The organism is Caproiciproducens sp., from assembly GCF_053840905.1.
The window spans coordinates 1-42,378 of record NZ_JBNLXQ010000018.1; the positions used below are offsets into that span (position 1 = coordinate 1).

The 42,378-nt window shown below is 51.8% G+C and carries 41 protein-coding genes, 1 tRNA gene, 1 riboswitch and 1 other annotated feature; of the genes, 23 read left to right on the top strand and 19 right to left on the bottom strand.

The annotated features are described in order from the left end of the window. Together uvrB and uvrA are read left to right on the top strand one after the other, a co-directional pair. Positions 1 to 1,727: excinuclease ABC subunit UvrB (gene uvrB, locus ACQGQ5_RS14375; RefSeq protein ID WP_455737182.1), on the top strand; the 1,727-nt coding region annotated here is incomplete at its 5' end. Between the two features lie 32 nt (positions 1,728 to 1,759). Next, positions 1,760 to 4,579: an excinuclease ABC subunit UvrA gene (uvrA, locus tag ACQGQ5_RS14380; protein ID WP_455737183.1), complete on the top strand. Its 2,820-nt coding sequence runs from the start codon at positions 1,760 to 1,762 to the stop codon at positions 4,577 to 4,579. 66 nt (positions 4,580 to 4,645) lie between these two features. On the opposite strand, the gene ACQGQ5_RS14385 is transcribed toward uvrA, so the two are convergent. Continuing rightward, the gene (locus tag ACQGQ5_RS14385; protein ID WP_455737184.1) at positions 4,646 to 5,557 is read right to left on the bottom strand and encodes a DMT family transporter; all 912 of its coding nucleotides are present in this window, start codon (positions 5,555 to 5,557) and stop codon (positions 4,646 to 4,648) included. Positions 5,558 to 5,762: 205 nt separating this feature from the next. On the opposite strand from ACQGQ5_RS14385, the gene yfmF reads away from it, so the two are divergent. The 11 genes from yfmF to ACQGQ5_RS14440 all read left to right on the top strand — a co-directional run bounded on the left by yfmF (position 5,763) and on the right by ACQGQ5_RS14440 (position 20,317). Further along, positions 5,763 to 7,046, top strand: coding sequence for an EF-P 5-aminopentanol modification-associated protein YfmF (yfmF, locus tag ACQGQ5_RS14390; RefSeq protein ID WP_455737185.1), 1,284 nt, complete (start codon positions 5,763 to 5,765; stop codon positions 7,044 to 7,046). Further along, entirely contained in the window at positions 7,043 to 8,329 is a 1,287-nt protein-coding gene (yfmH, locus tag ACQGQ5_RS14395) for an EF-P 5-aminopentanol modification-associated protein YfmH (protein ID WP_455737186.1), read from the top strand. The genes yfmF and yfmH overlap by 4 nt, the downstream gene beginning before the upstream one ends. A gap of 88 nt (positions 8,330 to 8,417) precedes the next feature. Continuing rightward, positions 8,418 to 9,410 (top strand): prolipoprotein diacylglyceryl transferase, encoded by a 993-nt coding sequence (lgt, locus tag ACQGQ5_RS14400; protein WP_455737187.1) that lies wholly within the window; start codon positions 8,418 to 8,420, stop codon positions 9,408 to 9,410. Between the two features lie 15 nt (positions 9,411 to 9,425). Continuing rightward, positions 9,426 to 10,283, top strand: a complete 858-nt coding sequence (gene folD / locus ACQGQ5_RS14405) for a bifunctional methylenetetrahydrofolate dehydrogenase/methenyltetrahydrofolate cyclohydrolase FolD (protein WP_455737188.1) — start codon at positions 9,426 to 9,428, stop codon at positions 10,281 to 10,283. Between the two features lie 51 nt (positions 10,284 to 10,334). Further along, positions 10,335 to 12,191, top strand: a complete 1,857-nt coding sequence (dxs, locus tag ACQGQ5_RS14410) for a 1-deoxy-D-xylulose-5-phosphate synthase (protein ID WP_455737189.1) — start codon at positions 10,335 to 10,337, stop codon at positions 12,189 to 12,191. Continuing rightward, a complete protein-coding gene (locus ACQGQ5_RS14415) occupies positions 12,188 to 13,000 on the top strand; it encodes a TlyA family RNA methyltransferase (protein ID WP_455737190.1) in 813 nt (270 codons plus the stop codon). The genes dxs and ACQGQ5_RS14415 overlap by 4 nt, the downstream gene beginning before the upstream one ends. A 1-nt stretch (position 13,001) precedes the next feature. Continuing rightward, positions 13,002 to 13,859, top strand: coding sequence for an NAD(+)/NADH kinase (locus ACQGQ5_RS14420; RefSeq protein WP_455737191.1), 858 nt, complete (start codon positions 13,002 to 13,004; stop codon positions 13,857 to 13,859). Between the two features lies 1 nt (position 13,860). Beyond that, the gene (locus ACQGQ5_RS14425; protein ID WP_455737192.1) at positions 13,861 to 14,310 is read left to right on the top strand and encodes an arginine repressor; all 450 of its coding nucleotides are present in this window, start codon (positions 13,861 to 13,863) and stop codon (positions 14,308 to 14,310) included. Positions 14,311 to 14,315: 5 nt separating this feature from the next. After that, positions 14,316 to 15,998, top strand: a complete 1,683-nt coding sequence (recN, locus tag ACQGQ5_RS14430) for a DNA repair protein RecN (RefSeq protein ID WP_455737193.1) — start codon at positions 14,316 to 14,318, stop codon at positions 15,996 to 15,998. A 30-nt stretch (positions 15,999 to 16,028) separates the two neighbouring features. Next, positions 16,029 to 16,265, top strand: a binding site (T-box leader). Between the two features lie 46 nt (positions 16,266 to 16,311). Then, a complete protein-coding gene (gene tyrS, locus ACQGQ5_RS14435; protein WP_455737194.1) occupies positions 16,312 to 17,541 on the top strand; it encodes a tyrosine--tRNA ligase in 1,230 nt (409 codons plus the stop codon). A 115-nt stretch (positions 17,542 to 17,656) separates the two neighbouring features. After that, on the top strand, positions 17,657 to 20,317 hold the full coding sequence (locus ACQGQ5_RS14440) for a YfhO family protein (protein WP_455737195.1): 2,661 nt from the start codon (positions 17,657 to 17,659) through the stop codon (positions 20,315 to 20,317). Positions 20,318 to 20,395: 78 nt separating this feature from the next. On the opposite strand, the gene ACQGQ5_RS14445 is transcribed toward ACQGQ5_RS14440, so the two are convergent. Genes ACQGQ5_RS14445 through asd form a run of 4 tightly spaced genes read right to left on the bottom strand, consistent with a single transcriptional unit; the run spans position 20,396 to position 23,647 of the window. Then, the gene (locus tag ACQGQ5_RS14445) at positions 20,396 to 20,857 is read right to left on the bottom strand and encodes an ACT domain-containing protein (RefSeq protein ID WP_455737196.1); all 462 of its coding nucleotides are present in this window, start codon (positions 20,855 to 20,857) and stop codon (positions 20,396 to 20,398) included. Positions 20,858 to 20,868: 11 nt separating this feature from the next. Further along, a complete protein-coding gene (gene dapB, locus ACQGQ5_RS14450; RefSeq protein WP_455737197.1) occupies positions 20,869 to 21,621 on the bottom strand; it encodes a 4-hydroxy-tetrahydrodipicolinate reductase in 753 nt (250 codons plus the stop codon). A 26-nt stretch (positions 21,622 to 21,647) separates the two neighbouring features. Then, positions 21,648 to 22,538, bottom strand: a complete 891-nt coding sequence (gene dapA / locus ACQGQ5_RS14455; RefSeq protein WP_455737198.1) for a 4-hydroxy-tetrahydrodipicolinate synthase — start codon at positions 22,536 to 22,538, stop codon at positions 21,648 to 21,650. A 29-nt stretch (positions 22,539 to 22,567) separates the two neighbouring features. Continuing rightward, positions 22,568 to 23,647, bottom strand: coding sequence for an aspartate-semialdehyde dehydrogenase (asd, locus tag ACQGQ5_RS14460; protein WP_455737199.1), 1,080 nt, complete (start codon positions 23,645 to 23,647; stop codon positions 22,568 to 22,570). Between the two features lie 141 nt (positions 23,648 to 23,788). Next, a riboswitch (Lysine riboswitch) is annotated at positions 23,789 to 23,964 on the bottom strand. An 80-nt stretch (positions 23,965 to 24,044) separates the two neighbouring features. Here asd and queA point away from each other — a divergent pair. The 9 genes from queA (at position 24,045) to ACQGQ5_RS14505 (ending at position 31,541) form a co-directional block, all read left to right on the top strand. Then, the gene (queA, locus tag ACQGQ5_RS14465; protein WP_455737200.1) at positions 24,045 to 25,091 is read left to right on the top strand and encodes a tRNA preQ1(34) S-adenosylmethionine ribosyltransferase-isomerase QueA; all 1,047 of its coding nucleotides are present in this window, start codon (positions 24,045 to 24,047) and stop codon (positions 25,089 to 25,091) included. Between the two features lie 101 nt (positions 25,092 to 25,192). Next, positions 25,193 to 26,323, top strand: coding sequence for a tRNA guanosine(34) transglycosylase Tgt (gene tgt / locus ACQGQ5_RS14470; RefSeq protein ID WP_455737201.1), 1,131 nt, complete (start codon positions 25,193 to 25,195; stop codon positions 26,321 to 26,323). Positions 26,324 to 26,390: 67 nt separating this feature from the next. Further along, complete coding sequence (gene yajC, locus ACQGQ5_RS14475) at positions 26,391 to 26,714, top strand: preprotein translocase subunit YajC (RefSeq protein ID WP_455737202.1); 324 nt, start codon at positions 26,391 to 26,393, stop codon at positions 26,712 to 26,714. An 80-nt stretch (positions 26,715 to 26,794) separates the two neighbouring features. Then, entirely contained in the window at positions 26,795 to 27,214 is a 420-nt protein-coding gene (locus tag ACQGQ5_RS14480; protein WP_455737203.1) for a TIGR04086 family membrane protein, read from the top strand. Positions 27,215 to 27,292: 78 nt separating this feature from the next. Beyond that, positions 27,293 to 27,439, top strand: coding sequence for a six-cysteine ranthipeptide SCIFF (gene scfA / locus ACQGQ5_RS14485; RefSeq protein WP_081928276.1), 147 nt, complete (start codon positions 27,293 to 27,295; stop codon positions 27,437 to 27,439). 76 nt (positions 27,440 to 27,515) lie between these two features. Continuing rightward, positions 27,516 to 28,874, top strand: a complete 1,359-nt coding sequence (gene scfB, locus ACQGQ5_RS14490; RefSeq protein ID WP_455737204.1) for a thioether cross-link-forming SCIFF peptide maturase — start codon at positions 27,516 to 27,518, stop codon at positions 28,872 to 28,874. A 225-nt stretch (positions 28,875 to 29,099) separates the two neighbouring features. After that, positions 29,100 to 29,909 (top strand): pyrroline-5-carboxylate reductase, encoded by an 810-nt coding sequence (gene proC / locus ACQGQ5_RS14495; protein ID WP_455737205.1) that lies wholly within the window; start codon positions 29,100 to 29,102, stop codon positions 29,907 to 29,909. A gap of 69 nt (positions 29,910 to 29,978) precedes the next feature. Beyond that, entirely contained in the window at positions 29,979 to 30,626 is a 648-nt protein-coding gene (locus ACQGQ5_RS14500; RefSeq protein ID WP_455737206.1) for a stage II sporulation protein M, read from the top strand. A 21-nt stretch (positions 30,627 to 30,647) separates the two neighbouring features. Next, positions 30,648 to 31,541 carry a tyrosine recombinase gene (locus ACQGQ5_RS14505; RefSeq protein WP_455737207.1) on the top strand — a complete coding sequence of 298 codons (894 nt, stop codon included), beginning with the start codon at positions 30,648 to 30,650 and terminating at the stop codon, positions 31,539 to 31,541. 17 nt (positions 31,542 to 31,558) lie between these two features. On the opposite strand, the gene ACQGQ5_RS14510 is transcribed toward ACQGQ5_RS14505, so the two are convergent. From ACQGQ5_RS14510 to ACQGQ5_RS14545, 8 genes are all read right to left on the bottom strand, one after another. Next, positions 31,559 to 32,581, bottom strand: a complete 1,023-nt coding sequence (locus ACQGQ5_RS14510; protein ID WP_455737208.1) for a tyrosine recombinase XerC — start codon at positions 32,579 to 32,581, stop codon at positions 31,559 to 31,561. 227 nt (positions 32,582 to 32,808) lie between these two features. Continuing rightward, complete coding sequence (locus ACQGQ5_RS14515; protein WP_455737209.1) at positions 32,809 to 33,306, bottom strand: tyrosine-type recombinase/integrase; 498 nt, start codon at positions 33,304 to 33,306, stop codon at positions 32,809 to 32,811. A gap of 101 nt (positions 33,307 to 33,407) precedes the next feature. After that, positions 33,408 to 33,734, bottom strand: a complete 327-nt coding sequence (locus ACQGQ5_RS14520) for a hypothetical protein (protein ID WP_455737210.1) — start codon at positions 33,732 to 33,734, stop codon at positions 33,408 to 33,410. Between the two features lie 14 nt (positions 33,735 to 33,748). Beyond that, complete coding sequence (locus tag ACQGQ5_RS14525) at positions 33,749 to 33,988, bottom strand: hypothetical protein (RefSeq protein ID WP_455737211.1); 240 nt, start codon at positions 33,986 to 33,988, stop codon at positions 33,749 to 33,751. After that, on the bottom strand, positions 33,978 to 34,337 hold the full coding sequence (locus ACQGQ5_RS14530; RefSeq protein WP_455737212.1) for an RNA polymerase sigma factor: 360 nt from the start codon (positions 34,335 to 34,337) through the stop codon (positions 33,978 to 33,980). The genes ACQGQ5_RS14525 and ACQGQ5_RS14530 overlap by 11 nt, the downstream gene beginning before the upstream one ends. Continuing rightward, positions 34,318 to 34,521, bottom strand: coding sequence for a hypothetical protein (locus tag ACQGQ5_RS14535; protein ID WP_455737213.1), 204 nt, complete (start codon positions 34,519 to 34,521; stop codon positions 34,318 to 34,320). Before ACQGQ5_RS14535 ends, ACQGQ5_RS14530 begins: the two co-directional genes overlap by 20 nt. After that, the gene (locus ACQGQ5_RS14540) at positions 34,511 to 34,762 is read right to left on the bottom strand and encodes a hypothetical protein (RefSeq protein WP_455737214.1); all 252 of its coding nucleotides are present in this window, start codon (positions 34,760 to 34,762) and stop codon (positions 34,511 to 34,513) included. Before ACQGQ5_RS14540 ends, ACQGQ5_RS14535 begins: the two co-directional genes overlap by 11 nt. Further along, a complete protein-coding gene (locus tag ACQGQ5_RS14545; protein WP_455737215.1) occupies positions 34,759 to 35,715 on the bottom strand; it encodes a protein rep in 957 nt (318 codons plus the stop codon). The genes ACQGQ5_RS14540 and ACQGQ5_RS14545 overlap by 4 nt, the downstream gene beginning before the upstream one ends. Before the next feature lie 759 nt (positions 35,716 to 36,474). Between ACQGQ5_RS14545 and ACQGQ5_RS14550 the strand changes: the two genes are divergently transcribed. Continuing rightward, on the top strand, positions 36,475 to 36,732 hold the full coding sequence (locus tag ACQGQ5_RS14550) for a hypothetical protein (protein ID WP_455737216.1): 258 nt from the start codon (positions 36,475 to 36,477) through the stop codon (positions 36,730 to 36,732). Between the two features lie 82 nt (positions 36,733 to 36,814). Here the strand turns inward: ACQGQ5_RS14550 and ACQGQ5_RS14555 are convergent, their stop codons facing one another. The 6 genes from ACQGQ5_RS14555 to ACQGQ5_RS14580 form a co-directional block, all read right to left on the bottom strand. After that, positions 36,815 to 37,603, bottom strand: coding sequence for a DUF6873 family GME fold protein (locus ACQGQ5_RS14555; protein WP_455737217.1), 789 nt, complete (start codon positions 37,601 to 37,603; stop codon positions 36,815 to 36,817). Between the two features lie 4 nt (positions 37,604 to 37,607). Continuing rightward, the gene (locus ACQGQ5_RS14560) at positions 37,608 to 38,798 is read right to left on the bottom strand and encodes an ABC transporter permease (protein ID WP_455737218.1); all 1,191 of its coding nucleotides are present in this window, start codon (positions 38,796 to 38,798) and stop codon (positions 37,608 to 37,610) included. Beyond that, positions 38,791 to 39,771 carry an efflux RND transporter periplasmic adaptor subunit gene (locus tag ACQGQ5_RS14565; protein WP_455737219.1) on the bottom strand — a complete coding sequence of 327 codons (981 nt, stop codon included), beginning with the start codon at positions 39,769 to 39,771 and terminating at the stop codon, positions 38,791 to 38,793. Before ACQGQ5_RS14565 ends, ACQGQ5_RS14560 begins: the two co-directional genes overlap by 8 nt. A 256-nt stretch (positions 39,772 to 40,027) precedes the next feature. Next, a complete protein-coding gene (radA, locus tag ACQGQ5_RS14570; protein WP_455737220.1) occupies positions 40,028 to 41,398 on the bottom strand; it encodes a DNA repair protein RadA in 1,371 nt (456 codons plus the stop codon). A 65-nt stretch (positions 41,399 to 41,463) separates the two neighbouring features. Continuing rightward, a complete protein-coding gene (locus ACQGQ5_RS14575) occupies positions 41,464 to 42,192 on the bottom strand; it encodes an N-acetylmuramoyl-L-alanine amidase (RefSeq protein WP_455737221.1) in 729 nt (242 codons plus the stop codon). A gap of 95 nt (positions 42,193 to 42,287) precedes the next feature. Beyond that, positions 42,288 to 42,362, bottom strand: a tRNA-Cys gene (locus ACQGQ5_RS14580). Positions 42,363 to 42,378 lie beyond the last annotated feature (16 nt).

The window sequence follows — 42,378 nt, forward strand, 5'->3', positions numbered from 1 at the left end:
TTCCGGAAAACGCGGTCGAGTATTTTGTATCCTATTATGATTATTATCAGCCGGAAGCCTATATTGCGACGACGGACACCTATATTGAAAAAGATTCCTCAATCAACGATGAAATAGACAAGCTGCGCCATTCGGCTACCTCGGCCCTTTCGGAGCGCCGGGACGTCATCATCGTTGCCAGCGTGTCCTGCATTTACAGCTTGGGCGACCCGATCGATTACCGCACCATGGTGATTTCCCTGCGCCCGGGCATGAAGAAGAGCCGAGACGACTTACTGCGCAAGCTCGTTGAGCTTCAGTATGAACGGAACGACATCAATTTTATCCGTAATAAATTCCGGGTCCGCGGCGACGTGGTGGAGATTTTTCCCGCTCAGTCGAACGATACGGTGATCCGCGTGGAATTCTTTGGCGACGAAATTGACCGGATCAGTGAAATCAACGCGCTGACGGGGGAACTCAAGGCTGTCTTAAAGCACGTTGCCATTTATCCGGCGTCCCATTATATTGTCCCGCGGGAAAAGATGCAGCGCGCCATCGGCGATCTGGAACGGGAAATGGAAGAACGGGTCGCGTTTTTCAAAGCCAACGGCAAGCTGATTGAGGCGCAGAGAATTCAGGAACGCACCCGGTACGACATGGAAATGCTGGCCGAAATCGGATTCTGCAAAGGCATTGAAAACTATTCGCGCGTTTTATCCGGGCGTGCGCCGGGCAGCTCGCCGTTCACCCTTCTGGATTACTTTCCGAAGGACTTCCTGCTGTTTGTGGACGAGTCCCACGTGACGCTGCCGCAGGTCCGCTCCATGTACGCGGGCGACCGGGCCAGAAAACAGTCGCTGGTCGATTTCGGTTTCCGTCTTCCGTCCGCGTTTGACAACCGTCCGCTGAATTTTGACGAGTTTTACAGCCATGTCAATCAGGCCGTCTTCGTCAGCGCGACGCCGGGCGATCTGGAAAAAGAAAAATCGGCTCAGGTCGTGGAACAGGTGATCCGTCCGACCGGACTGGTCGACCCTGAGATCATCGTCAAACCGACGGATGGGCAGATTGACGATCTAATTTCCGAAATCAACCTGAGAGCCGCCGACGGAGAGCGCGTCCTGATCACCACCCTGACCAAAAAAATGGCGGAAGACCTCACCTCCTATCTGGAGGGAATGGGAATCCGCGTCAGATATATGCATCATGATATCGATACTGTGGAACGGATGGAGATTATCCGGGACCTGCGCCTGGGAGAGTTTGACGTGCTGGTCGGCATCAACCTGCTGCGGGAAGGGCTGGATATTCCGGAGGTTTCGCTGGTAGCCATCCTGGATGCGGACAAAGAGGGCTTCCTGCGTTCCGAGCGTTCGCTGATCCAGACGATCGGCCGCGCCGCGCGCAACGCGAAGGGACAGGTCATCATGTACGCCGATACGGTCACTCCGTCCATGGAGTCCGCTATCCGTGAAACGGAACGCCGCCGGTCCATTCAGACCGCGTATAACCGGGAACACGGGATCATTCCAAAAACCATCAAGAAAAAGGTTTCCGACATTCTGGAAATCTCCACTCATAAAGAGGATGAGAAGGGAAAGAAGCAGAAGCGTCTGAGCCCGATCGAAAGAAAACAGAGGATCGAACAGCTCACAAAGGAAATGAAGGCGGCTGCGAAGCTGCTCGAATTCGAGCACGCCGCTTATCTGCGTGACAAAATCAAACAACTGAACGGTGAGAAATAGCCGGCGAAACGCTACGGAGGAATTTATAATCAATGACAGCAAAGAACATTTTTGTTAAGGGCGCAAGGGAACATAATCTGAAAAATATCGATATCGAGATTCCAAGGGACAAACTGATTGTTTTCACGGGACTTTCCGGCTCCGGAAAGTCCTCTCTCGCTTTCGACACCATCTATGCGGAAGGACAGCGCCGCTATGTGGAATCTCTCTCCTCCTACGCGCGCCAGTTTCTGGGGCAGATGGAAAAGCCGGATGTGGATTACATCGAGGGGCTTTCCCCGGCCATTTCCATCGATCAGAAGACGACTTCCAAAAATCCCCGTTCCACGGTCGGAACGGTAACGGAGATTTACGACTATCTGCGCCTTTTGTACGCGAGAATCGGAATCCCGCACTGCCCGATCTGCGGACGGGAAATCAAACAGCAGACCATTGACCAGATTGTCGACCGTATCCTCAATCTGGAAGAGGGAACGAAGATTCAGGTGCTTGCTCCCGTGGTGCGGGGGCGTAAGGGCGAGCATACCAAAGAGTTTGACGCCGCGCGCAAAAGCGGCTTTGTCCGCGTGCGTGTGGACGGCAGCCTCTATGATCTGTCAGAAACCATTCAGCTTGAAAAAAATAAGAAACATACGATCGAGGTCATCGTCGACAGGCTGGTCATCCACCCCTCGATCCACTCCCGCCTGTCCGATTCCATCGAGACGGCTTCCTCGCTTTCCGGCGGAATTATCGTAATTAACGTCGCCGGGGGGGACGATATCACCTTTTCCCAGAACTACGCCTGCCCGGAGCACGGCATCAGCGTGGAGGAGCTTACTCCGCGCATGTTTTCCTTTAACAATCCGTTCGGCGCGTGCCCAAAATGTACGGGGCTGGGCGTCTTTATGAAAATCGATCCCGGACTGATTATTCCGGACAAGTCCCTTTCCATCAGCAAGGGCGGCCTGAAGGCCAGCGGATGGGCGATGGAGGGCAGCACGATCGCCTCCATGTATATGAAGGCGCTGTCCAAACACTATCATTTCTCCCTGGACACGCCTCTTGGAAAGCTGCCTCCGGAAATCATCGATATCCTCCTTTACGGCACGAAGGGCGAAAAGATACAGATCGAGCGCAGCAACGAATACGGAAGCGGGATCTATAAAACCGAATTTGAGGGAATCATCAATAATCTTGAGCGGCGTTTCCGTGAAACGCAGAGCAACTGGATCAAAGAGGAAATCGAGTCCTATATGAGCGCGATTCCCTGCGACGCCTGCCATGGCAAGCGCCTTTCCCCGATCAGCCTGGCCGTAACCGTGGGCGGCATCAATATCAGCGATTTCTGCGATAAATCGGTTACGCAGGCACTGGATTTTGTCAATCATCTGGAGCTTTCCGAACGGGATACCATGATTGCGAACACGATCCTGAAGGAGATCAGAAGCCGTCTGGGGTTCCTGCAGAGCGTTGGGCTGGAGTACCTTACTCTTTCGCGCTCGTCCGGCACGCTTTCCGGCGGAGAAAGCCAGCGTATCCGTCTGGCCACGCAGATCGGCTCGTCTCTGATGGGAGTCCTTTACATTCTTGACGAACCGAGCATCGGCCTGCACCAGCGCGACAACGACAAGCTCCTTGACACGCTGAAGCGGCTGCGGGACCTGGGAAACACCGTCATTGTCGTAGAGCACGACGAGGACACCATGCGCGCCTCCGACCATATCGTGGATATCGGGCCGGGCGCGGGCATTCACGGCGGCCACGTGGTGTTCAACGGGAGCGTGGACGATATCGTCAACTGCAAGGAATCCATTACCGGGCAGTATCTGAGCGGGGTGAAAAAGGTCGAGGTTCCCGCGGAACGCCGCAAGGGCAACGGAAAAAAGCTGAAAATTATCGGCGCGTCGCAGAACAACCTGAAAAATGTGAACGTGGATATCCCGCTCGGGGAATTTGTCTGTGTCACCGGCGTGTCCGGTTCCGGAAAATCCTCGCTGATCAATGAAATATTATATAAATACCTGGCAGCGGAGCTGAATGGGGCGAAATCCCGTCCCGGCGCTTTTAAAGAAATCAAGGGGATCTCAGAGCTGGACAAGGTGATTGAAATCAACCAGTCGCCCATCGGCAGAACGCCCCGTTCCAACCCGGCAACCTATACCGGCGTCTTTACGGATATCCGCGAGCTGTACGCCTCCACGCAGGACGCCAAGCTGCGCGGGTTCAATTCCGGCCGGTTCTCCTTTAATGTGAAGGGCGGCCGCTGTGAGGCCTGTCAGGGCGACGGCATCATCAAAATCGAGATGCATTTCCTTCCGGATGTCTATGTTCCCTGCGATGTCTGTAAAGGGAAACGCTATAACCGGGAAACGCTGGAGATCAGGTATAAGGGCAAAAGCATCTATGACGTGCTGGAGATGACGGTGGAAGAGGGTCTGGAGTTCTTTTCCAGCATCCCGCGGATTGCCCGCAAGCTGCAGACGCTGCAGGACGTCGGACTCGGCTATGTCAAGATCGGCCAGCCGGCGACGACCCTGTCCGGCGGCGAAGCGCAAAGAGTCAAGCTGGCCACAGAGCTTTCCAAGCGCTCCACGGGCAGAACGATTTATATTCTGGACGAACCCACCACCGGACTTCATATCGCGGACGTCCACAAGCTGATCGAAGTGCTCCAGAAGCTGGTGGACGGCGGAAACACCGTAGTGGTCATCGAGCATAATCTGGACCTGATCAAAACCGCCGATTATATCATTGACCTCGGCCCGGAGGGCGGGGACGGCGGCGGCGAGGTCATCGCGAAGGGGACTCCGGAACAGATCGTGAAAGTAAAGGAATCCTATACCGGAAAATATCTGAAAAAAATGCTGTGAGCATCAAAAAGCCTTCCGCAGAGGATGCAAAATCCCCGTGCGGAAGGTTTTCCGTTTTCTATGGGTTTATTCCGCGCTGTTTTCCTGCAGCTCCGTCCTTTTTTGATTCCATCTGAAGAAAGACGGCTTTGTTTCCGAAATCAGAATAGAAAGTAGAATCAGCAGGGAGCCGGCTAAGATTTTGGGAGTCAGCGCTTCCCGTAAAAAGATAATGCCGCAAACCGAGCCGAACAGAGATTCCAGCGACATAATCAGAGAAGCTCTTGCGGGCGGGGTGTATTTTTGGCAGACGGTCTGTAAAACCAGCGCGATCAACGTGCTGAATACGCCGATGTATAAAAGAGACAGGACGGAGTCGGTTCCCAGATCGGCGGGGAATGTTTCCGTGCACAGGGCCACCGCCAGTCCAATCACTCCGGTAACGGCAAATTGCGTGTAGGAGAGGAGAATAGGATCATTCTTTTCGGTTAAAATACTGGTACCCACGATCTGTGAAGCGAAAGCGATTCCGCACAGCAGGGAGAGAATATCCCCGATGTTCATGGTGAATCCCGCGTGCAGCGACAGAAGCCCGATTCCGGCAATGCATATTAATGCAGCCGCTATATTGTACAGATCCGGCTTTTCATTGCGCAGCAGCCAATAAAGAAACGGCACCACCACGACATAGACGGCCGTTAAAAACGCATTGTTGCCCGCCGTTGTATATTTTATGCCGGTTGTCTGCAAATAATAGGCGATAAAACTCAGGACCCCGAGGATGGCACCCGACTTGATACAGTCGGCGTCTATTTTTTTCAGCCTTTTGAAGAAAAAAACAGTCATGAGCAAAACGGCGATCCCGAAACGGATCGCAATGATGTAGCTTGTCGGAACGGTGCCGGTAGCGTTTTTTACGACGACGAAAGCGCTGCCCCAGATGATTGTGACGAAAACCAGCCCCAAATCCGCGGCCAGTGCCTGATTTTTAATTTTCAATAATGCCACCTCGTTTTTTTGTTCCCGGATATTATAACATTATTCTGTTTTTACCGCAACAGAAAAGCGACTGATTCCGGCAGGACACGTCATGAATTTTGTATGTTCATAAATAATTCAGAATATTATTTCTTTGCTAAAGCAGAGGATTGTGATATAATAAAGCTTGATTTTAACCGAGTTTAATATGGAGATGAATAATCGAATGACAGAGATAGAACAGCGCTCCGTTTGTGACGGCGTCAACTTCAGAAGCGTCCGGGATATGAAATTCAAAACGGTGCGCATGTCCGTTAATTTTTTACTGCCCCTTCAAAAAGAAGCTGCGGCTTCCAATGCCATTCTGCCTTTCCTTCTCAGCCGCGCCAGCAGGGAATACCCCGACTTTACAAAGCTGGGGGAACGTCTGGCCGAGCTTTACGGCGCGGATCTGAGCGCCGACGTCCAGAAAATCGGCGACGTCCAGATGCTGTCGCTCTATGCTTCCGGAATTGCCGACCGGTATGCTTTGCAGGGGGAGAGCACCTCTACGGAGCTCTCGAAGCTGCTGTGCAGCGTTCTGTTTGACCCGCCGTTTGAAGACGGCTTTTTTCCGAAGGACGGATTTGAGCAGGAACAGCGCCAGACGATTGAACTGATCGACTCTGAATTCAATGACAAGCGTACCTACGCCAGACAGCGCTGTGAAGAAATCATGTGTAAGAACGAACCGTACGGCATCAGCCGCTACGGCAGCAAGGAAGATATCAGGAATCTGAAGCGTGAGGAACTGACCGGGGTATGGCGCTATCTGATTCAGAACGCAAGGATCGAAATCATGGTTCTGGGCGACTGTGATCCCAAGCCCGTTTATGAAGGGTTTTATAACGCTTTCCAGAAGCTTGGGAAGAGATCCACGGTGGAGTGTCCGACCGTCAATGTCAAAAAAGCGGATCAGGTCAATGAAGTCACCGAAAAAATGGATATTGCCCAGTCCAAGCTTGTTCTCGGCTTCCGCACCGCGGCCTCCCTTCGGGATGAGCAGGTGGAGGCGGTCAAGCTGATGGTTGCTCTTTTCGGCGGCACCCCGAACTCCAAGCTGTTTCTGAATGTCCGTGAAAAGCTCAGCCTTTGCTACTATTGCAGCGCGCTGTACGTTTCCATGAAAGGAATCATGCTTGTACAGAGCGGCGTTGAGACGAAGAATATTGAAAAGGCCAAAGAGGAAATTTTATTCCAGCTGGAAGAAATAAAAAAGGGCAATTTTGACGATAATGAAGTTAATGCGGCAAAACTCAGCATGTGCAACAGCTACCGCTCTCTTTCCGATTCCCTTGGCGGGCTGGAGGCGTGGTACCTGTCGCAGACGTTTGCCGGTTATGTCAAACGCCCGGAGGAAGCGGCGGCGCTGATCAGCGCCGTGACGCGTCAGCAGATGATCGACGCCGCTAACAATGTCACTCTTGACACAGTGTATCGCTTGGTCGGAAACGGGGTAGAAAAAGAATGAATGTAATGAAGGAAATCAAAAGCTCACGGATCGGCGACCGGTATTTTGAGATCAACCATTCGTCCGGGCTGAAAATCTTTGTATATCCGAAAGAGAATTACAGTTCCACTTATGCCGTATTCGGTACCAAATACGGTTCTGTGGACACCTGCTTTAAAACTTCGGAAGAAACCGAGCTGAATACGGTCCCCAACGGCATCGCGCATTATCTGGAGCACAAGCTTTTTGAAAGCGAGGATGGGGACGCCTTTGCCCGTTACGCAAAAACGGGGGCTTCCGCAAACGCCTATACTTCTTTTGACAAAACCTGTTACCTGTTTTCCTGTTCGGAAAAAGTATACGAGTCGCTGGAAATCCTTCTGGATTTTGTTCAGTCCCCTTATTTTACCGAGCAGACCGTACAGAAGGAGCAGGGCATTATCGGGCAGGAAATCAGGATGTACGACGACGACCCGCAGTGGCGCGTGATGTTCAACCTTCTTCGCGCCCTATACCATAAGCATCCGGTCAGGATCGATATTGCCGGAACGGTCGAAAGCATTGCGGAGATTACGCCGGAATTGCTTTATCAGTGCTATCACACCTTCTATAACCTGAACAATATGGTGCTGTGTGTCGCGGGAAACGTCGATGTTTACAGGGTGCTGGAGCTTTGCGATAAAATGCTGAAGCCCTCTCAGAACGTCACCATCGACCGCTTTTTTGAAGAAGAACCCGAGGGGGTTGTGGAGAGCAGGGTGGAGCAGAAGCTTTCCGTGGCCGCCCCGATCTTTCAGTTGGGCTTTAAGGAAAAGGCGGGCGAAAACCGCCTGTCTGCGCGCGAAATCGCGGACACGGAAATCCTGCTGGAAATTTTGGCCTCCGACTCGTCCCCGCTGTTCCGCAGGCTGCTGGACGCCGGGCTGATCAATCAGTCCTCCTTCTCCTATGAGTATTTTGAGGGACCCGGTTATGCGTCGGTGATCTTTTCCGGGGAATCCAAGGACCCCGATACCGTTGCGCGGGAGATCAAAAAAGAGGTTGCCGGGCTGCGTGAACACGGACTGGACCCCGCGGCTTTTGAGCGCTCCAAAAAAGCGGTTTACGGCCGTATGGTCTCCTCCTTCAACAGTGTGGACAACATCGCCAACACCATGGCCTCCCTGGCGTTTACCGGCCATGAACTTTTTAACTATATCGACACGATTGCTTCGGCGGATATCCAGTCCGTGCAGAACAGGCTCAATGTCCAGCTCAGACCGGAGTATTCCGCACTTTCCATCGTAAGACCGGCTGAAGAATAAGCTTTTATTCTTACCGCCAGAAAAACATCCCACGCGAAGTTTTGGCGGCGTCTAATCTGTTTTTGCGCGTGGAGAAATGGTGGAGTATATGTTAAATGTTCAATTTCCGGGACTGGGCATTCACTTTACAATCAATCCGGTCGCGTTTTCAATCGGTTCGCTTACCGTCAGATGGTACGGAGTGATTATTGCGGTCGGTTTTTTACTGGCTTTCCTCTATGTGATGGCAAGCTGCAAAAAATTCAATATGGATCAAGACAGGCTCATCGACGCCGTGATTGTCGGCATTATCGGCGGCATTATCGGCGCAAGGGCCTACTATGTCATTTTTGACACCAGCGACCAGTATCTGAGAAATCCGATCAGCGCCCTGTACATCTGGGAGGGCGGACTTGGGATTTACGGCGGAATCATCGGCGGCCTGCTCTGCGGCGCGCTGATCGCCAAGCTGCGCAAAATCAGCGTTCCCGCCATGCTGGACCTGGCCTCGCTCGGCTTCCTGATCGGACAGACGATCGGCCGCTGGGGCAACTTTGTCAATCAGGAGGCGTTTGGCCGCGAAACCACTCTGCCGTGGGGCATGGTCAGCGAAAACACTTCCGCCATTGCGAACGGCCCCGTGCATCCCTGCTTCCTTTATGAATCCTTATGGTGCCTTCTGGGCTTCGTCCTGCTACATATTTTCAGCCGCAGGTTCAGAAGATATGACGGACAGGTTTTTCTCTGCTATTTAATCTGGTACGGTGTCGGCCGGTTCTTTATTGAAGGACTGCGCACGGACAGCCTGATTACCCCGGTTCTTCCTCTCAGGGTCTCACAGGTAGTTGCCGTGATAACGGTTTTAACCGGTATCGCATTGTTGATTGTTTTCCGCGGCAGAACCTCTCTTACCGGATGCGGTTCCCCGAAAGTCATGGCTCTGAACGCCGTGGCGGATGAAGTACCGGAAGAATTGATTGACGACGATACAAGCACTATTTTTGACGCAGACGCTTCTGAAGGCGCGCCGGACGGTACGGTACAGGAAGAGCCCGTTTCAGCTTCTTCCGAGGATACGGCGGAAGAAACCGAAAAATCATGATTTTGGAGGCAGGTTATGGCGAAATACATTGACGGGAAAGCGGTTGCGGCCGAAATTCGGGCTCAGCTGGCCCTTGAAGTTGAGAAAACAGCCCGGCTCGGCGTAACGCCGGGCCTTGCCGTAGTGATTGTCGGAGACGACCCCGCGTCAAGAACGTATGTAAACAATAAAAAGAAGGCCTGCGCCCAGGCGGGAATCTATTCCGAAGAATACGCCCTGCCCGCGTCCGCCTCTCAAAAAGAAATCATGGACCTGGTCGCGAAGCTGAACGCTAAAAAAGACATTAACGGTATTTTGGTTCAATCCCCGCTGCCGGACGGATTGGATGAAAAGGCGGTGGTGGAAGCCATTGATCCCGAAAAGGACGTCGACGCTTTCCATCCTTCCAATGTGGGCAGAATCATGATCGGAAACTATCACTTCCTGCCCTGTACTCCCGCGGGGGTCATTGAGCTTCTCCGCCATGAAAAGATCGGGATCGAAGGAAAGAACTGTGTCGTCATCGGCAGGAGCAATATTGTCGGTAAGCCGATGGCCATGCTGCTCCTGCATCATAACGGGACGGTGACCATCTGCCACAGCAGGACAAAAAACCTGAAGGAAGTATGCAGACAGGCCGATATCCTGGTCGCGGCGGTCGGTAAACCGAAATTTGTTACCGCGGATATGGTGAAACCGGGTGCGGTGGTGATCGATGTGGGAATGGACCGTGACGAAAACGGAAAACTGTGCGGAGACGTGGATTTTGCCAACGTGGAGAAAACGGCGTCTTACATAACTCCTGTTCCGGGCGGCGTCGGTCCCATGACGATTGCGATGCTCCTTAAAAATACGGTTGCCGCGGCAAAACGTCAGAACGGGATGACCCTGTAAAATGCGGAATCCCGGTATACTGCGTCCGGCGGCTGCCAGTTGAGGTACGGAATGGACAACCTTTTAAATCAAATCAATTTTCCGGAAGATTTGCAAAACCTTTCTCTGGATGAACTTTATGAATTGTGCGATGAAATTCGCGAAAAAATCATTAAGACCGTTTCCAACAACGGAGGACATCTGGCTTCCAACTTGGGGGTCGTTGAATTAACGGTTGCGCTGCACCGTGTTTTCAGTTCCAAGGACGACAGGATCGTCTGGGACGTCGGGCATCAGGCCTATACCCATAAGATTCTGACCGGCAGGCGCGACACCATTTCCACCATCCGGATGCAGGGCGGCCTTTCCGGCTACCCGAACCGTATGGAAAGCAGCTACGACGCTTTTAACGTGGGGCACAGCAGCACCTCCATCTCCGCGGCGCTGGGAATCGTCAACGCAAAGCTTCTGGCCGGAGAACCCGGCCACGTCATTTCCCTGATCGGCGACGGCGCGCTGACCGGCGGCCTGGCTTATGAAGGGCTGAACAACGCCGGGCGATTCAAGAAGAATTTTATTGTTATTTTAAACGATAATAAAATGTCTATTTCGCGCAACGTCGGCTCTATCGCCCGCTATTTGGCGCACATTCGCACAAAGCCCGGTTATTTCAGGGCAAAGGGCAATATTGAAACCGCGCTGAACCGGCTGCCTCACGTAGGAAAGCCGCTGCATCATTTTCTTTCGAAATCAAAGGCTGCTTTAAAGCAGATATTATATAACAGTACCATTTTTGAAGATATGGGCTTTTATTATTACGGGCCGTTTGACGGTCATGATTTGGGAAAGCTGATTGACGTTCTGGAAAATGCCAAGAATATCAATCATCCGGTTCTGCTCCATGTGATCACCCGCAAAGGAAAGGGGTATCCGTATGCGGAGCAGAATCCCGGAGCTTTTCACGGGATATCCAGCTTCGATATTAAGACGGGAAAATCCGCCCCCGCCGGTGAGAATTTTTCCAGTGTTTTCGGCGGCCATCTTTGCGAGCTGGCGGGTAAGGATGAAAAAATCTGCGCGATTACCGCGGCGATGCAGACGGGGACCGGTCTGACGGGTTTTGCGAAGCAGTTTCCCGGCCGTTTCTTCGATGTGGGGATTGCGGAAGAGCATGCGGTCACCTTTGCCGGCGGTCTTGCCGCGGGCGGCATGCTTCCCGTATGCGCGATTTACTCCACGTTTTTACAGCGCGGCTACGATCAGATCATTCATGACGCGGCCATCCAACGGGTAAAGGTGACGTTTGCCATTGACCGGGCGGGCGTTGTCGGCGACGACGGCGAAACGCATCAGGGTATTTTTGACGCGGCTTTTCTGAGCACCGTTCCGGGGATTACCGTTTATTCCCCGGCTTACTATGACGAGCTTTATTTTTCCTTCCAGCAGGCGCTGTACCAGTGCGAAGGCGTTTCCGCCGTGCGCTATCCGCGCGGAAAGCCGATGTTTAAGCCCTTCGACTTTGAGAGCACCGGGAAAGCTTACGACATTTACGGACAGGATGGGGCGGAGCTGGTGATTGTGACCTACGGCCGTTTGTTTTCCATGGCCTGCAAGGCCGTCACATCGCTGAAAGAGTCGGGGGTCCCCGCGAAAATTATCAAGCTGAACCGGATTACCCCGGTGGACAGGGACGCGGTAGCGGAAGCTGCGGCCGCGAAAAAAGTCTTTTTCTTTGAAGAGGGAATCCAGCAGGGGGGAATCGGGGAGCATTTCAGCTATCTGCTGTCGCAGGGCGGGTACCGCGGCGAGTTCCGCTTACGCGCGATCACCGGCTTTGTCCCCCATGCGACAATGCTGCAGTCGCTCAGCGCCCTTGGCCTCGACGACAAGGGAATGGTAAATATGATATTGACGGAGTACAAAAAGTGATAGAGAAAAAAAGACTGGACTGCCTGCTGTTTGACCAGGGTCTTGCCGAAAGCAGGGAAAAGGCCAAGGCAATGATCATGATGGGCAATGTCTATATCGATCATCAGAAGTCCGACAAGCCCGGGACCATGCTTCCGGTCGGTACGAAAATAGAAATCCGCGGGGAGACCATGCCCTATGTGAGCCGCGGCGGCTGGAAGCTGGAAAAGGCCATGTCTGTTTTCCCGATTGAGCTGAAAGAGAAAATCACGATGGATATCGGCGCTTCTACCGGCGGTTTTACGGACTGCATGCTGCAGAACGGCGCGAAAAGGGTCTATTCCATCGACGTCGGCTACGGGCAGCTCGCGTGGAAGCTGCGCACGGACCCAAGGGTCGTGAATCTGGAGCGCACCAATGTCCGTTACCTTACGCGGGAGCAGGTGCCGGACGATATCGATTTTTTCAGCGTGGACGTCTCTTTTATTTCGCTTTGCCTGGTCCTTCCCGTCGCAAGGGAGTTCATGGCGGAAAACGCGCAGGCCGTCTGTCTGATCAAGCCGCAGTTTGAAGCGGGCCGGGGGAAAGTAGGGAAAAAAGGCGTGGTGCGCGATCGGGCGGTTCACCGGGAAGTGATTGAGAAAATAGCCGGCTTTGTTCTGGAACACGGATTTTCCGTTCTGGGCCTAACCTATTCCCCGGTAAAAGGTCCGGAGGGAAATATCGAGTACCTGATTTACCTTCAAAAATCGGAGAAACCGGAAAGCGTTCCGCTGAATATAGAAGCGTTGGTGGAAGAATCCCATCATACATTAAACGGTGGTGAATAATTTGAAAATAGCGATCATGCCGAACCTAAGCAAGCACAACGCACAGCTTCATACCGCGCGGGTGGCGGAAACGCTGCAAAAATTCGGCGCAGAGGTGTGCATGCGGTTAAACCTGAAGAGCTGTTTTCCAAATTTACACATTCTCTTTTACGATGATTTTGATAAAATGATGTCCGACTGCGACGCGGTGATCGCCGTTGGCGGCGACGGAACCATTATCCACTCTTCCCGGCATGCCGCCGTGGCGGAAAAGCCGATTTTGGGCATTAATGTGGGGCGGCTCGGTTTTGTCGCCGGGCTGGAAACGGACGAGCTCGACAAGCTGAAAAAGCTGATCGACGGGGATTATACCGTCGAAAACCGCATGATGCTGGAAATCCGGCTGGTCAATCAGGGAAAAACGGAAACCCATTTGGCGCTGAACGACGCGGTGATCGCCCGCGGAGCGCTTTCCCGGATCCTGGATATCACCGTTCATTTCAATGACAAGAATGTCTGCGAGTACAGGGCGGACGGCCTGATTATTTCCACTCCCACCGGCTCCACCGCATATTCCCTTTCCGCCGGCGGCCCCGTGATCGACCCGAGCATCAACTGTATTCTTCTTTCGCCGATCTGTCCGCATTCTCTGCTGACAAGGCCGGTTATTTTCGGGCCGGACGCCAAGCTGAGCGTAACGGCGTGTTCCCACTATAAAAGCGAGATTATTTTGTCCGTGGACGGGGACACTTTTATTCAGATTGCCGATAATCAGAAAATCAATTTTTGCCGTTCGGAGCGCATGGTGAGAATTATTAAATTAAAAGACGATAATTTTTATGAGGTAGTGAATGAAAAATTAGCCGAGAGGAGAAATTGAATTGAAAACACGACGACACGCAAAAATCCTTGAATTGATTAACGAATACGCGATTGATACTCAGGAAGAACTTTTGCGCCGCCTGCGTGAAGACGGTTTTGAAGTAACCCAGGCCACCGTTTCCCGCGATATCAAAGAACTCAGGCTGGTCAAGACTCTGTCCCACGACGGAAAATACAGATATTCCACCGGCAGAAGCAACACGGCCGATTACTCCTCTAAATTTTATTCCCTCCTTTCCGATTCTGCGGTGCAGATCGACTACGCGTGCAATCTGGTGGTAATCAAATGCCACGCGGGCATGGCGCAGGCTGTTTGCGCGGCAATGGACACCATGCACTGGCAGGGCGCCGTCGGCACTCTGGCCGGCGACGATACCATTTTTATTGCGATGAGGGACGAAGACCATGCACAGCAGCTGGTTGCTGAACTTAAAAAAATGGTTGGGTGATTACAATGCTTTCTCAGCTTTACATCGAAAATATTGCTGTGATTGAAAAGACCGGGATCGATTTCCATCCCGGCCTGAACGTTCTGACCGGAGAAACCGGAGCCGGAAAATCCATTGTTATTGATTCCATCAACGCGATTTTGGGGGAAAGAACCTCACGCGAGCTTGTGCGGACCGGAGCGCGTTCCGCTTTTGTCACCGCCGTTTTTTCCGACCCGGGGGAACAGGCCGTCCATAAGCTGGCGGATTTCGGCTACGCGCCGGAAGAAGACGGTTCCGTTATGATTCAGCGCGAAATCCATACCGACGGCAAAGCCGTGTGCCGTATCAACGGCCGTCCGGCAACCGTATCCGTTTTGAAAGAGATCGGGACCCTGCTGATCAGCATTCACGGCCAGCACGAAAGCTACGACCTGCTGTCGCCCGATTTACATATCCGGTACATCGACCGCATGGGCTTGCCCGAAGCGCTGCTTTTGGAATATCGCGCCGCTTTCAGCAATATGCAGCATATCAAAAGCGCACTGGACGCTTTTGATATGGACGAGACGCAGAAAGCAAGACAGATTGATCTGCTGACCTATCAGATCAAGGAACTGGAGGCTGCCGGTCTGCGAATCGGCGAGCAGGAAGAGCTGAATAAAACCCGTACCCGCTATTTAAACAGCGAAAAGATTGCCTCGGCGATCCATACGGCGCAATCGGCCCTGAACGGGGAAGAAAGCTTTGACGGAGCTTTGTCCGCCGTCGTTTCCGCTTCGGACGCTCTGTCAGAAACGGAAAAATATCTTCCGGAAATCCACGAGCTTTCCGAAAGAATCAAAAACATCCGCTACGATCTGGAGGACTGCGGAGAAGAGCTCCGCGGTTTTTCCTCGGAGCTGGAATATGATCCCGCGGACCTTGAAAGAATAGAGGACAGGCTGGACGTCCTCTATCGCCTTGGCCTGAAGTACGGCGGATCTGTGGAAAAGATGATCGCTTTTCTTGAAAAATCGAAGTCCCAGCTGGAGGATATCCAGCTTTCGGATGAAAAGATCCTGCAGATGACAGCGGAATATCAGAAGGCAAAGGCGGAAGCGGAAAGGCTTGCCAAAAAAATTTCCTCCTGCCGCAGGGAGGCGGCACGGGCCTTTACGAAAAGGGTAAAGGAAGAGCTCCGTTTTCTGGATATGCCGAACATCGATTTTCAGGTGCAGCAGGAGGAATGCCCGCTGAATTCGCTCGGCTGCGACAAGCTTCAGTTCCTGATTTCGGTGAACGCGGGAGAACCGGCCAAACCGATCGCAAAAATTGCTTCCGGCGGCGAGCTTTCCCGCATCATGCTTTCCATTAAAACGGTGCTTGCCGGAAAAGACGATATTGACACGCTGATTTTCGACGAAGTCGACACCGGCATCAGCGGAAGCGCGGCGCAGAAGGTCGGTTTAAAGCTGCATGAGGTCGCGGGCCACCGTCAGGTGATCTGTGTAACGCATCTGGCGCAGATAGCCGCTTTGGCCGACGCGCAGTTTTTAATCAAAAAGCAGGTCCGGGAGAACAAAACCTTCACCGACGTGGCCGAGCTGGATTACGAGGGAAGAAAGCAGGAACTGGCAAGAATTATGGGCGGGGCTCAGGTCACGCCGCTGCTGCTGGAAAACGCGGCGGAAATGCTCAGGCTTGCCCAAAAGCATGGCTTGTCTTGACAATGCGGAGGGAATTGGGTATAATGCAGTATAATGACATGGATGGGAAGAAGTAAGTCAAAATACCGGCAAAGAGAACCTGCGGCTGGTGTAAGCAGGCGCGTGATTTGGCTGAAATACATCCCGGAGTCGCCGGATTGAACGGTTTCTATTAGATCTGGCCGTGAAAGCGCACGTTACAGCGCGTGGGTATTTTTGTACCCGTAAGGCCGTATCCGTGAGGCTACGGTGAACTGAGGTGGTACCGCGGTTATTTCCGCCCTCTGCAAATAAGCAGGGGGCGTTTTTATCCCCCTGAAATGGAGGATTTTTTATGGGAGTTTTCGAAGAACTCAAAGCAAGGGGCTTGATTGCCCAGATGACGGACGAGGAGAAGATCCAGGATCTTCTCAACAATCACAAAACCACATTCTATATCGGGTTTGATCCGACGGCCGACAGCCTGCACGTAGGCCATTTTGTACAGATCATGGTCATGGCGCACATGCAGAGAGCCGGCCATACGCCAATTGCGCTGTTCGGTGGCGGAACGGGTATGGTCGGCGATCCTTCCGGAAAATCCGATATGCGCAAAATGCTGACCAAAGAGGAAATCGGCCACAATATCGCCTGCTTCCAAAAGCAGATGTCCCGTCTGGTTGATTTTTCGGAAGGCAAAGCGATTATGGCCAACAACGGCGACTGGCTTCTGAATCTGAATTATATTGAGTTTTTGCGTAATGTCGGCGTGCATTTTTCCGTCAACCGCATGCTTGCCGCGGAATGCTATAAGCAGCGTTTGGAAAAGGGACTCTCTTTCTTTGAGCTGAACTATATGATTATGCAGAGCTACGACTTTCTGGAGCTGAACCACCGGTACAACTGCCAGCTGCAGCTTGGTGGGGACGACCAGTGGAGCAATATTATCGGCGGCGTCGAGCTTATTCGCCGCAAAGAGGGCAAGGAAGCCTACGGCATGACGTTTACCCTGCTGACCACCAGCGAAGGAAAAAAGATGGGCAAAACCGAAAAGGGCGCCGTTTGGCTGGACCCCGAAAAGACCACGCCGTTTGAATTCTACCAGTACTGGCGCAATATCGGCGACGCCGACGTGATCAAATGCCTGAAAATCCTTACGTTCCTTCCGCTGTCGGAAATCGACGAGCTCGCGAAGCTGGAGGGCGGGGAGCTCAACAAAGCCAAGGAAATTCTTGCGTTTGAGGTCACTAAGCTGATTCACGGCGAACAGGAAGCGTTAAAGGCGCAGGAAGGGGCGCGCGCTCTGTTCGGCAGCGGCGAGAACACGGACAACATGCCTTCCACGGATATTACCGCGGCCGATTTTTCCGACGGGGAAATCGGCGTGCTTGATCTGCTGGTCCTGACAAAGCTGGCGCCTTCCAAAGGAGAGGGGAGACGTCTGATCGATCAGGGCGGTATTTCAGTCGATAACGAGAAGATCCTTTCCAGCACGGAGAAGCTGTCCCTGAACCGTTTCGGGAAAAAATATGTGGTGATCAAAAAGGGGAAAAAGGTGTTCCATAAAGTCAATCTGGTGGATTAACGCAAAAGTTTGCTTAGCCCGCCGCCGAAATTTCGGCGGCGGGCTGTTTTGATTGATTTTCATCCGGCAATTCCTTATAATAGGTACATTGACAAATGTTGGAGGACTCATCCAGATGAAAAAAAACGGCTCTTTTCTGTTGGCGCCCGCTTCGGTGATGGTGATTATGCTTTCGGTATTTTTTGTAAGCAGGATGTTTCCTTTTGGATACAACACTCTCTCGTGGTGCGACATGAACCAACAGGTCATCCCTTTTCTGATGGACTTTAAAGATATCCTGTCCGGAAAAGCAAACATGTTTCTGAATCTGCAGAACGCCGGAGGCATGAGCTTCTGGGGCGTATTCCTGTTTTTTATCAGCAGCCCGTTCAGCTTTCTGGCTGCCTTTGTCGACAAGGCCGATTTCTATCTTTTCATGAATATTCTGGTCTTACTGAAAATGATGGCGTGCGCGTTTACGGCAAGCGTCTTTTTCCGCTTTCGATTCAAAAAGCTCGATGTTCTGCAAAACATCGCGATCTCCGTGATGTATGCTTTCTGCGGCTACGCCATGTTCTACTACCAGAACCACGTATGGCTGGACGTCATGTACCTTTTCCCGATTCTTCTGATTGGCCTGATCAAGCTGGCCGACGAAGGAAAAATTCTATGGTATGTCCTCTCTTTTTCAGCGATACTGACAGTGAATTTCTATCTAAGCTATATGGTGTCGATTTTTCTGGTGCTGGTGTCCGGGGTTTACGTCTGTTTCTTCGCGAAAAAGGGGACGCGCCGGAAAAATATTGTGCTTCTGGGAGTTTCCACCCTGATTACCGCTTTGATTACCGCCGTGGTCTGGCTCCCCTCCCTGATGCAGTATACGGCCTCCGCCAGAACCGGAGACCTGTTTACCAGTTTAAGAGTGGGCGGGCTGATTTCCAGACTGGACACGACTTTTCCCGTGATTCTGTGCTCGGGCGCGATCTTTGCCGCGCTGATTGTCTATTTATTTTTTGCGAGAAGGCTTCCACCGAATACGAGTTTTGTGTTTATCCTGTTTGTTCTGACCATGATACCGGTTTTCATAGAACCGATCAATAAAATGTGGCAGACCGGAAACTATCAGGCTTTTCCGGTCCGCTACGGATATATCACCATTTTTTTCGGCCTGATTCTGCTCGCCGCCGTGTTGTCGGAAATCAATCGGGAAAATCGCCTTACGTCAAGCAGCCCGCTGGCCGTATTTGGCGGGATGCTGGCGGTCAGCGCCGTATTCCTTGCGGAATGCCTGATTTTTTATAAGGAATATGATGTCGTCCGGATTTACACGGAAACCCTGTGGGGGAACAGCGCAAGCTTCCGGCTTCTGCTCCTGTTTTCTCTGGTCGCGGGACTCGCGTATCTCGTCCTTCTGCTGCTCTACCAGTTCAGGCTGCTGGGTAAAACCGCGTTTTCCGTCCTGCTGTGCGTCATGGTTGTACTGGAATGCGTATTTAATTCCGGCGTTTACGTGGCCTCGGCCGCCAACAACGGAAAAACCGAGGCAGCCGTCATCGATCTGAGCGGCCGGATCGGGGACGACTCCCTTTACCGCGTAAAATCCGAAGAAAAATACTTCGACGTAAACCTGATGGGCGGCCTGGGGTATCATACGCTGAGCCATTATACGTCGCTGACGGGCGAAAGCTTTCTGTACACCATGAAGAAGCTCGGTTATTCGTCCTACTGGATGGAAGTCAACTCAAACGGCGGCACCAAGCTGACCGACGCCGTTATGGGGAACCGTTATACGATTCTCCGCAGGGGAACTTCCTTCAGCAAGGAACAGGAGGTTTATCGGAATGAGAAATATGAGATCCGAAAAAAAGAGGACACTCTTCCCGTCGGGTTTGTTGTTCATTCCGATGCCATTCAGGCGTTCAGCACTCTGCCGGACACGACCCGCCTCAACATGCAGCAGTTTGTCTTTGAATCCCTCTTTCATACACAGGACAAGCTGTTTACCTATTACGAGCCGACTCTTCTGAATAATATCGCCTATACTGCCGGAGAAAGATATTCTCTTACTTTTCCGGACAACAGCGCCGAGGGGTCGGTGGTTTACCGGATTCCGGTTCAGGGAACGGAAACGCTTTATTTCGACTGCTTTGACAGGCTGTCGAACAGCCTGATCGAGCATATCAACTCAAGCTTCAATATTCTGGTAAACGGGATGACCGTACAGGACGATTATCCGAATCAAAGCAGTAACGGACTCCTGAATCTCGGCACCTTCCGCGACCAGACGGTGGAAGTGGAAATCCAGGTTTTAAAAGAAGTCGACGTGAAATCCTTTGGGATCGCCGGACTTAAGGACGATGTTTTAAAGAAAGCGGTCAGCGGTACCGCCGCCGCGCAGCTGAAGCAGTCGGGGAACCGGATTACCGGCACTGCGGACGCGGCCGACGACCAGTCCTATCTTTTCCTTCCGATTACGGACGGCAGGGGATATACCGCGACTGTAAACGGGAAAAAGACCGAGATCAACTGCGTGCTGGATTCCATGATGGCGATCAGGCTGGACAAAGGGAAAAACGAAATCTCCGTTTCTTATATTCCGCCCGGGTTTTCTTTGGGAAGCTGTTTATCCGCCGTGGGGATCGCCGCTCTGATCCTTTTCCTGATCTTTCTGAGAAAAGGGCTCTACCATAAAATCCGGTTCCTGGAACTGCCGGCGATTGTTTTCTTTACGGTTTTGTTCATCGGTGTTTTTACCGCGGTTTATATTTTTCCCGTAGTTATCTATTATTGGAGATAAAAAATCCCTTCCGCGATCAGCAGATCATACTGCCCGACGGAAGGGATTATTATTTTATAGAAAACAGAGAGCAGGCTTTCATTTCTTCAGACACTTTTCGATTTCATTCAGCGTCTGATCGAAATCCGCCCCCGTAACCAGCAGGGAGATGTCTACCTCGGAGGTTGTGATAATCCGTATGTCCGTTTCGCTCTTCGCCGCCGCCGCAAAAACCTTCGCCGCCACGCCGGGGGTGTCCTTCATTCCCTGGTCATAGACGGAAATTTTGCAGTTTCCGCTGCTGACAATGGTCTTGATATTGGAATTGTCGTGAAGATCGGATGTAAAGGTCAGAATTTTATCCAGATCGTTGTCGGAAATCGTAAAGGAAATAGAAGTGAAGGCGCCGCGCGTCGGCGCAAGCGAAATCATATCCACATTGACTCCGGACCCCGAAATCTTCTGAAAAACATCGGCGGTAAAGGTCAGCTCGGAGGGACAGTTCTGCAGCGTGATCAGGGTGATTTCATTTGAAGTGGTGATCATTGGTTCCGTACTCATCGTGCTACCTCCTATTTTAATAAATCAGACATGTTATAAAGCCCTGCGGGCATCTTTGCCAGAAAAACGGCCGCGTTGATCGCCCCGACGGCGAAAACCTCTTTCGACTGCGCGGAATGAGCGAGCGTAATCACTTCATGGTGTCCGGCGAAAATCACTTCATGTTCGCCGACAATGGTTCCCCCGCGAACGGAATGAATCCCTATTTCGTTTGCATCGCGCTTCTTCCTCTGGGAATGCCGGTCGTAAACGTAATGCGCATTTTCGTTCATGACGGATGAAATGCCGTCGGCCAGCATGAGTGCGGTGCCGCTCGGCGCGTCGACCTTCTGATTGTGGTGTTTCTCTATAATCTCTACGTCGAAGCCGCTGCCCAGCACCTTAGCCGCCTTTTTGGACAATTCGATCAGCAGGTTGATCCCCAGCGACATATTGCCCGAATAAAATACGGGGACATCTTCGGAAACACGGGTGAGCGCTTCCACCTGCGCTTTGTTATAACCGGTGGTGCACAGAACAAGCGGCGTTTTATGAACCTGCGCATACTGGAGCAAAGAAGCCAGAAGGGCGGGGTTGGAAAAATCGACGATGACGTCGGCGTCGACATTGATATCCGTCGGTTTCGCAAAAACCGGATAATCCTCCTTCGCCTCCGTATTCATATCGATCCCGCCTACGACCCTGCAGTCGTCCCGCAGCGCCGCACAGGCCGAAACCTCACGGCCCATCTTGCCGTTGCATCCGCAGATAATCATCCTTGTCATTTTACATTCCCTCCGGAAAGGTCAATTTATTTTAACACATTATACTTTTTAAGAATCATCGCGAGTTTTACTTCCGCTTCTTCACCCATCGCCGTTAACGGCAGACGGCAGCCGCCGCTGTTGAATCCGAGCATTTTCATGGCCGCCTTCACCGGGATCGGATTCACATCCATGAACAGTGCGTCCATCAGCTCAAGGTATTTCAAAAATGCCGCGCGGCTGGCAGCAAGGTTGCCGTCAAAGAAATCCGCGCAGATCTGGTGCATTTCTTTCGGCATGATGTTCGCGAATACGGAGATAATGCCCTTACCGCCCAGAGAAAGAATGGGCAGCGTCTGATTGTCTTCTCCGGAGTATATATTCAGCTCGTCGCCGCAAAGGGAAATGGTTCTCGCCAGAGCGGAAATATCCCCGTTCGCCTCTTTTGCGGCATTGATATTCGGGTGTTTGGAAAGCTCCAGATACGTTTCCGGTTTGATATTGCAGCCCGTTCTGGACGGTACGTTGTAAACGATGATCGGAAGCTTCACACGGTCCGCCACATAGTGATAATGCTTTACCAGACCGGCCTGAGAGGTTTTATTGTAATAGGGCGTAACCATCAGAAGGGCGTCCGCGCCAAGCTCCTGGGCGGTCAGGGACAGCTCTGCCGCGTAGCGGGTGTCGTTGCTGCCGGAACCAGCGATGACCGGAATCCGTTTATTTGTCTTTTTAATGATGTATTCGATGACCCTGCAATGCTCTTCGTGGTCCAATGTTGCCGATTCTCCTGTCGTACCGCAGGCGATAATGGAATCCGTTCCGTTTGCGATATGAAATTCGACGAGATCGCCCAAAACGTCATAATTCACGGAACCGTCCTCGTTCATCGGCGTAATGATCGCGACGCCGGAACCGCTGAAAATAAGCTTTTTCATGACACTTTACCTCCAAATTCGCAAATTCTTCAATCGATATAACCTTTTGCGCAAAGAAGCTCCGCCATCAGAACAGCTCCGCCTGCGGCTCCGCGCAGAGTGTTGTGGGACAGACAGACAAATTTTACATCGTACTGCGTATCCGGGCGCAAACGTCCGATGGAAACGGCCATGCCGTTCTCCAAATTACGGTCAAGCCTTGACTGCGGACGGTCGTCCTCGCGGAAATAATGCAAAAATTGCTTTGGGGCGCTGGGAAGCTGAAGCTCCTGAGGGATTCCCTTAAAGTTTTCCCATCTTGCGATAATTTCTTCCATCTCAACTTTTTTTTCATAGGAGAGAAAAACCGCGGCGGTATGCCCGTCGGAAACGGGAACGCGAAGACACTGGGAGGTAATGGATGGGGAAGCGGCGTTGACGATTGCACCGTTTTCGACATGCCCCCAGATTTTCAGCGGTTCATTTTCAGATTTTCCTTCTTCTCCGCCGATAAAGGGAATGACGTTATCAAGGCTTTCCGGCCACGTCTGAAAGGTTTTTCCCGCGCCGGAAATGGCCTGATAGGTGCAGGCGAGCACTTTCGTTACGTTCAGGTCCATCAGAGGGTGGATGGCCGGAACGTAGCTCTGCAGGGAGCAGTTCGATTTCACAGCGATAAATCCGCGTTTTGTGCCGAGACGTTTGCGCTGCGCGTCAATGACTTCGGCATGGTCCGCGTTGATTTCCGGAATGATCATCGGTACGTCGGCCACCGGGCGGTTTGCGCTGTTGTTGGACATCACCGGGCACTCCGCTTTGGCATAGGCTTCTTCCAGCGCTTTGATTTCCTCTTTTTTCATATTGACCGCGCAGAACACGAAGTCAACAACGGAAGTGATCTTTTCAATGTCCTGCTCCGCGTTGAACACGATCATATTTTCCATTGATTTCGGCATCGGCGTTGTCATCAGCCAGTGGTCCCCAACAGCCTCTTTATATGTTTTTCCGGCGGAACGCGCGCTCGCCGCGAGCGCGGTAACCGTAAACCACGGGTGGTTCTCGATCAGCGTAGCAAATCTTTGACCAACCATGCCGGTTGCGCCGATAATCCCTACATGATATTTTTTCATTGGTAGCCCTCCTGTAATATATATGTTTAAAGAATGAGAAAATATATACATAAGAAAAAAACCGGTTGAAAACCGGTCATCAGGCAAATATAATAGATACTGTTCGACATTGATAGGGTCCGGCGTCTGCCAGACCAAATGTTAGCCGATAGCGCTCCATCATATCAACATGATGACAGTTGTTCTGCTGTTCACAAAAACAACCAGGCGGTTTCCTGCCCTGAAACCCCCTTCGGCGAGTTTACCTTTCACGGACGATCAACGGCTTTGGCAGCCTGAGATCCGTTACTTTTTAAAATCGCGCCTCTATCTTTGAATTATAATAACATGGGTTGCTATTACTTGTCAATTTATTTATAATAAAGAATCGGTAGTATATTATGTGGGAGATATGGAAATGACATTGGATTTAAAAAATTTGCAGACAAAAGATTTTTTCTATGATTTACCGAGAGAACTGATTGCGCAGACCCCGCTGGAACCGCGCGATTCCTCCAGACTTTTGACACTGAACAAGGAAACCGGCGAGATTGCCCATAAACACTTTTTCAATATCATTGACTGCTTAAATCCCGGCGACTGTCTTGTCCTGAACGATTCGCGCGTTCTGCCGGCCCGGCTTTACGGGATCAAGGAAGGGACGGGGGCCCGCGTGGAGTTCCTGCTTTTGAACCACCGGGAAGGGGATGTATGGGAAGTTCTCTGCGGCCCCGGCAAGCGGGCGAAGCCCGGTTCCCGTTTCGTTTTCGGCGACGGCCTTCTTAGGGCGGAAGTGCTGGAAATCATCGACGAAGGCAACCGTCTGGCGCGTTTTACCTATGAAGGGAATTTCTATGAAATCCTGGATCAGATCGGAGAAATGCCGCTGCCGCATTACATCACGGAGCATCTGAACGACAATGAGCGCTATCAGACCGTGTATTCCAAGGAAGTCGGTTCCGCGGCCGCGCCGACCGCCGGGCTGCATTTCACGCCGGAGCTTCTGGAAAAGGTAAAGGCCAAGGGCGTAAAAGTGGTGTTTGTCACGCTGCACGTTGGGCTGGGCACGTTCCGCCCGGTCACGGCGGAAAAGGTACTGGACCACAAAATGCATTCGGAACATTACTATCTCCCGAAGGAAACGGCGGATGCCATCAATGAAACAAAACGGAACGGCGGCCGCGTCATTGCGGTGGGAACGACAAGCTGCCGCACGCTGGAGTCCGTCGGGACCGCGGAGGGCTGTATCAGGGAAAGCGCCGGATGGACGGATATTTTTATTTATCCCGGCTACCGGTTCAAAGTGCTGGACGGCCTGATCACCAATTTCCACCTGCCGGAGAGCACGCTCATCATGCTGGTTTCCGCCCTTGCGGGTTACGAGCATATTATGAACGCGTACCGGATCGCCGTTCAGGAAAAATACCGTTTTTTCAGCTTCGGCGACGCGATGCTGATCATTTAACAGGCTTGAAACAAGGCATCGCGACGCCGGTCTTGCCTGCCATGCATATGGCCGGCGCGATGTTCATTTACTGATACGAAAGGATAAATAAGGATTAAAACATGTATAAGCTAATCAGCAATACGGGAGCGGCAAGGCGCGGCGAATTCACTACGCCGCACGGGACGGTTCAGACTCCGGCTTTTATGAACGTGGCTACCTGCGGCGCGATTAAAGGCGGTGTGTCCGCGCTGGATCTGAAAGAACTGAAATGCCAGGTGCAGCTTTGCAATACCTATCATCTTCATCTGAGACCGGGCGACGAAAACGTGAAAAAGCTGGGTGGCCTGCACCGGTTTACCCGGTGGGACGGGCCGATCCTGACCGACAGCGGCGGATTTCAAGTGTTTTCGCTGGCAAAGCTCAGGAATATTACCGAGGAAGGCGTGACCTTCGCTTCCCATATCGACGGCCATAAAATCTTTATGGGACCGGAAGAAAGCATGAGAATTCAGTCCAATCTGGCCTCTACCATTGCAATGGCCTTTGACGAATGCGTGGAGAATCCTTCGGAATACGATTACGCGCGCGGCTCCTGTCAGCGCACGGTTCGCTGGCTGTATCGGTGCAAGGCGGAAATGGACAGGCTGAACACGCTGCCTGACACGATCAATCCCCGCCAGATGCTGTGGGGAATCAATCAGGGCAGCACCTACGAGGACCTGCGTATCGAGAATATGAAACAGATCCGGGAACTCGACCTCGACGGGTACGCCATCGGCGGGCTGGCGGTGGGGGAGACCGCGGAAGAGATGTACCGCATCATCGAGGCGGTGGAACCCGAAATGCCGAAGGACAAGCCCCGTTATCTGATGGGGGTGGGCACCCCGGCCAATATTCTGGAATCGGTCAGGCGCGGCGTGGATATTTTCGACTGCGTTATGCCGTCCAGAAACGCCCGTCACGGGCACACCTTTACCTGGGACGGCTGCCGGAATATGATGAACGCGAAATACACGCTCGACGGGAAACCGCTCGACGAACACTGCGGCTGCCCCGTTTGCCGCAATTTTACGCGTGCATATATTCACCATCTTTTTAAAAGCGGAGAGATGCTCGCCCTGCGGCTTTGCGTCATGCACAACATCTATTTTTACAATTCCCTTCTGGAACAGATCCGTCTTTCTCTTGATGAGGGCCGTTTTGAAGAATTCTATAGCGATCATATCTCGAAATTGAGCATGAGGATATAAGAAATCCTTGCAAGACAACGAAGAAGTTGCTATAATCATTATATTAAATGGGAGGTGCAGCTCTATAATGAATTTCAACACTTTGACAGGAACCACTGCGGCCGGAGGAAGTACATGGACCATCGTTCTCCTTTACGTGGCCATTATCGGCGCTTTTTATTTCTTTGGAATCCGTCCCCAGTCCAAGAAAAAGAAAAATGAAGAAAAAATGCGCAACAATATCCAAGTCGGCGATGATATCACCACAATCGGCGGAATTGTCGGACGAGTAGTCGGCATTAAGGACGATTCCGACACCATCGTTATCGAAACCGGTACGGACCGCGTCAAAATCCGCATCAAGCGCTGGGCGATCGGAAGCATCGATACCGTTCACGCGGACGCCGAATAAGCCGAAAAAGCGGAATCATTAGTATATCTTCGGCGCCTTATGAATATCTATTGTATTAGATATTTGAGGGGGCGCTGGTAATGAAAAGCAAGAAGCATTTAAAGCATTTCAATGAAAATCCGATGTTGGGAGCGCTGCGCTCCATTATCCTCGGGACTGTCGTCGGGGCCGTGCTTTGTGCTGCCCTGTTGGGTGCTTTTGCCTTGGCCTTTGTGTCGGCGGGACATATTCCGCAGAATCTGATTTCCCCTATGATGCTCGGATTGTCCGTGCTCGCGTCCTTTGTGGCGGGGTTTGTCACAGCGAAAATTTCCCGTAAACGCGGTTTGGCCTACGGCGCTTTGTCCGGTTTGCTGCTGTTTATATTGTTTCTTGTTTCCGGTATGATTGCGTCCCATGAGCCTGTTTCCCTTACGGCCGGAATCAGGATGCTGGTCATGGTGCTTTCCGGCGCGATCGGCGGGCTGCTTGCGGTCAGCAAGAAGTCAAAAGTAAAATAATGCTTTTCTTCTTTCCGTCAGTGTGGTATAATCAGGAAGCGAAAATAATCAGTAATATTGAAATGGAGGTTTCAAAACATGAAACAGATTAAGACTTTAAATAAAGCCAATTTGAAAGAGAGCGCGGTCAAAGGCGGATGCGGCGAGTGCCAGGCGTCCTGTCAGTCGGCCTGCAAAACTTCCTGCACTGTCGCAAATCAGAAGTGCGAAAACGCCGGCAGATAAATCAATCGATTTGAATTTCATTCAAACCTTAAGGGACAGCAATGTCCCTTAAATTTTGTGTAAACGGAGAAAATACATGATTCACAAGTATTCTTTAAATGGTTTTCATATCGTACTGGACACCAACAGCGGGGCAGTCCATCTTTTTGACGACGCGCCGTTTGATATGCTGGACTATTTAAATGACAGCGTGCCGGAGAATCCTCCGCAGGAAATGCTGAACGGCCTGAGCGGAAAATATGACGGCGAAACCGTTCGTGAAGCCTATGAGGAGCTGAAAGAGCTGTACCGGATCGGTCAGCTTTTTTCAACGGACGAATATGGAAAGTTCGCTGAAATGATGAAGGACGCCCCGATAAAATCCATGTGCCTGAATATTGCCCACGACTGTAATTTAAGGTGCGAATACTGCTTTGCCGCCAAGGGAGACTTTGGCCGCGGCAGAATGCTGATGCCCTTTGCGGTAGGGAAGAGAGCGATCGATTTCCTGATCGAGAGATCAGAGGGAAGGCATAACCTTGAAGTCGATTTCTTCGGCGGCGAACCGCTGATGAATTTCGAGGTCGTCAAGCAAATCGTCAATTATGCCCGCAGTATCGAAAAAGAACATAATAAAAACTTCCGGTTCACCATTACGACAAACGGTATCTTGCTGACGGACGATAAGATCGATTTTATCAATCGGGAAATGTCAAACTGCGTGCTGTCCCTTGACGGAAGAAAAAGCGTCAACGATCTTTTGCGCGTCAGGGCCGACGGTACGGGCAGCTATGATACAATTGTTCCGAAGTTCCAGAAGCTGGTCGCGTCGCGCGGCGACAAGGATTATTACGCCAGAGGAACTTTTACCAAACACAATCTTGATTTTACCAACGACGTGTTACATATGGCCGAGCTTGGCTTTGAGCAGATTTCCGTTGAGCCGGTGGTCTCGGACGTGAAGCTGGATTATTCGATCAGGGAAGAGGACCTGCCCCGCGTATTTGAAGAGTATGAGCGTCTGGCAAATACGATCATTGACCGCAAAAAGGCGGGGAAGGGGTTCAATTTCTTCCATTTTATGCTGGACCTCGACCAGGGCCCATGCGCCATCAAGCGCCTTCGCGGCTGCGGCTGCGGCAACGAATACATCGCCGTAACGCCCGAGGGAGATATTTTCCCCTGTCATCAGTTCGTAGGGGACGAGAGCTTTAAAATGGGGAATGTCATGGACGGAACCCTGAATACCGATATGAAGCATTCCTTCGCGTTGGCAAACATCTATTCAAAACCGGAATGCAGAAACTGCTGGGCCAAATTTTACTGCAGCGGGGGCTGCAACGCGAACAGCCAGCAGTATGAAGGAGATATCCATAAAGCCCATAAAATTTCCTGTGATCTTGAAAAAAAGCGTCTGGAATGCGCCATTATGATCAAAGCGGCCATGGCCGAATAACAAAAGAAAACGGATAAGCGGCGCACGCTTGCTTGAAAAATGTAAGCGTGCGTATTTTTATTCATTAGGTTTACATAACACTTATTACATAATTTCTTTTAGTTTACATAATCAAGTTTACATAAATTATTTAAGAATGCATAAAAATAGTTTTCCTGTATATTTTTGTATTGCTAACTGGTAAAAAATGTATTATAGTATATAGTTACAAGGCAGGTGTTCTCTTTGAGTGATAAAATACTGGGGTTTATCGGCGCCGGCAATATGGCAGGCGCTATTATTAATGGGATTGTCGGGACAAAAACCTTTCCGGCACAGCAGGTTTTTGTTTATGATATCAACCGGGAGAAGCGGGAAACGCTGCGGCAAAAGGCGGGAGTACGGACCGTTGACTCTATTGAACAGCTAATTGAAAAATGCGATATCGTTTTTCTGGCGGTCAAACCGCAGAATTTTGCTGAAGTATTGGCTTCGGTAAAACCGGTTGTAAATGAAAAAATTCTGTTTGTTTCTATTGCGGCGGGTATTTCCACCCACTATATCAACAGTGCTCTCGGCCGCCGGTGCCCGGTGATCAGGACCATGCCCAACACGCCCCTTCTGATCGGCAAAGGCGCAACCGCATTAAGCAGGACGGAAAATGTAACGGACGAAGATTTTCAGCTGGTTCTGTCATTATTCGCCGCCTGCGGCACGGTAACGGTTTTGGACGAAAGCCAGATGAACGCCGTCATTTCCGTAAACAGCAGCAGCCCGGCGTATATTTATCTGTTCGCCAAAGCGATGCTGGACAGCGCCGTCCGACAGGGGATTGCCGCCGACACGGCTTTGCAGCTGATCTGCCAGACGCTGGAGGGCAGCGCGGGGATGCTGCGCCAGCCGGAGCTGACCCCGGAAGCGCTGATTAAAATGGTCTCTTCACCCGGCGGAACCACCTTAAAAGCGCTGGACGTTTTTTATGAGCGTCATTTTGAGCAAATCGTGGACGAGGCGATGAGGGCCTGTACAAAAAGAGCGGAAGAGCTGGGCAAATAATCATATAACACAAATCATTCTCATACATTTATGAATGGTTCCTTATATCTGTTAAGGGGATGTTTGAGTATGATTGTTGTAAAACACAGCTTTCGGCACAGGCCTGTTATCAACAGCAGAATTCTTTTAAAAGCACTGCGTGAAAATTATGTTCTGGTGCTGTTCTCGCTTTCTTTGATCATCGGTATGATTTTTGGAGCGGTTTTCGCCAGAAATGCGGATTTCAACGCGTTGAATAAACTGGATTTTCTATTTTACAGCAATTATAAAGCCAGGGCTGTACAGCCGATTATCTCCATTTTTTCCGCTTCCTTTGCTTCCTCCTTTCTTTTTATACTGGCCTGTTTTCTTTGCGGGCTTTCCGTGTGGGGGATGTTCATCATCCCTGCGGTTCTGTTTTTCCGGGGGTTCGGTCTGGGGCTGACATCCGGATATCTGTATGCGGCTTATGGCTTTATGGGCGTATTGTTTAATCTGGTGGTTATTTTGCCCGGGGCATTTGTGTGCTGCCTTGCAATTCTGCTTGCGGCAAGGGAGGGGACACGATTTTCCCGAATGATTGCGTCTTGCAGTGTTGTGTCTCAAAGAGGGACAATCAGCCCGCCGAAAATGAAACCGTATTTATTGAACTTCGGCGTGATTCTGATGGTTGCTTTTCTGGCGGCGGTGATTGACGTTATATTTTCAGGATGTTTTGCGGGTATGTTTTCTTTTTAAAAATAGAGGGGATAGGACAAAATGAAGGACTATTGTTCGGATTTCAGCAATTATCTGGTCAATAAAAAGGCTGTGTCTGCAAACACACTGGATTCGTATCTTCGCGACGTCGGGCATTTCTTATCATTCCTGGAGGAGAACGGGCCGGATGACCCAACTCAGGCGGATCCCGACTTTATCAATACATATGTTGCAAATCTGACGGAATCGAAAAAGTCAAACGCTACCATTACCAGAAATATCGCTTCCATCCGCTGTTTTTATCAGTATCTGATTCTTACCGGCCAGACGGACAGCAATCCAGCAAAGGCCGTTAAGCTGGAGAAGACGGTAAAAAAACTCCCTCAGATCCTGTCCGGCAAGGAAATTGAGCTTTTGCTGTCCCAGCCGGATACTCAGGAATCGAAGGGCTGCCGCGACAAAGCCATGCTGGAGCTTCTGTACGCAACCGGAATCAGGGCTTCGGAGCTGGTCGATTTGAATATTCAGGATATCAATATTCACACGGGGATGCTGAGCTGCAAAAATGACAAAAGCGAACGTCTGATTCCGGTTTATCCTACGGCGGTAAACGCCATATCGGAATATATTATCAGAGTCAGAAGCCTGATCATCACGCCGGATGGGGGACAGGCACTCTTTACGAATCTGAACGGCCGCAGGCTTACCCGTCAGGGCTTCTGGAAAATTGTAAAAGGATACGCGGAAAAGGCGGGAATCGTCAAGGAAATTACTCCCCATACGCTCCGCCACTCCTTTGCACTGCATCTGCTGGAAAACGGCGCGGAGCTGAAGGATATACAGATGATGCTTGGCCACGCGGATATTTCCTCCACACAGGTCTACGTACACTTATTAAACGATCATTTTAAAAAAGTGTATAACAACTGCCATCCGCGGGCAAAGCTGGGTTAAATACAAAAAAGAACCGGTCATTCCGGTTCTTTTTTTACCTTCTTTAAATCGGCGGAATCGCGCCGCTTTACCCGTGACAGTGGATTCGCCTTTGCCGCGTTGGCCATCTGTTCGTCGGACAAATGAGTGTAAATTTCAGTGGTACCCAGATTTTCGTGGCCTAAAATATCCTTTAAGACCCGGATGTCGACATGTCCGTGCTGATACATCAGGGTCGCCGCCGTGTGGCGGAGCTTATGTACGGAAAGGTTGCCGAGTTCAATTTCCGAAAGGTACTTTTTGACGAGATACTGTACGGTTTTCGGACTGATGCGCTTCTTCTGCTTACTGATGAACAGCGCGTTTTTGTCGATCAGAGCATCATTGGGCCGCACCGCGACATAGCGGTCGATCGCGTCAAGACAGGCGTCGTTCAGATAAACGATCCGTTCCTTGTTGCCCTTGCCGACGATCCTGACCGTCGACGTGCCGTGGCGGACATCGCTCAGATTCAGGCCGACCAGTTCGGACAACCGCATGCCGCAGTTTAAAAACAATGTCAGAATACAGTAGTCCCGTTCTTTGGCAGGACCGTCCACTTTGGACAAAAGCTCCAGACTTTGCTCCAAAGTCAGATATTTCGGCAAAGCTTTTCTTTGCTTGGGCGTTTCCAGCTCCTGAACCGGGTTTACAGCCAGTTTTCCGGTCTTATTCGTCAGATATTTAAAAAAAGTCCGTAAACTGGAAACCTTTCTGGACCGGGTCGAAGCTTTGTTCTGGCGTTCTGTGGACAGATAATTCATGTACTCAAAAACATGCGTCAGAGTAATGGTTTTAATGAGATCGAGATCAATGTCGGAAATACTGATTTTCTCGAAATCGGTTTCCGGCGGCACAAGGCCCCGGGATTTTTTAATATACCTGAAGAACGTACGTAAGTCAAGATAGTATTCATCAACGGTTTTTGGAGATTTTCCTTTAATCGTCCCGACGTATCCCAGAAATTCTTTGATGATCGGCGGCGCTTCAGACATCCATTCGGATTTTATTTCTGATTGCATAAACGAATCCAAATCCTTTCGTTGGTTTTTCTCTCCCCTTAATTATACAAAATATTCATTTTGTCTAATTGCTTAACATTCAAAAAAAATAGGCCATCTTCCAGCCCTCGCAATTTACGCTCCGCAGACAAAATGAAAATTTTGCTGAATCGCGCTTACCCATCCTCCTTTCATCGAGAATCGGAAGCGCTAAGCAAACAATAAATCAAATCCGGAAAAAAGTCAAGCTATTTTTTTCTTTTTTCCCGGCGCTGCGTCAGCTCGTCCGCCATGGCGTACAGCATGGTCACCGCTTCATCGCTGTGGTTTAAAAGCTCCTTGACCCGCTGCAAGCTGCCCGTCCGCCGGTATTCTCCCACGGCGTAGATTTTGCGCGCACTGTGCGGGCTGATGTGTGTTCCCCTGATTCTGAACAGCTTTGCCGCCCGCGTCAAATCCTTATAAACCGCCTGTCTTGTGCGCGGCTTCCGATAGTTTTCCCGTCCCTCAAAGACGAAAATCTTACCGGATTGCGCAATAAGCCTGTCCAGCAGCTCATGCGGCAGCGTAACTCGTCTCGTCTTGCCCGTTTTGAGCTCGCGCACAGTAAAGCGCTCACAGAGCCGCGCAGACCGCAAATTCAACACGTCCCCTATGCGCAAACCGGTACATGCGCTCACCTCACAGGCCAGCCGGTTTGCGGGCATAAGCGCCGCCAGTACATGCTCAAATTCGTTAATTTCCATGAATCCAGACCGCATATTTTTTCCCACTCTCCTTTCCTTAAAATGTCAACCGGGAATTATCCCGCCGCTCCGCTGCCCGGTGTTCGCGGTCGCGGTTTCTGTTATTCGTGACGGGAAAGATATTCCTGTTCTTCTTTTTCCTGCGAGAGTCCGGCGGCTGCGCTCTGTAAGGCTGAATAAAAGGACGGCACGCCATCCCCGACACGCAGCCCGCGCAGCGTGAGCATTGCCTTGAAGCGGTCGTAAAATTCCACTTCAAAGCCGCCGGTGCTGGTGCAGCGGATAGTATGGATATTCCGCAGCTCCAGCTTGTCAAAGACGGCGGGGTCGGGTTTTTCCTTCTGCATTTCCGTCAGCAGCTTTACCGTGTCGGTGACTTTGCCAAAGGCGAGCAGCTCCAGCATTTTTTCCTCGTTCGATTTTGCCATGATACAGGCCCCTTTCAGTCAAGATTTTTCCAGATTCCGAAATAGCCGGGATGTTTCCCGCTCTCCGCCATCAGCGCGTGCAGCGCTCCGAAGATGGTGCAGCCGCAGCCCTCCACGGTGTGGCCGTCCTCAAAGACAACCGAAAGCAGCGCGCATTTCCCGTAAACGGAAACCTTGCAGTCGTACCGCATGGATACGGCGGCGACGGGCTTTGCGGCGGCGGAAACAATGTAAAACACCAGCTCACTGGACATTCCCGCCGCCCCCTCTCAGGCGCGGAAAGGAAAGCCGCATAACTTTGGCAATACGCGCCCGCGCTTTTTTCAAGTGCTTGCAGACGGTGGGCGGAAGAATTCCGAGCTCCGCCGCAATGTCGCAGACCTTCATTCCCTTCAGGTACCGCATTTCCAGACAGGCGCGCTGCCGCCCGGTCAACTCCTCCCGGATGATGGCTTTCAGCGTCGCAATCATCCTCTCCCGGTCGCCGTCCGGCTCCCCGTCCCCGGCGTATTGCAGGGCGGCGAATTCATACGCGTCGCTGCTGCGGTGCGGAACGCCCTTGAAGGCGCTCCCATCAAACCAGTCAAGATGCAGCATTTTCATACATTTTCCCCCTTTCCACCAGCTCGCAGCCCACAACGCGCAGCTCAAGGTACATGGCGGTCAGCATTCCAAGGCGGCGGCTTTCCGCCCCCGGCGCGGGCGGCGGGTTGCGCAGCAGCCGGGCGCGTTCCTCGACCGCGCGGGATTCGGCAAGATATTGCTTTCCCAGCGTTTCAAAGTCCACAGCTGACCCTCCATTCGGCAAAGCAGGATTGCACCCCGAGCGCCATGGCGCACAGCCGGTCAAAGCTCATCAGCTCGGTTTCGCCCTTCACGTCGTGCAGAAACCACAGCGCCGCGCCGTAGCTCTCGAAGCGCCCCAGCCGCACGACGTAGCCGTATCGGTTCAGAAAATAAAGAACGTGCGCGCCGTCCTCCTGCCGGATGGCAAAGCGTTTTATCGCGGTTTTACTGGATTTTCTCATTTTGTAACCTCCCTGTATTTTCCTTTTATGAATGAAAACTTTCGGGTATCCCCGTCGCCGGCGCCCTGTTCATCGTCGTCGTTCAGGTCGATTTTCAGCGCCCGCGCCGCGTCGGCAAACACGCCGTAAAGCTGGAGCATCCGCCGCCCGGCGAGCGCCCGGTTCAGCACGGGCAGAATGTGCTTGTAGCCGTCGATATCCAAATCGCAATGGAACGGCTTGACCGCGTATTTTGCCACTTCCGCAACGGCGTTGTCCCGCTCGCTATCCTTCACGCGCCGCACGTGCAGGACAAACAGGTCGCCGTCCTTCATCCCAAAGGATGGCGCGGCATAGCCCGTCCACAAAACGGAAAGCTTCTGCTGTGAAAAATAGTCGGCGGGATTGTTGAAATAGCTGGGCTTCACGGCGATCAGACAATGCAAATGCGGATGATATAAATCTGTATCGGAATTATAGGTAACTTCGAGCGCGCGAACGATACCGCGAAACGAGCGCTTGCAGTGCGCGAGCGTCGCGAGCTGGTCGCGGCGGCTGTAAAGCCGGTCGGAAAACATGGCGGTGGAACGCCGGTAAAGCCAGTCGCAAAGGGTTTTGAGGTCGTCGCCGTGGCAGTTCGGAACGGTCAGAACGAGGTGCAGATACTTGTATTTCTGTGGCGTAAGCCAGCTAAGCATTTGCTGGACCTGTCCGTAAACGCGGAGCGATCGCCGCCACTGGCAGAGCGGGCACCAGCGTTCGCGGCAGAGGTTGGACTTTATGAGCCGCCCTTCCCCGTCCAGTTCAAGGTACGTGCCGCATTCCCACAGATGCCGGGCTTTTGGTTCCATTGAAGAAATTTCCTGCATAGCGGTGGCGACGAGCGCGGCATAGGTTTTGTGCGTCTCAAAGGAACCGATTAAGGAGCCGAGAGCGCCGAGGGCAGTATAATCGGATTTTGCCGGTTTTTCCAAGCGTGATGCGGGTTTCAGCGATTTTTTATTGCAATAGCTGTTTCTATAGTATCAAGATAAGAAGGGGCGCGGCCCCGGGCCGGTCACTCGCGCGGTGCGCTTCGTTCCCTTGCACTTGCGGGCCCCGCTCGGCCCCGCCGCAAAGCGTCCGGGGTGCTCGCCGGGCCCGTCGCCACGGCGGCGCGGGCGCAAGAATCGCCGCGCCCCGCCTTTGGCATTTTCGGTGTGCGGGCCATGCGTCGCGCTTCGTAGGGGCGGCCCCGGCTGCGCCGGGGGCCCATTCCGCCCCTGCTTCGCTTGCGCGGCCCGCCCGCGCGCTGCGGCGCTGCGCCGCCCCCCGTCCGGCTGGTTCGCGGCTCCGTCTCCGTGCAAGGGTTCCCGCTTCGCGGCGGCTGTGCCGCCCTTGCGCTCCGCTCCGCCGCTCTCGGGGCCGTCCGGTTCCCCCTTGCTTGCGCCCCGCTTTGCGGGGTTCCCTTGCGCACTCCCCGGCGGGGGGGCTTTCGCTCCTCCGCTGCGCTCCGTCGCTCGGTGGCGCGTCGCGCCCCCCCGCCGGGGTTACGGCCCTGTTTCAGACTTGCGCTTGTTGCCGTTTCGGTGTTGCCAGTGTAGCGGCGGGGTAAAGGCCGGTTCCCGCCGCCCCTGCGGGCCGGGTAAGGGCCGCTAAGCCGCTCGCCCTGCTCGCGCCCAAGCGGCCCTAACGCCTTGACTTCCGCCGCCGGGCTTTTTGCAGCCGAAACGGCGCGAAAGGAAGGGGTCAATATGACCAGCACGGAAACAAAAATCATTTTGAACGAACGGCAAAGGATTACCGCCGCCATCCAGAAAAACCAGCAGAAGCTTGACCGGCAAATTGAAGCTGTCAGTGAAGAATACTTGCGTTACGGTTACCTGTGCCAATGGCTTGCCCTTGAAAAGCTCCGCTGCCAGATTCTCCGCGAAAAAGATTACCGCGCCGCCGCCCAAAAAAACTATACGGCGCACCATTTTCCCCGCTTCAACCCCGAAAAATCGCAATAAAAAAGCGCGGGGGTAAACCCCGCGCGATTGAACAAAATTTCTCTATCATTTTGTATAATTGTATCGCTTTTTTATGGGTCAGTCAAGGATTTCTATTTCTTTCTAAGGTTTCTTTTTCGATACGGTTTACGGTTTTTAACGGAAGGATTCCCCCAATGTCCAGCAGCGGCCCGTCCGTCAGAGAAATCAATTCCACCTTTTTCTGATCGCAGAAGCTTTTCATGCCGAAATAATCGGGATGATTTTTGATGCTGCCTGTAAAAGCCAGTTTTCCTTTCCCGATCATTCCGCAGGCGCCTCCAAGAAACCCATATTCGTATCCCTCTAAATTTACACAGCCCGGCGTAATTTTCAGAACATCCATCCTCATTCTTTCCGCCGCTTCCGCTATGGACGGGTCCGCCGTGATCACGGACCGGCTGTCGACAATCACTGTGGAGCATTTCGCGTATCCTTGCCTTACGTCCGTTATTTCTATCCGGTTCGCGCTGCAGTATTCATCAATCGTGCTGTCGATGGCCTTCCAGTTGGCCAATAACCGGTTTCCGATACGGGCGCAATTTAAAATGACATCCTGCGGATAAGAATTGGAAATACATTTGTTCGAATAGGATACCTCGAACCCTAATTGTTCCAGTCTTATTTTCAGATCCTCTTCCCCATTTGCCGCAACGATTCGATTGCCGCCCAGGTGGTGCAGCAGCATATCGGCGTGGCAGCATACCGGCCCGCTCAAAGCCTTGCCCGGTTTTACCGGGAGAATTTTTATGTTCCGCGCTCTGAGCGCGTCCGCAACCGCGGGATATGTACCGGACACGGCCGCTAAGGCCACGTCCGACTCCGGAAGGTTCGGAATTTGGATAAAATCCATATTTTTACTCCTGTCTGAGCGCGTCGACGGGCTTCAGTCTTGACGCTTTATAAGCCGGATAAACCCCGAAAACAGTGCCGGATGCAAGGGAGAATTCTACCGCGATCATCATGATATCCGTCCTTGTACTCAGCTCTACGCCAAAATATTCGGCGCCGGCGAAGGAAATGACATATCCGGCCGCGATACCGCAGACACAGCCGATCAGGGATATCAGAACGGCCTCGAACATAAATTCCAGCATGATGGAGCTTTGCTTTGCCCCAATCGCTTTCTTGATTCCGATTTCCCGCGTCCGTTCGTTGACCGAAACCAGCATGACGGTCATGATGCTCAGGCTTGCCACCAATAAAGAAACGGAGCCTACCGCGGAAAGAATCAGAGTAATAATTCCAAGCATATTGGTAAGGCTGTCCTTCTGCTTGGCAAGATTATTGGATACAAACGCGTCCGCCGTTCCGTTATCGCGGTTGAGCGTGTCTACGATTGTTTTTCCGATGCTCTCTACATTGCCGCCGGATTTCACTTTGACCACGATCTGGTCGAAATCGTTTCTTCCGGACGCGGCCTGAACAGTGGTGTAAGGAACATAGACGAAGGTGGGGATATAGTTTCCGATCATGTTCTGCAAAAGGCCGCTGCCCGTTTTAATAATCCCAATCACCTTATAATTTTCTTCGACTCCGCCGCTCATAATGGACACTGTTTTCCCGATGATATTGCTTCTCATATAGGTGCTTTTTGAAAAAGCTTCATCCACCAAACATACGTTTGCACCCGTGCTGATATCCTCCGAATTGAACAGCCGGCCGTACAGCAGATTAATGGAAATAATCTGGCTTGCGTTGGTGTCTATCCCCCACACCAGAGCTTTGGAGCTCGATTTTCTGGCCGAGACATCCGTGCTTTCCACCATCACGGGAGCAGCCTGCTCCACCTGATCGCACCGCTTGATAATACTCAGGTCGTCTTCATTGAGAGAAACCGGGGCGGCGGTATCCGACGAAGAGGAAATGGTAAGACCGCTCAGGCCGAGGCTTTCCAGCTCGTTGCTGAGCGCGTTGGTTCCGCACTGGCTGATATTGCCGATAATTACGACGGAGGCCACACCGATCGCGATTCCCAGTATGGTAAGCACCGTCCTGACACGTTTTCTGCCCAAATTCTGAAACGCGGATTTCACATAGTCAATCATCGGAGCTCACCGAACTTTCTTTGGGGACGACGTGAGCTCCGTTTGACACGGAATCCGGATTGGCGATGACTGCATCGTTTTCGGACAGGCCGCTGGTTATTTCAAAACCGTCGTCAAATTCTCTGTCGGTCACCACAGGGGTTTTGACGGCCTTTTTTTCCTTGAACTTGAATACATACTCGTTTCCGTCTTTATCGGCTCTGACGGCGTTATAGGGCGCAATAAGGACATTGGGATTTTCAGATGTAATAATTTTTGCCTTCGCGGTATAACCGGGCTTGATATCGCTCCCCGGCTTTTCGACGCTGACGATTACCTCTACCACCGTTTCCTGCCCGGTTGTGGAAACCATCTGTTTCGCTTCGGAGGAAATGCTTTTGACAGTGCCGGTATACGCTGCATTTTTAAATCCCACGCCGGTAATAACCGCCTTTTGCCCCTTCTTTATGTCGGAAATCTGCGATTCATTGACCGAGAGCCTTACCTGAAGCATATCGGAGCTGTCCGATATGACCGCGACCGGGATACCGGCCTGAACATAGCCCTGGTTGGCAACCGAGAGCGACGTTATTTTTCCTTCGTACGGAGAAGTAATCGTTCTGGTTGTAATCCGGCTTTGTCCGTTGTATTGATTGAGAAGGCTTTCGTACGTTCCGTCCAGCTCGGAATCGGAAGAACTGGAAGAATCGGAAGCGGAGGAAGGCACCTGAACGTCCATTAAGCGCTGTCCCTGGGTAACTTTGTCCCCCAGCTGGACATAAACCTGACTGACAAAAGCCGCGGACGGCGAGTAAACGTTGTGCGTCGAAACCCGCTCTACCCTGCCGCTGCACGTCACAGAATTTTCGACTGTAACCGGGTTTACCTTTACAATACTGACAGGAACGGCAGAATTTCGCGAAAAAACGCCCCATGTGAGGATTCCTGCGACCATCACAGCTGTAAAGGATAATAGCATTACATACTTCTTCATTCTCATTCCCCCATTCCTGTTTATTCTGTGATGGAAGAGGGAAAATATTAGCTCAAATTTAAGCAAAGCAATGAATAATTTTCACGCTTATCCCCCAAAATATAATTGAGGTGAACATAAATGAGCATTATTCAATGTGATGAAGACTGTATTTATCAGCATGACGGCTACTGCAGTCTGGAAATGCCCTCCGCGATTACCAATTATACCGGCGACGGCTGTGTGCACTGCATCAAAGTCACTCCCCGGGCTCCTGTCAGCAACCAGATAAAGCCTCAAACGCCTCCCTCACGCCTTTGACCCCGATCAGTTGAATGCCGTTCCCTTTGACATTGACCTGCTTCAGGCTGTGAAAGGGCAAAATGCATTTTGTAAAGCCCAGCCGGGCGGCTTCGCTGATTCTGGCGTCGACATGGGTAACGGCGCGTATTTCCCCGGCAAGGCCGATCTCGCCGAATACAATGGCGTCGTCGCTGACGGGAATGTCCTTCAGGCTGGATACGAGCGACATGGCTACCGCGAGGTCGGCCGCGGGCTCGTCCAGCCTCAGTCCTCCTACGACATTGACATAGGCGTCCAGATTGGAAAAATAGTATCCCGCCCGTTTTTCAAGCACGGCAAGCAGCAAAGACATTCGGTTGTAATCAAAGCCGGTCGACATCCTTCTGGGATTCCCAAAGCCGGTCGTCGTCGCAAGTCCCTGTATTTCGGCCAGAATCGGGCGGGAACCTTCTATTACGCAGGTGACGCAGGTGCCCGATACATTTTTCGGCCTTCCGTCAAGCAGGGCGAGCGAAGGGTTGTCCACCTGGTGAAGCCCGTTGTCGCCCATGTCAAACACGCCGATTTCATTGGTGGAACCGTACCGGTTCTTTGCGGCCCGCAGAATCCGGTAGGACATCTGGCGGTCTCCCTCAAAATAAAGCACCGCGTCGACGATATGCTCCAGCACCTTCGGTCCCGCGATGGCTCCGTCCTTATTGACATGGCCGACGAGAATAGTCGGGATCTCCAGCGCTTTTGCGGTGTGCATCACGGCATTGGTGCATTCCCGCACCTGTGTGACGCTGCCGGGCGACGAATTCAGATCGGTATCATTCATCGTCTGGATGGAATCGATCATCACCAGATCGGGTTTTTGGGCTCTCATTTGCTCTATAACGCATTGAATGTCCGTTTCGGTCAGGATATAGAGATTATCGCTTTGAACGCCCAGACGGGCCGCACGGAGCTTTATCTGCCGGTTTGATTCTTCTCCCGATACATATAGGATCTTCAGGGATTGCCCGAGATATTCGCAGATCTGCAGAAGGATCGTCGATTTGCCGATTCCCGGCTCTCCGCTGATCAAAATCAGGGAGCCTTTTACAATCCCGCCGCCGAGCACTCTGTCCAGCTCCGTTAAACCGGTATGATAGCGGGCTTCCTCCGCGGTGCTGATTTCATTGATGGAAACGGGGACGGTGCTTTTGCGCGCCGCGCCCACTGAATTCTTTTGGACGGCCGGTTCCCTGATTTCTTCCGTCATCGTGTTCCACTGCCCGCAGCCGGGACATTTTCCGAACCATTTTGCAGATTCAAACCCGCACTCGGAGCAGATATAAATACTTTTTGATTTGGAAGCCATTTTTTGTTCCTCTTATTTCCTCTGTTTTTTAAATTATAGCCCAACCTGTGGACGAATACAAGACGCTACTCCGCGGAATGAAGGTAATCCAGCAGTCCGCTGTAGACGCAAAACGCCATTTGCTGCTGATAGGTTTTGTCATTCAGCTTTGCGGCCTCGGAAGCATTGGAAAGGAACCCGCACTCGACCAGAACGGCGGTGACTTTCGTGTTCCACAGCAGATAAATGGAACTGGTAGCCGGTTTTGTCTCCCGCTTGTTTTCCGGCTGAATCAGCTCTGCAATCCGGCTTTTGATATTTTCAGCCAGAATTTTACTTCCGTCGGTATTTTTTGAATAGAAGATCTGTGCCCCGCTGTAGCGGCTTTCCGTAAAGTGGTTTTGATGAATGCTGATAAAGATGCAGTCGCCCTGCTGCTCAATGATTTTCAGGCGGTTATGAAGGTCGCTGACCTTTCGCTCCCGCACGGTGTCAAGGTGATCGTCACAAATGGAAGTATCCGCGGTCCTTGTCATTACCACACGCATCCCGGAGCTTTTTAAAAGTTTTTCCAGCTGCAGGGCAATCGCCAGGTTAATATCCTTTTCAAGCGCGGAGTTTTTTCCCGTGGCTCCCCCGTCTTCCCCGCCGTGGCCCGGGTCGAGCACAATGACGGGATTGCGTTTTTCCGCCAATGCCAAAGCCATTTCATCGATTTTATGATAGGAGATGTAGGACAGCAGCAAAAAAGCAAGACAGCATAAAACCAGAACGGCTATCGGTATAAAATAAGTTTTGTCTTCTTTCCCGTTCAACGCAATCACCCCATGCAATCTATATGCATGGGGTGATATCGATATTAAAAAAGTCCGTAAAACAAAAACCTGTTTTACGGACTTTTTCTTTTGTCTGGAGGCGTCACCCAGATTTGAACTGGGGAATCAGGGTTTTGCAGACCCATGCCTTACCACTTGGCTATGACGCCAAAAATGGAGCGAACG

Coding starts and splice junctions, on each gene's coding strand:
- uvrA (WP_455737183.1), top strand. CDS start 1,760: ATGACAGCAAAGAACATTTTTGTTAAGGGCGCAAGGGAACATAATCTG.
- yfmF (WP_455737185.1), top strand. CDS start 5,763: ATGACAGAGATAGAACAGCGCTCCGTTTGTGACGGCGTCAACTTCAGA.
- yfmH (WP_455737186.1), top strand. CDS start 7,043: ATGAATGTAATGAAGGAAATCAAAAGCTCACGGATCGGCGACCGGTAT.
- lgt (WP_455737187.1), top strand. CDS start 8,418: ATGTTAAATGTTCAATTTCCGGGACTGGGCATTCACTTTACAATCAAT.
- folD (WP_455737188.1), top strand. CDS start 9,426: ATGGCGAAATACATTGACGGGAAAGCGGTTGCGGCCGAAATTCGGGCT.
- dxs (WP_455737189.1), top strand. CDS start 10,335: ATGGACAACCTTTTAAATCAAATCAATTTTCCGGAAGATTTGCAAAAC.
- recN (WP_455737193.1), top strand. CDS start 14,316: ATGCTTTCTCAGCTTTACATCGAAAATATTGCTGTGATTGAAAAGACC.
- tyrS (WP_455737194.1), top strand. CDS start 16,312: ATGGGAGTTTTCGAAGAACTCAAAGCAAGGGGCTTGATTGCCCAGATG.
- ACQGQ5_RS14440 (WP_455737195.1), top strand. CDS start 17,657: ATGAAAAAAAACGGCTCTTTTCTGTTGGCGCCCGCTTCGGTGATGGTG.
- ACQGQ5_RS14445 (WP_455737196.1), bottom strand. CDS start 20,857: ATGAGTACGGAACCAATGATCACCACTTCAAATGAAATCACCCTGATC.
- dapB (WP_455737197.1), bottom strand. CDS start 21,621: ATGACAAGGATGATTATCTGCGGATGCAACGGCAAGATGGGCCGTGAG.
- dapA (WP_455737198.1), bottom strand. CDS start 22,538: ATGAAAAAGCTTATTTTCAGCGGTTCCGGCGTCGCGATCATTACGCCG.
- asd (WP_455737199.1), bottom strand. CDS start 23,647: ATGAAAAAATATCATGTAGGGATTATCGGCGCAACCGGCATGGTTGGT.
- queA (WP_455737200.1), top strand. CDS start 24,045: ATGACATTGGATTTAAAAAATTTGCAGACAAAAGATTTTTTCTATGAT.
- tgt (WP_455737201.1), top strand. CDS start 25,193: ATGTATAAGCTAATCAGCAATACGGGAGCGGCAAGGCGCGGCGAATTC.
- yajC (WP_455737202.1), top strand. CDS start 26,391: ATGAATTTCAACACTTTGACAGGAACCACTGCGGCCGGAGGAAGTACA.
- ACQGQ5_RS14480 (WP_455737203.1), top strand. CDS start 26,795: ATGAAAAGCAAGAAGCATTTAAAGCATTTCAATGAAAATCCGATGTTG.
- scfA (WP_081928276.1), top strand. CDS start 27,293: ATGAAACAGATTAAGACTTTAAATAAAGCCAATTTGAAAGAGAGCGCG.
- scfB (WP_455737204.1), top strand. CDS start 27,516: ATGATTCACAAGTATTCTTTAAATGGTTTTCATATCGTACTGGACACC.
- ACQGQ5_RS14500 (WP_455737206.1), top strand. CDS start 29,979: ATGATTGTTGTAAAACACAGCTTTCGGCACAGGCCTGTTATCAACAGC.
- ACQGQ5_RS14505 (WP_455737207.1), top strand. CDS start 30,648: ATGAAGGACTATTGTTCGGATTTCAGCAATTATCTGGTCAATAAAAAG.
- ACQGQ5_RS14510 (WP_455737208.1), bottom strand. CDS start 32,581: ATGCAATCAGAAATAAAATCCGAATGGATGTCTGAAGCGCCGCCGATC.
- ACQGQ5_RS14515 (WP_455737209.1), bottom strand. CDS start 33,306: ATGGAAATTAACGAATTTGAGCATGTACTGGCGGCGCTTATGCCCGCA.
- ACQGQ5_RS14520 (WP_455737210.1), bottom strand. CDS start 33,734: ATGGCAAAATCGAACGAGGAAAAAATGCTGGAGCTGCTCGCCTTTGGC.
- ACQGQ5_RS14525 (WP_455737211.1), bottom strand. CDS start 33,988: ATGTCCAGTGAGCTGGTGTTTTACATTGTTTCCGCCGCCGCAAAGCCC.
- ACQGQ5_RS14530 (WP_455737212.1), bottom strand. CDS start 34,337: ATGAAAATGCTGCATCTTGACTGGTTTGATGGGAGCGCCTTCAAGGGC.
- ACQGQ5_RS14540 (WP_455737214.1), bottom strand. CDS start 34,762: ATGAGAAAATCCAGTAAAACCGCGATAAAACGCTTTGCCATCCGGCAG.
- ACQGQ5_RS14550 (WP_455737216.1), top strand. CDS start 36,475: ATGACCAGCACGGAAACAAAAATCATTTTGAACGAACGGCAAAGGATT.
- ACQGQ5_RS14555 (WP_455737217.1), bottom strand. CDS start 37,603: ATGGATTTTATCCAAATTCCGAACCTTCCGGAGTCGGACGTGGCCTTA.
- ACQGQ5_RS14560 (WP_455737218.1), bottom strand. CDS start 38,798: ATGATTGACTATGTGAAATCCGCGTTTCAGAATTTGGGCAGAAAACGT.
- ACQGQ5_RS14565 (WP_455737219.1), bottom strand. CDS start 39,771: ATGAAGAAGTATGTAATGCTATTATCCTTTACAGCTGTGATGGTCGCA.
- radA (WP_455737220.1), bottom strand. CDS start 41,398: ATGGCTTCCAAATCAAAAAGTATTTATATCTGCTCCGAGTGCGGGTTT.